Annotated in this window: 42 protein-coding genes (1 of these 42 running past the window's edge); 10 read left to right on the forward strand and 32 right to left on the reverse strand. The window is 72.1% G+C overall.

Translation table 11 applies throughout. The annotated features are described in order from the left end of the window. Nucleotides 1-364: 364 nt before the first annotated feature. The 3 genes from ACFW6B_RS03765 to thyX form a co-directional block, all read right to left on the reverse strand. Entirely contained in the window at nt 365-2,050 is a 1,686-nt protein-coding gene (locus tag ACFW6B_RS03765) for a ribonuclease J (protein WP_386591723.1), read from the reverse strand. A gap of 132 nt (nt 2,051-2,182) precedes the next feature. Continuing rightward, on the reverse strand, nt 2,183-3,082 hold the full coding sequence (gene dapA / locus ACFW6B_RS03770) for a 4-hydroxy-tetrahydrodipicolinate synthase (RefSeq protein WP_386591724.1): 900 nt from the start codon (nt 3,080-3,082) through the stop codon (nt 2,183-2,185). A 211-nt stretch (nt 3,083-3,293) separates the two neighbouring features. Further along, entirely contained in the window at nt 3,294-4,034 is a 741-nt protein-coding gene (gene thyX, locus ACFW6B_RS03775) for an FAD-dependent thymidylate synthase (protein WP_386591725.1), read from the reverse strand. A gap of 273 nt (nt 4,035-4,307) precedes the next feature. Between thyX and ACFW6B_RS03780 the strand changes: the two genes are divergently transcribed. Together ACFW6B_RS03780 and ACFW6B_RS03785 are read left to right on the forward strand one after the other, a co-directional pair. Then, nucleotides 4,308-4,571 carry a hypothetical protein gene (locus ACFW6B_RS03780; protein ID WP_386591726.1) on the forward strand — a complete coding sequence of 88 codons (264 nt, stop codon included), beginning with the start codon at nt 4,308-4,310 and terminating at the stop codon, nt 4,569-4,571. A 90-nt stretch (nt 4,572-4,661) separates the two neighbouring features. Further along, nucleotides 4,662-5,219, forward strand: a complete 558-nt coding sequence (locus tag ACFW6B_RS03785) for a hypothetical protein (protein ID WP_386591727.1) — start codon at nt 4,662-4,664, stop codon at nt 5,217-5,219. Between the two features lie 62 nt (nt 5,220-5,281). Here the strand turns inward: ACFW6B_RS03785 and ACFW6B_RS03790 are convergent, their stop codons facing one another. From ACFW6B_RS03790 to rpsO, 5 genes are all read right to left on the reverse strand, one after another. After that, on the reverse strand, nt 5,282-5,734 hold the full coding sequence (locus ACFW6B_RS03790; protein WP_386591728.1) for a hypothetical protein: 453 nt from the start codon (nt 5,732-5,734) through the stop codon (nt 5,282-5,284). 31 nt (nt 5,735-5,765) lie between these two features. Further along, nucleotides 5,766-6,518: a 4-hydroxy-tetrahydrodipicolinate reductase gene (dapB, locus tag ACFW6B_RS03795; RefSeq protein WP_386591729.1), complete on the reverse strand. Its 753-nt coding sequence runs from the start codon at nt 6,516-6,518 to the stop codon at nt 5,766-5,768. A 26-nt stretch (nt 6,519-6,544) separates the two neighbouring features. Beyond that, entirely contained in the window at nt 6,545-7,924 is a 1,380-nt protein-coding gene (locus tag ACFW6B_RS03800; RefSeq protein ID WP_386591731.1) for a M16 family metallopeptidase, read from the reverse strand. Next, complete coding sequence (locus ACFW6B_RS03805) at nt 7,921-10,137, reverse strand: polyribonucleotide nucleotidyltransferase (RefSeq protein WP_386591732.1); 2,217 nt, start codon at nt 10,135-10,137, stop codon at nt 7,921-7,923. The genes ACFW6B_RS03800 and ACFW6B_RS03805 overlap by 4 nt, the downstream gene beginning before the upstream one ends. Nucleotides 10,138-10,499: 362 nt before the next feature. Continuing rightward, nucleotides 10,500-10,787, reverse strand: a complete 288-nt coding sequence (rpsO, locus tag ACFW6B_RS03810; RefSeq protein ID WP_028802543.1) for a 30S ribosomal protein S15 — start codon at nt 10,785-10,787, stop codon at nt 10,500-10,502. Nucleotides 10,788-11,050: 263 nt separating this feature from the next. Here rpsO and ACFW6B_RS03815 point away from each other — a divergent pair, with 263 nt between their 5' ends. Together ACFW6B_RS03815 and ACFW6B_RS03820 are read left to right on the forward strand one after the other, a co-directional pair. After that, entirely contained in the window at nt 11,051-11,347 is a 297-nt protein-coding gene (locus tag ACFW6B_RS03815) for a DUF397 domain-containing protein (RefSeq protein ID WP_386591733.1), read from the forward strand. A 491-nt stretch (nt 11,348-11,838) separates the two neighbouring features. After that, nucleotides 11,839-15,303, forward strand: a complete 3,465-nt coding sequence (locus ACFW6B_RS03820; RefSeq protein ID WP_386591734.1) for an SCO5717 family growth-regulating ATPase — start codon at nt 11,839-11,841, stop codon at nt 15,301-15,303. A gap of 93 nt (nt 15,304-15,396) precedes the next feature. On the opposite strand, the gene ACFW6B_RS03825 is transcribed toward ACFW6B_RS03820, so the two are convergent. The 9 genes from ACFW6B_RS03825 to rimP form a co-directional block, all read right to left on the reverse strand. After that, complete coding sequence (locus ACFW6B_RS03825) at nt 15,397-16,356, reverse strand: bifunctional riboflavin kinase/FAD synthetase (RefSeq protein ID WP_386591735.1); 960 nt, start codon at nt 16,354-16,356, stop codon at nt 15,397-15,399. A gap of 231 nt (nt 16,357-16,587) precedes the next feature. Next, the gene (locus tag ACFW6B_RS03830) at nt 16,588-20,649 is read right to left on the reverse strand and encodes a serine protease (RefSeq protein ID WP_386591736.1); all 4,062 of its coding nucleotides are present in this window, start codon (nt 20,647-20,649) and stop codon (nt 16,588-16,590) included. A gap of 265 nt (nt 20,650-20,914) precedes the next feature. Further along, nucleotides 20,915-21,820, reverse strand: coding sequence for a tRNA pseudouridine(55) synthase TruB (gene truB / locus ACFW6B_RS03835; RefSeq protein ID WP_386591737.1), 906 nt, complete (start codon nt 21,818-21,820; stop codon nt 20,915-20,917). Beyond that, nucleotides 21,817-22,272: a 30S ribosome-binding factor RbfA gene (rbfA, locus tag ACFW6B_RS03840; RefSeq protein WP_386591738.1), complete on the reverse strand. Its 456-nt coding sequence runs from the start codon at nt 22,270-22,272 to the stop codon at nt 21,817-21,819. The genes truB and rbfA overlap by 4 nt, the downstream gene beginning before the upstream one ends. Nucleotides 22,273-22,315: 43 nt before the next feature. Beyond that, nucleotides 22,316-22,609, reverse strand: a complete 294-nt coding sequence (locus ACFW6B_RS03845; RefSeq protein WP_386591739.1) for a DUF503 domain-containing protein — start codon at nt 22,607-22,609, stop codon at nt 22,316-22,318. 221 nt (nt 22,610-22,830) lie between these two features. Then, nucleotides 22,831-25,962, reverse strand: a complete 3,132-nt coding sequence (gene infB, locus ACFW6B_RS03850) for a translation initiation factor IF-2 (RefSeq protein ID WP_386591740.1) — start codon at nt 25,960-25,962, stop codon at nt 22,831-22,833. A gap of 148 nt (nt 25,963-26,110) precedes the next feature. Next, entirely contained in the window at nt 26,111-26,389 is a 279-nt protein-coding gene (locus tag ACFW6B_RS03855) for a YlxR family protein (RefSeq protein ID WP_386591741.1), read from the reverse strand. Between the two features lie 101 nt (nt 26,390-26,490). Next, on the reverse strand, nt 26,491-27,489 hold the full coding sequence (gene nusA / locus ACFW6B_RS03860; protein ID WP_037626182.1) for a transcription termination factor NusA: 999 nt from the start codon (nt 27,487-27,489) through the stop codon (nt 26,491-26,493). 2 nt (nt 27,490-27,491) lie between these two features. Further along, nucleotides 27,492-27,989 (reverse strand): ribosome maturation factor RimP, encoded by a 498-nt coding sequence (rimP, locus tag ACFW6B_RS03865; RefSeq protein ID WP_386591742.1) that lies wholly within the window; start codon nt 27,987-27,989, stop codon nt 27,492-27,494. A 251-nt stretch (nt 27,990-28,240) separates the two neighbouring features. On the opposite strand from rimP, the gene ACFW6B_RS03870 reads away from it, so the two are divergent. Genes ACFW6B_RS03870 through ACFW6B_RS03880 form a run of 3 tightly spaced genes read left to right on the forward strand, consistent with a single transcriptional unit; the run spans nt 28,241 to nt 30,279 of the window. After that, the gene (locus ACFW6B_RS03870; protein WP_386591743.1) at nt 28,241-28,825 is read left to right on the forward strand and encodes a hypothetical protein; all 585 of its coding nucleotides are present in this window, start codon (nt 28,241-28,243) and stop codon (nt 28,823-28,825) included. After that, nucleotides 28,822-29,295, forward strand: a complete 474-nt coding sequence (locus ACFW6B_RS03875; RefSeq protein ID WP_386591744.1) for a ferritin-like domain-containing protein — start codon at nt 28,822-28,824, stop codon at nt 29,293-29,295. Before ACFW6B_RS03870 ends, ACFW6B_RS03875 begins: the two co-directional genes overlap by 4 nt. A 39-nt stretch (nt 29,296-29,334) precedes the next feature. Further along, nucleotides 29,335-30,279, forward strand: a complete 945-nt coding sequence (locus ACFW6B_RS03880; protein WP_386592170.1) for an aminoglycoside phosphotransferase family protein — start codon at nt 29,335-29,337, stop codon at nt 30,277-30,279. 284 nt (nt 30,280-30,563) lie between these two features. Here the strand turns inward: ACFW6B_RS03880 and ACFW6B_RS03885 are convergent, their stop codons facing one another. The 7 genes from ACFW6B_RS03885 to ACFW6B_RS03915 form a co-directional block, all read right to left on the reverse strand. Beyond that, nucleotides 30,564-32,255, reverse strand: coding sequence for a proline--tRNA ligase (locus ACFW6B_RS03885; RefSeq protein ID WP_386591745.1), 1,692 nt, complete (start codon nt 32,253-32,255; stop codon nt 30,564-30,566). A gap of 127 nt (nt 32,256-32,382) precedes the next feature. Then, a complete protein-coding gene (locus ACFW6B_RS03890) occupies nt 32,383-32,952 on the reverse strand; it encodes a GNAT family N-acetyltransferase (protein ID WP_386591746.1) in 570 nt (189 codons plus the stop codon). Nucleotides 32,953-33,013: 61 nt separating this feature from the next. Continuing rightward, entirely contained in the window at nt 33,014-33,862 is an 849-nt protein-coding gene (locus tag ACFW6B_RS03895; RefSeq protein WP_386591747.1) for a GNAT family N-acetyltransferase, read from the reverse strand. A gap of 365 nt (nt 33,863-34,227) precedes the next feature. Then, nucleotides 34,228-35,385 (reverse strand): flavodoxin-dependent (E)-4-hydroxy-3-methylbut-2-enyl-diphosphate synthase, encoded by a 1,158-nt coding sequence (gene ispG, locus ACFW6B_RS03900; protein ID WP_103552208.1) that lies wholly within the window; start codon nt 35,383-35,385, stop codon nt 34,228-34,230. 170 nt (nt 35,386-35,555) lie between these two features. Then, nucleotides 35,556-36,860, reverse strand: a complete 1,305-nt coding sequence (locus tag ACFW6B_RS03905) for a M50 family metallopeptidase (protein WP_386591749.1) — start codon at nt 36,858-36,860, stop codon at nt 35,556-35,558. After that, complete coding sequence (gene dxr, locus ACFW6B_RS03910) at nt 36,857-38,113, reverse strand: 1-deoxy-D-xylulose-5-phosphate reductoisomerase (protein ID WP_386591750.1); 1,257 nt, start codon at nt 38,111-38,113, stop codon at nt 36,857-36,859. The genes ACFW6B_RS03905 and dxr overlap by 4 nt, the downstream gene beginning before the upstream one ends. Nucleotides 38,114-38,420: 307 nt before the next feature. Then, the gene (locus ACFW6B_RS03915) at nt 38,421-40,352 is read right to left on the reverse strand and encodes an acyl-CoA dehydrogenase family protein (protein ID WP_386591751.1); all 1,932 of its coding nucleotides are present in this window, start codon (nt 40,350-40,352) and stop codon (nt 38,421-38,423) included. Nucleotides 40,353-40,803: 451 nt separating this feature from the next. Here ACFW6B_RS03915 and ACFW6B_RS03920 point away from each other — a divergent pair, with 451 nt between their 5' ends. After that, a complete protein-coding gene (locus tag ACFW6B_RS03920; protein ID WP_386591752.1) occupies nt 40,804-41,817 on the forward strand; it encodes a LacI family DNA-binding transcriptional regulator in 1,014 nt (337 codons plus the stop codon). A 160-nt stretch (nt 41,818-41,977) separates the two neighbouring features. Here the strand turns inward: ACFW6B_RS03920 and ACFW6B_RS03925 are convergent, their stop codons facing one another. The 6 genes from ACFW6B_RS03925 to ACFW6B_RS03950 form a co-directional block, all read right to left on the reverse strand. Then, complete coding sequence (locus tag ACFW6B_RS03925) at nt 41,978-42,694, reverse strand: hypothetical protein (RefSeq protein ID WP_386591753.1); 717 nt, start codon at nt 42,692-42,694, stop codon at nt 41,978-41,980. A 26-nt stretch (nt 42,695-42,720) separates the two neighbouring features. After that, on the reverse strand, nt 42,721-44,976 hold the full coding sequence (locus tag ACFW6B_RS03930; protein WP_386591754.1) for a glycoside hydrolase N-terminal domain-containing protein: 2,256 nt from the start codon (nt 44,974-44,976) through the stop codon (nt 42,721-42,723). Then, the gene (locus ACFW6B_RS03935) at nt 44,973-46,979 is read right to left on the reverse strand and encodes a beta-galactosidase (RefSeq protein WP_386591755.1); all 2,007 of its coding nucleotides are present in this window, start codon (nt 46,977-46,979) and stop codon (nt 44,973-44,975) included. Before ACFW6B_RS03935 ends, ACFW6B_RS03930 begins: the two co-directional genes overlap by 4 nt. Before the next feature lie 139 nt (nt 46,980-47,118). Then, a complete protein-coding gene (locus ACFW6B_RS03940; protein ID WP_386591756.1) occupies nt 47,119-48,054 on the reverse strand; it encodes a carbohydrate ABC transporter permease in 936 nt (311 codons plus the stop codon). Continuing rightward, nucleotides 48,051-49,103, reverse strand: a complete 1,053-nt coding sequence (locus ACFW6B_RS03945) for an ABC transporter permease (RefSeq protein ID WP_386591757.1) — start codon at nt 49,101-49,103, stop codon at nt 48,051-48,053. The genes ACFW6B_RS03940 and ACFW6B_RS03945 overlap by 4 nt, the downstream gene beginning before the upstream one ends. A gap of 26 nt (nt 49,104-49,129) precedes the next feature. Then, the gene (locus ACFW6B_RS03950) at nt 49,130-50,809 is read right to left on the reverse strand and encodes an extracellular solute-binding protein (RefSeq protein ID WP_386591758.1); all 1,680 of its coding nucleotides are present in this window, start codon (nt 50,807-50,809) and stop codon (nt 49,130-49,132) included. A gap of 361 nt (nt 50,810-51,170) precedes the next feature. Between ACFW6B_RS03950 and ACFW6B_RS03955 the strand changes: the two genes are divergently transcribed. Then, nucleotides 51,171-54,083, forward strand: a complete 2,913-nt coding sequence (locus tag ACFW6B_RS03955) for a glycoside hydrolase family 3 C-terminal domain-containing protein (protein ID WP_386591759.1) — start codon at nt 51,171-51,173, stop codon at nt 54,081-54,083. A 256-nt stretch (nt 54,084-54,339) separates the two neighbouring features. Then, complete coding sequence (locus tag ACFW6B_RS03960; RefSeq protein ID WP_386591760.1) at nt 54,340-55,638, forward strand: helix-turn-helix domain-containing protein; 1,299 nt, start codon at nt 54,340-54,342, stop codon at nt 55,636-55,638. Nucleotides 55,639-55,723: 85 nt separating this feature from the next. Here the strand turns inward: ACFW6B_RS03960 and ACFW6B_RS03965 are convergent, their stop codons facing one another. Further along, the gene (locus tag ACFW6B_RS03965; protein WP_386591761.1) at nt 55,724-57,169 is read right to left on the reverse strand and encodes an aldehyde dehydrogenase family protein; all 1,446 of its coding nucleotides are present in this window, start codon (nt 57,167-57,169) and stop codon (nt 55,724-55,726) included. A gap of 229 nt (nt 57,170-57,398) precedes the next feature. Next, a protein-coding gene (locus ACFW6B_RS03970; protein ID WP_386591762.1) for a PucR family transcriptional regulator crosses the window boundary here: on the reverse strand, nt 57,399-57,671 show its end. 1,395 nt of this gene lie beyond the right edge of the window; the window shows 273 of its 1,668 coding nt (coding positions 1,396-1,668); its start codon lies beyond the right edge, outside the window; its stop codon occupies nt 57,399-57,401.

Here is a 57,671-nt window from a genome sequence, read left to right on the forward strand (position 1 = left end):
GCTTTCCTCCGGGCGCTTCCCTTCGGTCTTGCGTTTCCGACTCTATCAGACCGTTTCCGTATCCGATTTCCTCGGCGCTTTCCAGGTTCCCGCTTCCGCGTTTCCCTTTCCGGCGGGTCCGACTCTATCAGATCCTTTCGGGCCCGATTTCCTCGGCGCCTTCCAGATAATCCGCTCTCGCGTTTCCCTTTCCAGCGGCTCCGACTTTATCAGATTCTCTGAGTCGGAATTCCCACCCTGTCGGGACTGTCTCCGGAGCACGAAGCTTCGGGTTTCCTGTTCAGGTGGAGACGTAAACGTACTGGAGCGGGCAGCCCCGATGCAAATCGAGGCGGCCCGCTCCTGGTCGAGGTCTGACCGGCGGTCAGACCTCGACGACCACCGGAAGGATCATCGGGCGCCGGCGGTAGGTGTCGGACACCCACTTGCCCAGCGTGCGGCGGATGAGCTGCTGCAGCTGATGGGGCTCCACCACGCCGTCCTGAGCCGAACGCTCCAGGACTTCCGTGATCTTCGGGACGACCTCCGAGAAGGCGGAGTCGTCGATGCCGGAGCCTCGTGCCTGCACGTGCGGGCCGCCCGTGAGCTTGCCGGTGCTGGCGTCCATCACCACGAAGACCGAGATGATGCCCTCGTCACCGAGGATCTTGCGGTCCTTGAGCGCGGGCTCGCCGACGTCACCGACCGAGAGGCCGTCAACGTAGACGTATCCGGCCTGGACCTTGCCGGAGATCTTCGCCTTGCCCTCGACCAGGTCGACGACGACGCCGTCCTCGGCGATCACGATCCGGTCGTGCGGGACGCCGGTCAGGGCACCCAGCTCGGCGTTGGCGCGCAGGTGACGCCATTCGCCGTGGACCGGCATCAGGTTGCGCGGCTTGCAGATGTTGTAGAAGTACAGCAGCTCGCCCGCGGAGGCGTGACCGGAGACGTGCACCTTGGCGTTGCCCTTGTGGACGACGTTCGCGCCCCAGCGGGTCAGACCGTTGATGACGCGGTAGACCGCGTTCTCGTTGCCCGGGATCAGCGACGACGCCAGGATCACCGTGTCGCCCTGGACGATGCGGATCTGGTGGTCGCGGTTCGCCATCCGGGAGAGGGCCGCCATCGGCTCGCCCTGGGATCCCGTACAGACGAGGACGACCTCGTGGTCCGGGAGGTCGTCGAGCGTCTTGACGTCGACGACCAGGCCCGGCGGGACCTTCAGATAGCCGAGGTCGCGCGCGATGCCCATGTTGCGGACCATCGAACGGCCGACGAAGGCGACCCGGCGGCCGTACTCGTGGGCGGTGTCCAGGATCTGCTGGATGCGGTGCACGTGGCTGGCGAAGCTCGCCACGATGATCCGCTTGCTGGCGTTCGCGAAGACCTGGCGCAGCACGTTCTGGATGTCGCGCTCGGGCGGGACGAAGCCGGGGACCTCGGCGTTCGTGGAGTCCGAGAGAAGGAGGTCGATGCCCTCTTCGCTCAGGCGCGCGAACGCGTGCAGGTCGGTGAGGCGGCCGTCCAGCGGGAGCTGGTCCATCTTGAAGTCGCCGGTGTGGACGGCCATGCCCGCGGGGGTGCGGATGGCGACCGCGAGGGCGTCCGGGATGGAGTGGTTGACCGCGACGAACTCGCAGTCGAAGGGGCCGATGCGCTCGCGGTGGCCTTCGGCCACTTCGAGCGTGTAGGGCCGGATGCGGTGCTCCTGGAGCTTCGCCTCGATGAGGGCGAGGGTCAGCTTGGAGCCGATCAGCGGGATGTCCGGCTTCTCGCGCAGGAGGAACGGGACGCCGCCGATGTGGTCCTCGTGGCCGTGCGTGAGCACGATGCCCTCGATGTCGTCGAGGCGGTCCCTGATGGACGTGAAGTCCGGCAGGATCAGGTCGATTCCGGGCTGCTCCTCCTCGGGGAAGAGCACTCCGCAGTCGACGATCAGCAGACGGCCTCCGTACTCGAAGACCGTCATGTTCCGGCCGATCTCGCCGAGACCGCCGAGCGGGGTGACCCTCAGGCCGCCCTTCGGGAGGACCGGCGGTTTGCCGAGTTCAGGATGCGGATGACTCAAAAGACTCTCCTCACCACGCACGCCACGTACCTGGCAAGGCACGTGGCGTGCGTGACGTTCGTGCAGTAGCTGTTGTGTGGGGTGCAGGCCCGTGGCCTGCGGGTCGGGCTTATTCAGTTGTGAAGTCTGTGGTCAGAGCTCTACCCCGCCGGCGGCAAGATCGATCTTGAGCTGGGCGGTCTCCTCGGGCGACAGTTCGACCATCGGGGCACGGAGCGGACCGGCGGGCAGGCCCTGGAGGGCGAGCGCCGCCTTGGTCGTCATGACGCCCTGGGTGCGGAACATGCCGGTGAAGACGGGGAGCAGCTTCTGGTGGATCTCGGTGGCCTTCTGGACGTCTCCCGAGACGTAGGCGTCGAGCATGGCGCGCAGGTCCGGGGCCACGACGTGACCGACGACGGAGACGAAACCCACGGCGCCGACGGAGAGCAGCGGCAGGTTCAGCATGTCGTCGCCCGAGTACCAGGCGAGGCCCGAGCGGGCGATGGCCCAGCTGGCGCGGCCGAGGTCTCCCTTGGCGTCCTTGTTCGCGACGATACGCGGGTGCTCGGCGAGCCGCACCAGGGTTTCGGTGTTGATCGGTACGCCGCTGCGGCCGGGGATGTCGTAGAGCATGACCGGCAGTTCGGTCGCGTCGGCGATGGCCGAGAAGTGACGGTACAGGCCCTCCTGAGGGGGCTTGTTGTAGTACGGCGTCACGGTGAGCAGGCCGTGCGCGCCGGCCTTCTCGGCCTCGCGGGCGAGCTCGATGCTGTGGCGGGTGTCGTTCGTGCCGACGCCGGCGACGATGTGGGCGCGGTCGCCCACCGCCTGCAGCACGGCGCGTACGAGCTCCGATTTCTCCGCGTCGCTGGTGGTCGGGGACTCACCGGTGGTGCCGTTGATGATCAGGCCGTCGTTGCCTGCGTCCACCAGGTGGGTCGCGAGCCGCTGAGCGCCGTCGAGGTCGAGCCCGCCGTCCGCCGTGAAGGGCGTGACCATGGCGGTGAGGACCCGCCCGAAGGGGGTCTGCGGAGTGGAGGTCGGAGCCATGGGTAATACGCTACTCGCTGCTCACCGCGGGGTCTGCCCTCGGGTGCCATGGCAAAGCATGACAAAGGTGGAACCCGGCACTGCCTGCTCGGGGGTTCAAGCAGTGCCGGGTCCGTTTGATCAGGCTAGATGAACTTCGCGAAATGCCGCAATACGGACACTTCGCTCGGTTGATCCGTACATCTGTGCCGGACCGGTGCGCGGAGGCGCGTTACGGCGCCACGCGCCCGTTGGCGTTGTACGCCGCGTGTGTGAGGGGCATGAGCTTCGCCCATTCCGCCTCCATCTTCTCGGCCACCATCTCGATCTCCCGCTGCGGGAACGACGGCACCTTGGCGAGCTCGTGCTGGGTGCGCAGTCCGAGGAAGTGCATCAGGGAACGGGCGTTGCACGTGGCGTACATCGAGGAGAAGAGTCCGACCGGGAGGGTGGCGCGGGCGACCTCGCGGGCGACACCGGCCTTCAGCATCTCCTGGTACGCGGCGTAGGACTGCCGGTAGGACTCCTCCATGGCCGTGGTGACGGTCTTGTGCTGTTCGGGGGTGCCCTCGACGAACTCGTACTTGCCGGGGCGGCCCTGCTGGACCAGCTTGCGGTCCTCGGCGGGAACGTAGAAGACCGGCTCCAGCTCCCTGTAGCGGCCCGATTCCTCGTTGTACGACCAGCCCACGCGGTGCCGCATGAACTCGCGGAAGACGAAGATCGGGGCGCTGACGAAGAAGGTCATCGAGTTGTGCTCGAAGGGGCTTCCGTGACGGTCCCGCATCAGGTAGTTGATCAGGCCCTTGGAGCGCTCGGGGTCCTTCTGCAGTTCCTCCAGCGACTGCTCACCGGCGGTGGAGACGCGGGCGGCGAACAGCACGTCGGCGTCGGACGCCGTGTGCTTGATCAGCTCGACGGTGACATCGCCGCGGAAGCTGGGCTTGAGGTCGTCGGCCGGGTTGTCGGTCACGGTGCGGAAGGTCCTTCCCATCGCTGGCTCGGGCGGCGACCACTTTACGGCCCGGCACAGACAACGGGCGTTCGGTGCCGGGCCGCGACATTCATCGGCGAACTTCTGCGAATTCGGTGATTCCGGGCACCTCTTGTAACGTTCGGCCGTCTGTATGAGTGGGAGCGGCGTGTTCGAGAGGTTCGCGTCGCTTGCCACCGGATCACCCACGTCACCCGGATCACCCGGATCACGTCACCGTGCCCGGCGAATCCCAGAGGAGAAGCACCGCCCATGTCCCTCCCCCAGCTACCGCCGGGAGGTGCCCCCAGCGCGCCCGTCCCGCTCGCCTTCACCGCCGAAGCCGACTCGTTCCGCAGCAACGTCGCTCCGCCGCCCCGCGAGCGGTCCTCCGCCGGCCAGATAGCCGGTCGCTGGCTCTTCGGCCTCACCCTGGCCGCCGGGATAGCCGGGGCCCTGGTCCTCGGAATGCCCGCCCTGTCGCAGGATCCGTCGCCCGCTCCGACGCAGCACTCCGTGGCGTCGGACAACCGCTGACCCTTCCGGACCCCCGAGGGTGGTGAGCCCTCAACCGGCTCGATAACCTCACCGGGCACTGCCCATGCGTGGATCGAGTGAGGACCAGACGTGCCCCTGCCCTTTCTGACGGCGGACCGCGCCTTTGACGAGGCGGCGGACGATGTCGCGCTGCCCTTCGACGACCGCGACCGCTGGCGGCGCCCCTACCGTCCCGGTCCCTGGCGGGTGGGCGCGGCCGCGCTCGTCCTGCTGCTCGCCTCGTACGTGCTCGTCGCGGCCGTGATCATCGCCGTCGCCGGGACGCTGTCCGGCGCCGCCGCCTGCATGGCCGTCGCAGGGGTCGTCATCCTGTGCGCGCTGCGGCTGCTGCGCATGGGTGTGTGGGTCAGCGCCCGGGGGCTGCGCCGGGTGGGGTTCCTCGTCACGCGGACGACCCCGTGGGAGCGTGTCATGGCGGTGCGCACGGCGCAGCAGCCGGTGCGCTGGCTGGGGCTGCCGCGCACGGTCCAGGGCCAGGCCCTGACGCTGGTGACCGCGGACCGCGCGCCCGGGGACGTGCCGCCGCTGATGACCACGCACAACGCCGACTTCCTGGCACGCACCGAGGCCTTCGACCGCGCGGCCGACGTCATCGAGGTGTGGGCCGACGAGTACCGCCGGGTCTGAGACATCACGCGAAGGGGCCGGTCCGCACATGTGCGGACCGGCCCCTTCGTCGTACGGCCTGGTCAGGCTTCCAGGGTCCGGCCCTCGTGGAGGGCGATGGCCCGTTGCATGGCCTTGCGGGCGCGCGGGGTGTCGCGGGCGTCGTGGTAGGCGACGGCGAGACGGAACCAGCTCCGCCAGTCGTCCGGGGCGTCCTCGGTCTCGGCCTTGCGGCGGGCGAAGACCTCGTCGGCCGAGTCGCGGTCGATGCGGCCGCCCTCGGTGCGCCGCAGCTCGTCCACGGGCAGCCCGCCCTCGGAGTCGAGCACGGCGGCGAGCCGGTTGGCCTTCCGGACGAACTGGGTGTTCTGCCAGAGGAACCAGATGCCGATGACCGGCAGGATGAGCACCGCGACCCCGAAGGTGACGGTGATCAGGGTGCCGTTCTGGATGAGCAGCACGCCCCGGCTGCCGACCAGGACGAAATAGACGACCAGGACGGCGGCCGTGACGGCATAGGTGATCTTCGCGCGCATGTCTGCCGGCTAACTGTCGTACGTCCCCGGCTCAGCCGAGGTCGAGGAAGTGTTCCAGGCCGAAGGTGAGGCCCGGGGTGGTCACCACGCGGCGGGCGCCGAGCAGGATGCCCGGCATGAAGCTGCTGTGGTGGAGGGAGTCGTGGCGGATGGTCAGGGTCTCGCCCTCGCCGCCGAGCAGGACCTCCTGGTGGGCCAGGAGGCCGCGCAGCCGGATCGCGTGCACCGGGACGCCGTCGACGTCGGCACCGCGGGCGCCGTCCAGGGCGGTCACCGTGGCGTCGGGCTGCGGGGCGCTGCCCGCGCGCTCGCGGGCCGCGGCGATGAGCTGAGCGGTGCGCGTGGCGGTGCCGCTGGGGGCGTCCACCTTGTTCGGGTGGTGCAGTTCGACGACCTCGACGGACTCGAAGTACGGCGCGGCGGCCTCGGCGAACTTCATCGTCAGCACGGCCCCGATGGAGAAGTTGGGCGCGATGAGCACGCCCGTCTCCGGGGACGCGGCGAGCGAGGTGCCGAGCTGCGCGAGGCGCTCCTCGGTCCAGCCGGTGGTGCCGACGACGGCGTGGATGCCGTGCCGGACGCAGAAGTCGAGGTTGCCCATCACCGAGGCCGGGGTGGTCAGCTCGACCACGACCTGGGCGTCGGCCTCGACCAGCGTCTCCAGCTTGTCGCCGCGGCTCAGCGCGGCCACCAGCTCCATGTCCTCGGCGGCGTCGACGGCTCGTACCGCCTCGGCTCCGATCCGGCCCTTGGCACCGAGGACCGCCACGCGCAGCTTGCTCATTGCTTGGTTCCTTACCGAGACGGGATTCACGCGACCGCGTCGTGCAGTCGGGAGGCCTGCTTGTCCTTGACCGGGCCGATGACCGCCAGCGAGGGCCGCTGTCCCAGGACGTCCCGGGCGATGGAGCGGACCTCGTCGGGGGTGACCGACGCTATCCGGGCGAGCATGTCGTCGACCGACATCTGCTCGCCCCAGCACAGCTCACTCTTGCCGATGCGGTTCATCAACGCGCCGGTGTCCTCCAGGCCGAGGACCGTGGATCCCTGCAGCTGACCGATGGCGCGGCCGATCTCGTCGTCCGAGAGGCCGTGCTCGGCGACCTGGTCGAGCTCGTCGCGGCAGAGCTTGAGGACGTCGTGGACCTGGCTCGGGCGGCAGCCCGCGTAGACGCCGAAGAGGCCGCAGTCGGCGAAGCCCGAGGTGTACGAGTACACGCTGTAGGCCAGGCCGCGCTTCTCGCGGACCTCCTGGAACAGGCGCGAGGACATGCCGCCGCCGAGGGCGGTGTTCAGCACGCCGAGGGCCCAGCGGCGGTCGTCGGTGCGGGCCAGGCCCGGCATGCCGAGGACGACGTGGGCCTGCTCGGTCTTGCGGCCGAGGAGTTCGACGCGGCCCGCGGTGCGGATGCCGCGCCGGCCGTCGCGCGGGGCGATGGGGGTCGCTTCCACGTTCTTGAGGGCGCCGGCCTTCTCGAAGGCGGCGCGGACCTGGCGTACGACCTTGTTGTGGTCGACGTTGCCCGCGCAGGCCACGACGAGGTGCGTCGGGTCGTAGTGCTTCTTGTAGAAGCGGCGGATGCGGTCCGCGGTGAGGGCGTTGACGGTGTTGACCGTGCCGAGGACCGGGCGGCCGAGGGGGGTGTCACCGAGCATGGTGTGCGCGAACAGGTCGTGCACGCAGTCGCCCGGGTCGTCCTCGGTCATCGCGATCTCTTCGAGGATGGCGCCGCGTTCGACGTTGACGTCGTCCTCGAGGATGAGCGAGCCGGTCAGCATGTCGCAGACGACGTCGATCGCCAGCGGCAGGTCGGTGTCGAGCACGCGCGCGTAGTAGCACGTGTACTCCTTGGCCGTGAACGCGTTCATCTCGCCGCCGACCGCGTCGATCGCCGAGGAGATGTCCAGGGCCGACCTGCGGGTGGTGCCCTTGAAGAGCAGGTGCTCCAGGTAGTGCGTGGCGCCGTTCAGGGACGGCGTCTCGTCGCGGGAGCCCACGTGCGCCCAGATGCCGAACGTGGCGGAGCGCACGGAGGGGAGCGTCTCCGTGACGATGCGCAGGCCGCCGGGCAGGGTGGTCTTGCGGACCGTGCCGATGCCGTTCGCGCCCTTGATGAGGGTTTGGGTACGGGCGACGGCCCGCGCCTCCGAAGAGGTGCGGGCCGTCGTCGTGGAGCTACTCGACGTCACTGGTCGGTGTCGTCCTTCTTGTCGTCGTCGCCTTCGCCCTCGACCACGGGGATCAGGGAGAGCTTGCCGCGGGAGTCGATCTCGGCGATCTCGACCTGGACCTTCTGGCCCACACCGAGGACGTCCTCGACGTTCTCCACGCGCTTGCCGCCGGCGAGCTTGCGGATCTGCGAGATGTGCAGCAGACCGTCCTTGCCCGGGAGCAGCGACACGAACGCGCCGAACGTCGTCGTCTTCACGACGGTGCCCAGGTAGCGCTCGCCGACCTCCGGCATGGTCGGGTTGGCGATGCCGTTGATCGTGGCGCGGGCGGCCTCGGCGGCCGGGCCGTCGGCGGCACCGATGTAGATGGTGCCGTCGTCCTCGATCGTGATCTCGGCGCCGGTGTCCTCCTGGATCTGGTTGATCATCTTGCCCTTGGGGCCGATGACCTCACCGATCTTGTCCACGGGGATCTTGACGGTGATGATCCGCGGGGCGTTCGGGGACATCTCGTCCGGCGTGTCGATCGCTTCCATCATCACGTCGAGGATGTGGAGGCGGGCGTCGCGGGCCTGCTTGAGGGCCGCGGCCAGGACGGAGGCGGGGATGCCGTCCAGCTTGGTGTCGAGCTGGAGGGCGGTCACGAACTCCTTGGTGCCGGCGACCTTGAAGTCCATGTCGCCGAAGGCGTCCTCCGCACCGAGGATGTCGGTGAGGGCGACGTAGTGCGTCTGGCCGTCGATCTCCTGGGAGATGAGACCCATGGCGATGCCCGCGACGGCGGCCTTCAGCGGCACACCGGCGTTGAGCAGCGACATGGTGGAGGCGCAGACCGAGCCCATGGACGTCGAACCGTTGGAGCCGAGGGCCTCGGACACCTGGCGGATCGCGTAGGGGAACTCCTCGCGGGTCGGCAGGACCGGCACGATCGCGCGCTCGGCGAGCGCGCCGTGGCCGATCTCGCGGCGCTTCGGGGAGCCGACGCGGCCCGTCTCGCCGACGGAGTACGGCGGGAAGTTGTAGTTGTGCATGTAGCGCTTGCGGGTCACCGGGGAGAGGGTGTCCAGCTGCTGCTCCATGCGGAGCATGTTGAGGGTGGTGACGCCCAGGATCTGGGTCTCGCCACGCTCGAACAGCGCCGAGCCGTGCACGCGCGGGATGGCCTCGACCTCGGCGGCCAGCGTACGGATGTCCGTGACGCCGCGGCCGTCGATGCGGACCTTGTCCTTGATGACGCGCTCGCGGACGAGCTTCTTCGTCAGCGCGCGGTACGCGGCGGAGATCTCCTTCTCGCGGCCCTCGAACTGCGGGAGCAGCTTCTCGGCGGCGATCTCCTTGACGCGGTCCAGCTCGGCCTCGCGCTCCTGCTTGCCGGCGATGGTGAGCGCCTGGGCGAGCTCGCTCTTGACCGCGGCGGTGAGGGCCTCCAGGACGTCGTCCTGGTAGTCGAGGAAGATCGGGAACTCGGCGGTCGGCTTCGCGGCCTTGGCGGCGAGGTCCGACTGCGCCTTGCACAGGACCTTGATGAAGGGCTTCGCGGCGTCGAGACCGGCGGCCACGACCTCCTCGGTCGGCGCCTCGGCGCCGCCCTTGACGAGCTGGATCGTCTTCTCGGTGGCCTCGGCCTCGACCATCATGATCGCGACGTCGCCGTCCTCGAGGACGCGACCGGCGACGACCATGTCGAAGACGGCGTCCTCGAGCTCGGTGTGCGTCGGGAACGCGACCCACTGGCCGTTGATCAGCGCGACGCGGACGCCGCCGACCGGGCCGGAGAAGGGAAGACCGGCCAGCTGGGTGGACGCGGAGGCGGCGTTGATCGCCACGACGTCGTACAGGTGGTCGGGGTTGAGCGCCATGATCGTCGCGACGACCTGGATCTCGTTGCGCAGGCCCTTCTTGAAGGACGGACGCAGCGGCCGGTCGATGAGCCGACAGGTGAGGACGGCGTCCTCGGAGGGACGGCCCTCACGGCGGAAGAAGCTGCCGGGGATCTTGCCCGCGGCGTACATCCGCTCCTCGACGTCGACCGTCAGGGGGAAGAAGTCGAGCTGGTCCTTGGGCTTCTTGGAAGCGCTGGTGGCCGACAGCACCATGGTGTCGTCGTCCAGGTACGCGACGGCGGAGCCGGCGGCCTGCTTGGCCAGGCGGCCCGTCTCGAAGCGGATGGTACGGGTGCCGAAGGAGCCGTTGTCGATGACGGCCTCGGCGTAGTGGGTCTCGTTCTCCACTAGCGTTTTCTCCTCGTCTTCGTCCTGTCCTGCCCGTGTGGCAGGGGGACGGTGGCGAAGAAGCGCTCCTTCTCGTGCGGGCCGGTCTTCGATCGAAGCACCCGGGGCTCTGGTGCCCGGGGGCCACTACCGAGGACCGGCGGCGATGAGGCGCGCTTCTCCTCGTTCGTTGTCGTGGGACGCCCTACCCGGCGGGTACGGCGTCGTCACGCTGTGTTCGTACGTGCTGTTTCCTGCGTATTGCGTTGTGCTACCACATTACAAAGCGTCGGTGACACTCCGCATGTAGAGAGCGCGTGCGACGGCACATACGGCAAAGGGAGCGGTCCCCAGGACGTGGGAACCGCTCCCTTCACGGCGTCTTACTTGGCGCCCGCCGCACCGCGGCGGATGCCCAGGCGGTCGACCAGCGTACGGAAGCGCTGGATGTCCTTCTTGGCCAGGTACTGCAGGAGGCGGCGACGCTGACCGACCAGGATCAGAAGACCACGGCGGGAGTGGTGGTCGTGCTTGTGCGTCTTGAGGTGCTCGGTCAGGTCCGAGATGCGGCGCGAGAGCATGGCGACCTGGACCTCGGGGGAGCCGGTGTCGCCCTCCTTCTGACCGAACTCGCTGATGATCTGCTTCTTCGTAGCGGCGTCGAGCGACACGCGTACTCCTCGTAGTCTCATGTCTGCCGCCGAGTGCCCCTGGTCCACTTCTCAGGGGAGCTTCCGTGACTCGGCAGGCGGGATCCGCTGCGCGCGGCCTCCAGAGGGGTGCTCCGGGGGTGCGTACACAAACGGCCGTTACACAGGGTACCAGCCTGGGCGGATACGTCTGTCCGGGTCCATGAACATTCCCGGGCGGCGCGGACCGGGCCACTAGGGTGACGGCAGAGGTCATTCGTACGTGGGGAAGGGGCCGACGGAACATGGCCGAGGAAGCGGAGAACGACGTCAGGGCGCGCAAGGAGCGGGAGAAGGACGAGCTCTACGGGCTCGACATCTCGGGCGCCGAATGGCAGAGCGCGCCGGGCACCGAGGAGCACGAGGAGCGGGTCGAGATCGCCCACCTGCCCGGGGGTGCGGTGGCCATGCGGTCCTCCCTCGACCCCGGGACGGTCCTCCGGTACACGGAGGCGGAGTGGCGGGCCTTCGTGCTGGGCGCGCGGGACGGCGAGTTCGACCTGGAGCCGGCTCCGCCCGCGGGTGGCCTGCCGACGGAGTAGCGGGCCGCCGGGAACTCGGGGCCGGTACGGAGAGCTCTCCGTGGCGGCCCTTTCGTCTGCCCGCCCCTTCTTCCGCCCGCCGCGTGGTCCGCCCGTGGTCCGCCCGTGATCCGTCTCGCGGTCCGCCCGTGGGAGGGGTGTGCGCGCCGGGCGGGCGGCTGTGCGGCAACTGGCGTTTCGCGCACCCTTGTTTGTCCGTTTCTGGACCAATGGCGAGCGCACGTACGCCACTTCTGGGCAGGGCGTGCCGTGACGGGCCACCGAGAGGCGGCGGACGGGCCTGCCCCGCGAACAGTCATGGTGATTAGGCTGGTACCGGGCGCGACGCCTGAACCCGTGGACGGGTGGCTCGCGTTATCCGGGGAGCCGGTCGATTCGGGCGGCTCCGTACGGACTTCGGGCGGCCTCGGTCGTCCGTGAACGTCAGCGGACGACAAGCAGACGGTCGGCCCGGCAGGGTTTGCGGATGCTCGACCACACCAGGAGGAATTGTGAACAGCGATCGGGACGGGATCCGCGGGGGCTGGGCCACGCCCGGCGACGACCAGTCCGACGCCGAGTCCGCCGCCGAGACGACGGGCGAGTTCACCATCGACTACGCGCCGCCCGCCTGGTACACGCAGAACGCCTCGGACGGTTCCGGGGATTCGGGGGGCACGGGCGACTCGGGGGACTCGGAGGGCTCGGAGGAGTCCGAGGGCCCGGAAGACTCGGAGGGCCCGGAGGACTCCGAGGACGTGGAGAAGCCCTCCGAGGAGCAGCAGGAGTCGCGGGATCCTGAGGGTTCGCGGGCGCCGGAGCGTGACGCGCGGGACGGTTCCGGGAACGGGGATCTCGAGAGCGGCGCGACCATGCGGTTCTCCGCTGTCGCGCTGAAGCGTGAGATCGCGGAACGGGCGGCGTCCGAGGAGGCCGGGACCGAGGACGCGGACGCGCCCGGTGCGGGGTCCGGCGGCGAGGACGCCCAGACCGGGAGCACGGCTCAGGCCGAGGGCGCGGCCCGGGCCGAGAGCACGGTCCTGGCCGAGGCCGGCACCGTCGAAGGCGACGACCGGGGCGGCGACGGCAGCGGCACGGGGCGGAGCGAGGACGCGGCCGAGGCCCCGGACACGCCCGTGACCGCGGCCGGAGACCGGCCCGAGCAGGAGGACCGGCCCGAACACGAGGACCGGCCCGAGCAGTTGGCGAACGTCCGGCCCGTGGCCGTGCCCGAGCCGGCTCCCGTCGTCGATCCCGTGCTCGCCTATCAGTCGCTGGAGGCGGCCTCCCAGTCCCAGCGCGCGAGCGTGACCGGCGTTCCGGTGGCGGACCGGGCCGCCCCGGCGGACGCCGTCGCCGCGCCCCTCGGCCCGGAGCTCGTCGAGGAACCGGTGGCCGCCCCGGCCGAGACCGACGGCGAAGCCCCGGGCGGGACCGCCGACGCCGGTACGGGCGCCGGTACGGACACCGGTGCGCACGACGTCGCCGAGTACGAGCTCCGGGCCGCCTCTGCCCGGGACGGCGAACCTGAGGACGCCTCTCCCCGGGACGACGAGCCGCAGGACGCGGTGCCCGTGGTCCGGCCGGAGGAGCCGGAGGGGGTGCAGGACGCGCCCCCCGCCTGGACTCCGCCGCCGCTGCCGCAGGGTGGGCTGCCGCCGTTGCCGCCCTCCTACCAGCCCGCGGCCCCCGCGCCGGCCCCGCAGTGGCCCGCCACCACGGAACCCGCGGCCGCCGCGCAGGGCCAGATGCCGCTCCAGGCGCCGCTTCCGCAGCAGCCGCCCGTGGCACCGGCACCGGGCCAGCCCTTCCAGCCGCCCGCTCCCGCTCCCGCTCCCGCTCCCGCTCCCGCTCCCGCTCCCGCTCCCGGCCAGCCCTTCCAGCCCCCGGCCGCACAGTCACCGGCCCCGGGGCAGCCCTTCCAGCCCCCGGCCCCGCAGCCCGTGCCGTCGGCGTGGTCCTCCCCCGGCGCCCCTGGCACTCCCGGCGCCCCTGGCACTCCCGGTGCCCCCGGTGATGCGGTTCCGGCCCAGGCTCCCGCGCCCGTGCGGCCTGCGGAATTCGAGGACGCCGTGCCGGCTCCCCCGCAGGGCCGGCCCTCGGCAGCGCCCGTCCCCGAGGCTCCCGCCCCACAGGGCAGTTACGGTTTCCCACAGCCCGGCACGCCCGCTCCGGCCCCCGCCCCTGCTGCCCCCGCACCGGCGGCCCCGCCCACCCAGACCCCGGGCTACGGCTTCCCGCAGAACCCCCCTGCCCCGGAACAGCAGGCCCCCGCCCAGCCCGCCACCCCTGCCCCTGCCCCTGCCCCTGCCCCTGGCTACGGCTTCCCCCAGCCGGGCACCGCGCCCCAGGACCAGCAGGCAGCCCACCCGGCCGCCCCCTACACCCCCGGCTACGGCTTCCCGCAGCCCGCCCAGGCCGCTCCGGCCGCCCCGCCGGTGACGGCCCCCGTGCCGCCGCCCACTCCCACTCCTGCTCCTGCTCCTGCTCCTGCTCCTGCTCCTGCTCCCCAGCAGGGCTACGGATTCCCGCAGCCGACGGCCGACTCGCCCGCCCCGCAGGCCGGTTACGACCTCGCGCAGCCGCAGCCGCAGGCCCCGGCGCAGGCCGCCGCCCCGCCGTACCCGGCGCAGGCCCAGCCGCAGCCTCCGTACCAGCCGGGCCCGTCTCCCGTGCAGCAGCCGCCCACCGCCCCGGTCGACCCGCGGACCGGTACCGCCTGGCCGCAGCCCGTGCGGCACGACCAGCGGCAGCCAACCAATCCCGGTGCGGCCCCGCTCGGTTACACCGCGGCGGTGGAGCTGTCCTCCGACCGGCTCCTCAACAACAAGAAGCAGAAGGCCAAGAGCGGCCGTCCGGCCGCCGCGTCGTCGCGTTTCAAGCTGGGCGGGAAGAAGGAGGAGGCCGAGCGGCAGCGGAAGCTGAACCTGATCCGGACGCCGGTGCTCTCCTGCTACCGGATCGCCGTCATCAGTCTCAAGGGCGGGGTGGGCAAGACGACCACGACCACCGCGCTCGGCTCCACGCTCGCCACCGAGCGCCAGGACAAGATCCTCGCCATCGACGCCAACCCGGACGCCGGCACGCTCGGCCGCCGGGTGCGCCGCGAGACCGGCGCCACCATCCGTGACCTCGTGCAGGCGATCCCGTACATCAACTCGTACATGGACATCCGGCGGTTCACGTCCCAGGCGCCGTCCGGGCTGGAGATCATCGCCAACGACGTCGACCCCGCCGTCTCCACGGCCTTCAACGACGAGGACTACCGGCGCGCGATAGACGTCCTGGGCAAGCAGTACCCGATCATCCTGACCGACTCCGGCACGGGCCTGCTCTACAGCGCCATGCGTGGCGTGCTCGATCTCGCCGACCAGCTCATCATCATCTCGACGCCGTCCGTGGACGGGGCGAGCAGTGCCAGCACGACGCTGGACTGGCTGTCGGCACACGGATACGCGGACCTCGTCGCACGGTCGATCACGGTCATCTCCGGAGTGCGCGAGACCGGCAAGATGATCAAGGTGGACGACATCGTCAGCCACTTCGAGACGCGCTGCCGCGGTGTCGTGGTCGTGCCGTTCGACGAGCACCTGTCGGCGGGCGCAGAGGTCGACCTCGACATGATGCGGCCCAAGGTGCGCGAGGCGTACTTCACCCTCTCCGCGATGGTCGCCGAGGACTTCGCGCGGCACCAGCAGTCGCACGGGCTGTGGACCAACGACGGCAACCCGCCGCCCGTGGCCGCGCCGCCGATGCCGGGTCAGTACGTTCCCGGACAGGTCCCCGGCCACCCCGGCCAGGTCCCCGGACAGTACGTTCCCGGACAGCAGGTTCCGGGCCAGCCCGTGCCTGGGCAGGTTCCGCCCCAGCCCCAGCCCGGGCAGCCGTACCCCTACCCGCAGCCGGGACAGCCCTACCCGCAGCACGGTCAGCCCTATCCGCAGGCGCCGGGGCAGGGACACCCGCAGCAGCAGTAGCGTCCGGCCGACCTCCGCCGTGGGGCCGGTCAACGCGAAGACCCGCACCGTTCACGAACGGTGCGGGTCTTCGTACGAGGGAGGGGGCCTCGGTCAGTTCGCGTCCCCGTCGTACGCCTCGATCAGCTCGCGCGAGCGCTTCACGTCGTCGGCGATGGCCACCAGCAGCGCCTCGATGGAGTCGAACCTCGCCTGGCCGCGGACGAACGCGAGGAAGTCGACGGCGACATGGAGACCGTAGAGGTCGAGGCCGACGCGGTCGATGGCGTACGCCTCCACCGTGCGCTCGGTGCCGTCGAACTGCGGGTTCGTGCCCACCGAGATCGCGGCGGGCATGGCCTCGCCCTGGGCGTGCAGCCAGCCCGCGTAGACGCCGTCGGCGGGGATCGCGGTGTGCGGGAGGGTCTCGACGTTCGCCGTGGGGAAGCCGAGTTCGCGGCCGCGCTGGGCACCACGGACGACGATGCCCTCGACGCGGTGCGGCCGGCCGAGGATCTCGCGCGCGCCCTCCACGTCGCCCTCGGCGACCAGGCGCCGGGTGAGGGTCGAGGAGAACGGTTCGCCGCCGCCCGCCTCACCGGACACGAAGAGGTCGACGACCTCGACCTCGAAGTCGTACGTCTCCCCCTGCTCGCGCAGGAAGTCGACGTTGCCCGCGGCCCTGTGGCCGAAGCGGAAGTTGGGGCCCTCGACGACCGCCTTGGCGTGCAGCTTGTCGACCAGCACCTTGACCACGAAGTCGGCGGGCGACAGCTTCGAGAACTCGGTGGTGAACGGCAGGATGAGCAGGGCGTCGACGCCCAGTTCGGCCATCAGTTCGGCACGGCGGTGGTGCGGGGCGAGCAGCGGGGGGTGGCTGCCGGGGCGGACCACCTCGCTGGGGTGCGGGTCGAAGGTGACCACGACGGAGGGGACGCCCAGTTGCCGGGCGCGGTCCACGGCATGCCGGATGATGAGCTGGTGTCCGCGGTGCACCCCGTCGTAGGAACCGATGGTGACGACGCTGCGCCCCCAGTCCTCGGGGATGTCCTCCAAGCCACGCCAGCGCTGCACTGTGACCGCTCCTTGTCGAACCCGTGTCCGTGATTGCCTTATTCGCAGCTCTAAGGGTGCCATGCCGTGCGCTCCCGGCTTGCATCGGCGTCAGGCTGTGACCGATCGCTCAGCGCCGTGGAGTGCGGTGCCGAGTGCGACGAGGTGCGCGGGGCCGGGTCCGGTACGGGGTTCGGCCGGGTGCGCGGTGGTGGGCCCGGTGCGGTGCGGAGTCCGGTGCGCGGGCGTGGTTCAGGCGGGAGCCCTCGCCCCCGCGAGGTTCCCGGCCAGATGGCGGGTGCCGGGACCGACGAGGCCGGACCACTCCTCGGGGGCGCCGGTCACCCAGCGGTCCAGCTGGGTGGCGAAGCCCGGAACGCACCGGGCCAGGTCGGCCAGGCGCCGGTCGAAGGCGAGGGCCCCTGCCGGGGTGCGGGCGAGGAGGAGGCCGACGCGCCGCACCAGTTCCCGGGTGGGTGCCTCGCCCCTGCCGTCGAGGCCGTCGGCGGCGGCCCTCAGCACGGTGTCGAGAACGACCGGATCGCGCTCGTGCGCCAGCAGCAGATCGAGCAGTTCGTGCCGCAGCGGGTCCGGCCCCTGGTCCCCCGGTGCCGCGAGGACCTGGGCGAGCGCGGCCCGCACCGGTGTGCCGCATGTCTCCAGCAGTCCGCTGACCAGGGGGAAAAGCGCCCCTTGGGGGGCGCCGCCGTGGTCGATGCGCCGGTCCACGTCCGAGGCCACGTACGCGGCGGCCCCGGGGCACAGTTCCACGGTCTCCCGCACCAGCGCGGCGACCGGGCGGGCCAGCGCGGGTGTGGTGACGTCGGCGAGGGCGTGCAGCAGCTCGGCGGTGTCGGGACCGAGGCGCCGCAGCCGGTCGCGGAACGCGGCGAGCACGGGCTCCGGGTCGGTGGCGAGCGCGGTGGCGAGCGCCGCGGGCGGCAGCCGTGGATCACCGGCGGCGAAGTGCTCCAGGGCCCGCGGCAGGCAGCGGGCACGCGCGAGCGGATCCTGTACGAGGATCCCGAGGGCCCCGCCGTGCAGGGCGCGGTCGGCGGGACGGGCGAGCAGGGCGAGAGCGGCGCGACGCAGCGGCTCCCGGTCGGCCGGGCCGGCCGCGAACGGGGCCGCGCGCAGCCCGTGGGCGACGGCCGCCGCCCGCCGCCCCGGCCGTTCGTCGCGCGCCCACCGGTCGACGGCCCGGCACACGGCCGACGGCTCCTCCTCCGCCAGCACGGCCAGCAGTTCGTCGCCCCGCGGATGGGCACAGCTCATCAGGGCCTCGGTCAGATCGTCCGGGGCGCGCCGCCGGTGCGCGTACAGGAGGGCCTGCGCGGCCGTCGCCACGGTCGCGTTCGGCGTCGCGGGCAGGGGCCGCTCGTCGTCGAACCAGCGGGTGAGGTGGCGGTGCACGGCGACGGGGTCGGCGGCGAGGAGACGCGAGACGGTGTCGAGGTGGCGCGGGTCGGCGGGGGCCGCGCCCGGGTGCGGGGGCTCGGTCGCCGGGGGCCGGCGGGGGTCGGCGGCCACCAGGCGCCTGAGCAGGTCGAAGCGTTCCGTGTCCGGGACGGGCAGCGCCGCCCAGAGGGCCGGGCCGAAAGCGTCCGGTACGGCTCTGCCCTGCTGCCGCCACACCACGATCCGCTCGGTGAGCAGTCGCAGCGCGCCGGTGTACGGGGTCGCGTCGGGCACCCGGAGCAGGACGGCCGCACAGAGGCGGGTGGCCCACCAGAGGGGGTCGCCCGGCGGGGCCGTCGTCCGGGTGCCGTGGGCCGCGTCGTGCCGGGCGGTGAGCGGGTCCGGCGCTTCGGGCAGCAGCTCGTCCACGGCGTGGACGAGGTCCTGGAGGCGGAGCGCCAGTTCGGCGGTGGCCTGTTGACGGTCCAGCAGGAGCAGGGTCTCGACGACGGGGCCGATCCTGTGGCGGGGGACGGGGAGGGTGCCCGCCGCGGCGGCCGGGGTCCTGGGGTCCTGGGCGCCGGTGCCGGGAGGGGCGGACCGGACGCGGCGGGCGGACCGGCGGCCGGGTGCCGTGCCCTCCGTGTGCCCGGAGCCGGTGCCGGGGGTGCCGCGCCCGCGGTGGACCAGGCTGTCCAGCGCCGCGTCCAGGTCGAGGTGGGTGCCCTGGATCCAGTCGGCGAGCTCCTCGTGGGCGAAGCGGTAGCCGTCGCCGGCCGGGACGAGGAGTCCTTCGGTGAGGACGGCGGACGCCCAGCCGGTGATGCCCGCCAGGCGTCCCCGGCCGGGCCCCCAGGGGAAGACGCTCTCGAAGGAGGCCCGGTCCAGCTGGCCCTGTCCGGGACCCAGACAGCGCCGGGCGGCTTCGTGCACCTGGCCGGAGACACGGGCGGCGAGCCGGCGCACGGCGGTGCCGCGCAGTCCGTTCGCCGCGGCGAGCCGGACCGCGACGCGCAGGCACATCAGGTCGAGGTGGGCGCCGAACACGTCGTCGCGGTCGAGCCGTCCGGCCCGCAGGTCCACGGGAGCGGCCCGCACCTCGGAGAGCAGGCGCAGCACCAGCGGACGGCGGGCGGCGGACGGGACCAGGGCGTCTTCCGGGATCCCGGCGCGGGCCCGTGCCGACCGGGCCTGCTCCTCGCTCAGGTCGCCGAGGAGCACACAGGCGGGCAGTGTCCCTCCCGCATCCGGGGCCGGCGGCCCGCCCGTGCCCGGGAACGGGTGTCCGGCCGCGGCCTGCGGTGGCCATCCGCTCCGGTGGGCGGACGGGTGTCCGCCGATGTCCTCCGCCGGACGCCCGTCGGTGCCGGAGGGCGGCGTCCCGGCGTCCGGCGGCACCTGTCCGCCCCGGTACGCCGACGGCTGCCCGTCCCCGTCCGGTACGGGCCCCCCGCCCGTCCCCGCCGACAGCCGGCCGTCCCCGTGCGCGGACGGCTCCCCGGACGGGTACGCGGACGGCTCCGCCCGGTGGTGCAGCGAACCCGGGGGGAATTCCGCCCCGGCCCGTTCCCAGTACTCCGCGCGGCAGGCGATCACGAGCCGGGTGCCGGTCTCCGCCAGCCAGGCCGTCGTCGCCCCGGTCCAGGCGGGGAGGCGGTGGGCGAGTTCCGGGGGCATCTCCTCGGGGCCGTCGAGGAGGAGCAGCAGCGGGCGGCCCGCGGCTTGCGCGGGCCCGGCCAGGCGGTCCGGCGTGATGTCGCCGAGTTCGCCGTCGTACCCCTCGGGGGGCAGGACGCTCGACCCGGTCCGGGACCGCCGTGCGGCCACCTCCCCGGTCGCCCCGGTGCTCCGCCGGGACGCGGCCACGATCCGCCCGGCGCGCTCCAGGGCGCGCGTCGCGGCGTCGGCCACCGAGGTGTCGTCGGCGCGGAGGTCGGCGCCGCGCAGCCAGAGGGTGGGGGCCGCTTCGGGGCCCCGGAGGCGCCGGGCGGCGAGGGCGGCCAGTTCCGTCGTACGACCGCTGCCGGGCGGGCCGACGAGCCCGAGGACGGCGGCGGGGCCGCTCTCGAAGGCCGCGAACTCCCTGAGGACGTCGGCCCGTTCGACGATTCCCGGGTACGCGCCGGGGGCTCCGGGCGGGGCCGGCGGGCGGGGGCCGTCCGAGCCCACCGAGGTCGCGGCGAGTTCCAGCGCGCCCGCGAGGTTCAGATCGGCGCCGTACGCGGGCACGGTGGCCGCGTTGCGGGCCAGCAGTTCGGCGAGCGGCCCCGCGCCGCCGGTCCGCAGGGGGACGGCGAGTCCGGGTGCCCGGTGGCCCGCCGGGATCTCCCTCGGCGCGGTGCCGTCCGGGGTGCGGGCGCGCAGTGCGGTGCCGACGACCGCCACCACGGCGCCGGTGCCGGCGTCCAGGACCGGTCCTCCGGCCGCTCCGCCGCCGGGCCTGAGCGCGTCCGCGCCCGCCGTGCCGATCGCCAGCTCCAGCGCGCCGTACAGGAGACGGGTGCGGTGGGCGGCTGGGTACGTCACGGCGGAGGAGCCCAGGACGCGTGCCTCGCGCCAGCCGCCCGCGGCGATCCTGACGTACGTGCCGGTCGCGACGCGGTCCCGCACGGTGACGGGGAGCGGGACGAGGCCGAGACCTTCGGTGCGTACGAGGGCCAGACCGAGGTCGGGCAGCGGTGTGACGGCGTCGGCGCCCAGCACGTGGGTGCTGCCGCCGGGGGCGTGCAGGACGAGTCGGTCCAGGCCGTCGACGGCCTCGTGGCTGGTGATCACGGTGCCGTGGTGGTCGGCCGCGAAACCCGTGCCGCGTGGACGGCCTCCCAGGTCGCAGACGCGTACGAGGGTGTCGTCCCCCGTCCGTCCGGCTCCGTCCGCCGCCTCTTCGTTCCCGGTCCGCGGGCCACGCCCCGCCATACTCGAACCTCCCCGCCGTGCTCCTGCTCCGACGGTAGGGGCGAGGTGATCAATGGGACAGATCGTGTGGCGAACGCGCCCCCCTCTACTCCCCCGGTTCACTCCGAGCGCCCGCCCGATGGGGTGAATACGGCAGGTCGGATGGATACACCCTTGGGTGGGGGAACCGAGGGGGACCGTCGAGCGGCGGGCACGAGGCCCCGTGACCGCCGCTCCACGGGCGAAGTGCCCGCCCGGCCGCGCGCCCGGCACGGGCGCGCGGTGCTCAGGCGAAGACGGCCAGGCTCTTGGCCTTGCCCTTGTGCTCCTCCACCAGCGCGAGGAACCCGCCCTCGGGGTCGAAGACCGCGACGGTGCCCTTGCCCGCGTACTCGCCGGGCATCTCCAGCCGCACGCCGTTGAGCAGCAGCCGGGCCCTCTTGGAGTCCACGTCCCAGCGCGGGAACGCGGCCGCGGCAGCCTCCCCGATGGGCATCACCGTCAGCTCCTCCTGGAGCTGGTCGAGGGTGCGCGCGGAGTCCAGCTTGTACGGGCCGACGCGGGTGCGGCGCAGGGCGGTGAGGTGACCGCCGACGCCCAGGTCCGCGCCGAGGTCGCGGGCGATCGCCCGGATGTACGTCCCCGACGAGCAGACGACGGAGACGACCAGGTCGAGCACCGGGGTGCCGTCCTCGGCGACCGCGTCACGGATGTCGTACACCGTGAACGACGAGATGGTCACCGGGCGGGCCGGGATCTCGAAGTCCTCGCCCTCGCGGGCCCTCTTGTACGAACGCACGCCGTCGATCTTGATGGCGCTGACCTTGGACGGCACCTGCATGATGGCGCCGGTCAGCTTGGCCACCCCTGCGTCGATCGCGTCCCGCTTGACACCGGAGGCGTCCGTCGAGGAGGTGATCTCGCCCTCGGCGTCGTCGGTCAGCGTGTTCTGGCCGAGCCGGATCGTACCGAGGTACTCCTTCTCGGTGAGCGCGAGGTGCCCGAGGAGCTTGGTGGCCTTCTCGACGCCGAGGACGAGAACGCCCGTCGCCATGGGGTCGAGGGTGCCCGCGTGGCCGACCCGGCGGGTTCTGGCGATCCCGCGCATCTTGGCGACCACGTCGTGCGAGGTGAAGCCCGACGGCTTGTCGACGATGACAAGCCCGTCGGGCGTTTTGGTCTTCTGCGTCATCGAGCCGAGTCGTCCTCGTCCTCGTCGTCCTCGCCCGGCTTCCTGTACGGGTCGGCGTCGCCCGCGAAGGCCGCGCCGGCCGAGACCTCGCGCACCTTCGCGTCCGAGGCCCGTGCCTTGTCGAGCAGGTCCTCGATGGTCCTCGCGGTGTCCGGCAGGGCGTCCGCGACGAACGTCAGCGTCGGCGTGAACTTCACACCGGCCGCCGCGCCCACGGCCGAGCGGAGCACGCCCTTGGCGCTCTCCAGGCCCGCGGCCGCCTCGGCACGCGTCTCGTCGTCCCCGTACACCGTGTAGAAGACGGTGGCCTCCCGGAGGTCCCCGGTGACCCGGGTGTCCGTGATGGTGACGTGAGTGCCGAGCCGCGGGTCCTTGATCCCGCGCTGCAGCTTCTGGGCCACCACCTCTCGGATGAGGTCCGCCAGCCTCTTCGCCCGCGCGTTGTCGGCCACTGGTCCGTCTCCTTCTTCGCCTTGCGTGTTGCGTCGGTCTTCGTCAGTCTTCGTCGCTGTGGAGTCTGCGTCGTACCGACAGCAGTTCCACCTCCGGTCGCGCCGCGACCAGCCGTTCGCACCGGTCCAGTACCTCGGTCAGGTGCGTGGTGTCCCCGGAGACCACCGCCAGGCCGATCTCCGCCCTGCGGTGAAGGTCCTGGTTGCCCGTCTCGGCGGCACTCACCGCGTACTTCCGCTGGAGTTCGGCGACGATCGGCCGGACGAGAGAGCGTTTCTCCTTGAGCGAGTGAACGTCGCCGAGGAGCAGATCGAAGGACAGCGTCCCCACATACATGTGTAACCGGATGTCCCGCCGGTACGGGGTAGATGGCCTGCCAACGCACTTGGCAGGGACACCAGAACCGTACAACGAACCGTCGGATCGCTCGACGGGGTTTCCGGGCCCGGTCACGCGATTCCCCGCGCCCCGGGGAGGGACGCGGGGAATCGCGTGATCCGGCAAAAGCCAGGCTGGCCGGCGGTGACTGCTCACCGCCGGCCAGCCTGGGAACCGCTTTACGAGCGCGGCTTCTCGCGCATCTCGTACGTCGCGATGACGTCGTCGACCTTGATGTCGTTGAAGTTTCCGAGGTTGATACCGCCCTCGAAGCCTTCGCGGATCTCGGTGACGTCGTCCTTGAAGCGACGCAGACCGGAGATGTTGAGGTTCTCCGCGATGACCTTGCCGTCGCGGATGAGGCGCGCCTTGGTGTTGCGCTTGACCTCGCCCGAACGGACCAGGACACCGGCGATGTTGCCCAGCTTGGACGACTTGAAGACCTCGCGGATCTCCGCCGTGCCGAGCTCGACCTCCTCGTACTCCGGCTTGAGCATGCCCTTGAGGGCCGCCTCGATCTCCTCGATGGCCTGGTAGATCACCGAGTAGTACCGGACGTCGACGCCCTCGCGCTCCGCCATCTGCTGCGCACGGCCGGCTGCCCGGACGTTGAAGCCGATGACGATGGCGTCGGAGCCGGTCGCCAGGTTGATGTCGGACTCGGTGACCGCACCCACACCGCGGTGCAGGACGCGGATGTCGACCTCGTCGCCGACGTCGAGCTGGAGCAGCGAGGACTCGAGGGCCTCCACCGAACCGGACGCGTCGCCCTTGATGATGAGGTTGAGTTCCTGCACCAGACCGGCCTTGAGGGCCTCGTCCAGGTTCTCCAGGGAGAACCGGACACCGCGGCGGGCGAAGTTGGCGTTGCGCTCGCGCGCCGCGCGCTTCTCCGCGATCTGACGGGCCGTGCGGTCCTCGTCGACGACGAGGAAGTTGTCGCCGGCGCCCGGGACGTTGGTGAGACCCAGGACCAGGACGGGGGTCGACGGACCCGCTTCCTCGACGTTGTTGCCGTTGTCGTCGAGCATCGCCCGGACACGGCCGTACGCGTCGCCGACCACCATGGTGTCGCCGATGCGCAGCGTGCCGCGCTGGACCAGGACCGTCGAGACGGCACCGCGGCCGCGGTCGAGGTGGGACTCGATCGCAATACCCTGCGCGTCCTGCTCCGGGTTGGCCCGCAGGTCGAGCGAGGCGTCCGCGGTGAGGACCACGGCCTCCAGCAGGGAGTCGATGTTCAGACCCTGCTTGGCGGAGATGTCGACGAACATCGTGTCGCCGCCGTACTCCTCGGCCACCAGACCGAACTCGGTGAGCTGTCCGCGCACCTTGGTCGGGTCGGCACCCTCGACGTCGATCTTGTTGACCGCGACCACGATCGGCACGTCGGCCGCCTTGGCGTGGTTCAGCGCCTCGATCGTCTGGGGCATCACACCGTCGTTGGCCGCCACCACGAGGATCGCGATGTCGGTCGACTTGGCACCACGGGCACGCATGGCGGTGAACGCCTCGTGACCGGGGGTGTCGATGAAGGTGATCTTGCGCTCTTCACCGTTGACCTCGGTCGCGACCTGGTACGCACCGATGTGCTGCGTGATACCGCCGGCCTCGCCCGCGACGACGTTCGTCTTGCGGATGGTGTCGAGGAGGCGGGTCTTTCCGTGGTCGACGTGACCCATGACGGTCACGACCGGCGGACGGACCACGAGGTCGTCCTCGTCGCCCTCGTCCTCGCCGAACTCGATGTCGAAGGACTCGAGGAGCTCGCGGTCCTCCTCCTCCGGGCTGACGATCTCGATGACGTAGTTCATCTCGCCGGCGAGCAGCTGGAGGGTCTCGTCGGAGACGGACTGCGTGGCAGTGACCATCTCGCCGAGGTTCATCATCACGGCGACGAGCGACGCCGGGTTGGCGTTGATCTTCTCCGCGAAGTCGGTGAGGGAGGCACCGCGCGACAGGCGGACGCTCTGTCCGTTGCCGCGAGGCAGCATCACGCCGCCGACCGACGGGGCCTGCATGGCCTCGTACTCCTGGCGCCTCTGCCGCTTCGACTTGCGTCCACGACGCGCCGGACCGCCGGGACGGCCGAACGCACCCTGCGTGCCACCACGGCCACCGGGACCACCGGGACGACCGCCGAAGCCGGGACGGCCGCCGCCGCCACCGCCGGGACCACCGGGACGACCGGCGAAGCCGCCGCCACCGCCGCCGGGACCACCGGGACGACCGGCGAAGCCGCCACCGCCGCCGCCGGGACCCGCCGGACGACCGGCGAAGCCGCCGCCCGGACGACCGCCGGGACCGCCGGGACGACCGCCACCGGCACCCGGACCACGGCCACCGGGGCCGCCGCCGGGACGCGGGCTGCCCGCGGCAGGACGCTGAGGCATCATGCCGGGGTTCGGACGGTTGCCGCCGGGGCCGCCGCCGGGACGCGGGGCCTGCGGACGGGGCATGCCGCCCGGGGTGGGACGGGCACCGCCCGGACCGCCCTGCGGACGCGGAGCGCCGCCGGGACCGCCCTGGGGACGGGGAGCACGGTCCTGGCCGCCCGGGCCCTGGGGGCGCGGACCGCCGGGGGCGCCGGCGCCACCGGGACGCGGGGCACCGCCCGGACGGGGCGCCTGCGGGCGCGCCATGCCGGTGGAGCCACCAGAGGTGAACGGGTTGTTGCCCGGACGGGGACCGGCCGGACGGGCACCCGGACGCGGGGCCTGGCCGCCGGGACGCGGAGCGCCCTGACGGTCGCCGCGCTCGGGACGGTCGCCACGGCCCTGGCCGCCCTGGCCGGGACCGGCCGGACGGGCGCCGGGACGCGGGGCCTGGCCGCCGGGACGCGGAGCGCCCGGACGGGGACCCGCGGCGGGAGCCGAGGGGGTCTGCGGCGCGGCCGGCGCCGACGGGGGCGCGGTGAACTCGGGCACCGCCGGGGCCGGGGCCGCCGGAGCGGGCCTCGGGGCCGGCTTGGGGCCCGGGGTCGGGCGCGGGCCCGGGGCGGCCGGGGTCACCGGAGCGGCCGCGGGCTTCTCGGCCACGGCCGGCTTCGGGGCCGCCGGACGCGGGGCGGCCGGACGGGCGGCCTGCGCCGGGGAGGGGGCGCCCGGCTTGGCCGGGGCAGCCTTGCGTGCGGCGGGCTTGCCGCCACCGTTGCCCTGCTGGAGGGCATCTGTCAGTTTGCGTACGACGGGCGCCTCGATCGTCGAGGACGCCGAACGGACGAATTCACCGAGTTCCTGGAGCTTGGCCATGACGACCTTGCTCTCCACACCGAACTCCTTGGCGAGTTCGTATACCCGGACCTTAGCCACTTCGCTCCTTTTAGGTCCGGGTCTGCGTCCGGACCGTCGCTACTTCATGGGCGTACTCATCGCGTGCTCATCGAGTGCTCATCGCAATCTCGACCTACTTCCAACTCGCGGAATACCAGGGCCGCACGGAGGTCCCGCACGACTCCTCTTACGGTCTCGCCTGCTCGACGGTGAGGCGCAACGCCGCGGTGTCGAGCGGTCCCGGAGCGCGCAGCGCCCGTGGGATCGCCCGGCGGCGGACCGCCAGATCGAGACAGGCCGGAACGGGATGCACGTACGCACCCCGACCAGGCAGCGTACCGCGATGATCGGGGACGCACGCGTCCTCGACCGCCACGATGCGCAGCAAGTCTCTCTTGGCCGCTCGCTCCCGGCACCCCACACAGGTGCGTTCAGGGCATGCGCGGGCTCGCGTCCGGCCAGACACTCTTAAGTCTACCTCCCCGTACCGACCTCACCCCTTTGGGGCATGAATCGAACGGTTGTTGTCGTGATGTAAGCGATGCGCGGGCCGGATCTATTCCCGGCCTATTCCCCGCGCTGCTCGGCGGGCTGCTCCGTGTCCGGACGGATGTCGATCCGCCAGCCCGTGAGGCGGGCGGCGAGGCGGGCGTTCTGGCCCTCCTTGCCGATCGCCAGCGACAGCTGGTAGTCGGGGACCGTCACGCGCGCGGAGCGGGCCGCGAGGTCGACGACCTCGACCTTGGAGACACGGGCCGGGGAGAGTGCGTTGGCCACCATGTCCGCCGGGTCGTCCGACCAGTCGACGATGTCGATCTTCTCGCCGTTCAGTTCGGCCATCACGTTGCGCACCCGGCCGCCCATGGGGCCGATGCAGGCGCCCTTGGCGTTCAGACCGCTGCGGTTGGACCGGACGGCGATCTTCGTGCGGTGACCGGCCTCACGGGCGATGGCGGCGATCTCGACGGAACCGTCGGCGATCTCCGGCACCTCCAGCGCGAAGAGCTTCTTCACGAGGTTGGGGTGCGTACGGGACAGGGTCACGGACGGACCGCGAACGCCCTTGGCCACCCGGACGACGTACGAGCGCAGGCGCAGACCGTGCTCGTAGGTCTCGCCGGGCACCTGCTCCTGCACCGGCAGGATGGCCTCCAGCTTGCCGATGTCCACGAGCACGTTCTTCGGGTCGCGGCCCTGCTGGACCACACCGGTGACGATGTCGCCCTCGCGGCCCGCGTACTCGCCGAGGGTCGCGTCGTCCTCGGCGTCCCGCAGGCGCTGCAGGATGACCTGCTTGGCGGTGGTGGCGGCGATCCGGCCGAACCCCGAGGGGGTGTCGTCGAACTCGCGGGCCTCCTGCCCCTCCTCCAGGTCCTCGGGGTCCTCCTTCGCCCACACGGTCACATGGCCGGTCTCCCGGTCGAGTTTCACGCGCGCGCGCCGGCGGCTTCCCTCGGTGCGGTGGTAGGCGATGAGGAGGGCCGACTCGATCGCCTCGACCAGCAGGTCGAAGGAGATCTCCTTCTCCCGCACCAGACCCCGCAGGGCACTCATGTCGATGTCCACGGCTACGCCTCCTCTTCCTTCTTGTCCTTGCGGTTGAACTCGACCTGGACGCGGGCCTTGGCGATGTCGTCGAAGGCGAGCCGCCTGGCGGTGGGCTTGCGCCCCTTCACGCCGGGCACCTCGACGTCGAGACCGTCGTCCTCGACCCGCAGGATCCTCGCGAGCAGTTCGCCGTCCTCCGCCAGCTGGAACTTCACCAGGCGGTCGGTGGCGCGTACGTAGTGACGGTGCTCCTTGAGCTCGCGCTCGGCACCGGGGGTCCCGACCTCGAGGGTGTACTCACCCGAACCCATCACGTCGGTCTCGTCGAGCTTCGCCGAGAGCGCGCGGCTCACATCGGCGATCGCGTCCAGGTCGGCACCTTCGTCCGAGTCCACGACGACGCGCAGCACACGCTTGCGGCCTACGGACTCCACTTCGATCTCCTCGAGATCGAGGCCCTGGGAGCTCACGAGCGGATCCAGGAGTTCTCGAAGCCTCTCGCTCTGGGTCGTGCTCATCCGGGTGACTCCTCGGCCGCGTGTGCTGTTGTGGGTTGGTCGCGCGTCAGCTCAAAGGGTATCCGGTCGCGGAGGGTGTTGCCGTCCACCGGGAGGGTGCTCCCGCCCGGACGGGTGCCTGCGGAGCTCCCCGGAACCGCGCCGGAGAGAGTTGGAGGAGAGCCGCTGGGACGTGATCGGCCCATGCGCGGGTACCGTGATCACGGGCAGTTCGCCCATACATTCGTACGAGCCCTCCGAGGACGTCTGCCGTGTCGTTCCCCCTGCCGTCGCGCACCCCGTCGGGTCCGCGCCGAAGGACCCTGCTCGCGGCCGCCGCGGGTGCCTTCGCGCTCGCGGGCTGTTCCGCCGCTCCCGAGTCGTCCGACGACACCACCGGCGGGAGCCCCTCGGCCGCGGACCGGGCCCGCGCGCGTGCGGCCCGGGACAGCGTGACGCTCTCCGGCCGGTACACCGCGGTGATCGCCGCCCATCCCGAGCTGGCGGAGCGGCTCGCCCCGCTGCGGGCGGAGGTCGTACGGCACGCGACGGCGTTCGGGGGCGGCAGCGCGGGTGCGTCGGGGTCCCCGTCGGCATCGGCATCGGCGGCCGAGTCCCCGTCCGCGACCGCCTCGGCGTCCGCTTCCGCCTCGGGTTCGGCCTCGGCCGCCGGCTCCGCCGGTGTGCCGGCCCGGCCCAAGGACGCGCTCGCCGATCTCGCCTCGGCCGAACTGGCGCTCGCGGACGAACGGACGCGGGCCCTGGTGGACCTCCCCGGCGAACTCGCCCGGCTGCTCGCCTCCGTGGCGGCGGCCGGAGCGGCCCACGCGTTCCTGCTGACGAAGGCGGCGAAGTGAGCAAGCGGAGCAAGACCGAGGAAGCCGAGCTGAAGGCCCTGCAGGCCGCGCTGGGCGCCGAGCACGCGGCCGTCTACGGCTACGGCGTCGTGGGCGCCCGGATCGGTGAGGCCCGCCGGTCCGACGCCCGGTCGGCGTACGACGCCCACCGGGCGCGGCGGGACGAACTGGCGCGGGCGGTCAAGGACATGGGCGCCGAGCCCGAGGCCGCGTCGGCCGCGTACATGCTGCCCTTCCCGGTGACGGACACCGCGGCGGCCATACGGTTCGCGGCGGAGCTGGAGGAGCGCGTGGCCGCCGTGTACTCCGACCTCGTACGCGCCGCCACCGGTGACCGGCGGCGCACGGCGGCCGGGGCGCTGCGCGAGACCGCCGTCCGCGCGGTGCGCTGGAGCGGCGGGAGCGTAGCCTTCCCTGGGCTCGCAGAGCGGGCGGACGGCCCGTCCGCCACGGCACCCTCGCCGACGTAACGCGACCTGGAAGGGAACATCTCGCGCATGGACTCGCGCATGGCCTTCGAACCGCCGCAGCGCCTCCTCCGGGCGCTCGGCGAGACCCGCCGGAGCGGGCCGGAGGGCGCCGACGAGGCCGACGAGTGGCTGGAGAGCCTGCCCGGACTGGCCCGTGGGGCCGTCGCTCTGCGCGAGCTGACCGTGGAGCGGGTGCAGGCGCCGGGCGGGCGCAGCAGTCTGGTCGTCCTGGTGCGCCGGGCCGACGGGACGCCCGCCGTGCTGAAGCTGGCGCCCGGGCGGGCGCGTCCGGAGGCCGAACGGGCCGCGCTCGCCCACTGGGACGGCCGCGGCGCGGTCCGTCTTCTCGACGCCGATGAACTCCAGGACGTTGTCGGCACCGATGGAGTCCTGCTCCTCGAACGACTGCACCCGGACGTGTCCGTGCGGTCGCTGCCCGAGGCGAAGGCCCTGCTGGAGGCCACGGGGACGCTGCGGCGGCTGTGGGTCGAGCCGCCCGCCGACGCCGTCCTCGAGACCGTGGCGGAGCGGACCGGCCGGCAGGCCGAGGCCATGCGGGCCACGGCTGCGGGGGCGGGGGGTGCCGAGGTCACGGCTCTGGTCGAGGCGGCGCTCGCGGCCCGCGAGGAACTGCTCGTCCAGCCGCCCGAGGCCCTGCTGCTGCACGGCACCTTCCGGCAGAGCAAGGTGCTCGCCGCCGAACGGGTGCCCTGGCTGGCGGTGGGGCCGGACCCGGTGGTCGGCGAGTGCGCGTTCGACCTGGCCCGGCTGGTCCGCGACCGGGTGGAGGACCTGATCGCGTCTCCTTCGGGACCGTCGATCACCCGGCGGCGGATCAAGCGGCTCGCCGAGTCCCTGGACGTGGACCAGGAGCGGCTGCGCGGCTGGACGCTGTTCCGTGCCGTCGAGTCGGGTGTCCGGGCCGGCCGGGTCGGCCGCCTCCAGGACGCCGGACTCCTCCTGGAGTTCGCCGGCTGGCTCTGAACACCGGCCCGGACCACGGATGTGGTGCCGCCGTACGACGGATAGCCGTCCTCGGCGCGCCCCGCGAACCGCGGAGCCGACACGGCGCGGTGCCCCGCGTCCCGGGCGGCGCGGAGCCGCGTCCCAAAGAGCCGGGTGACGTCCTTCGTCGCGTGCGGGACCAGTGGCCCTGTCCCGGGCGGCCGAGGGGGCCGGGCCAGGAGCCGCGTGGCGCCGCGTCCCAAAAACGCCTGAGCGGCGCCCCGCGCCTCCGAAGAGGGGGCGGGACGCCGCTCGAGGTCCTGTCACGCCGTCAGGCGGGCGATCGCCTCGTCGACGGTCAGTTCCTCGCGCTCGCCGGTGCGGCGGTCCTTCAGCTCCAGGACGCCCTCGGCCGAGCGGCGGCCGGCGACGAGGATCTTCGGTACGCCGATGAGCTCCGCGTCGGTGAACTTCACGCCCGGGGAGACGCCGGCACGGTCGTCGACCAGGACGCGGACGCCGGCGGCGCCGAGCCTCTCGGACACGTCGAGCGCCAGCTCGGTCTGGAGGGCCTTGCCCGCCGCGACCACGTGCACGTCGGCCGGGGCGATCTCCTTGGGCCAGCACAGACCCTGCTCGTCGGCCGACTGCTCCGCCAGCGCGGCGACGGCGCGGGAGACGCCGATGCCGTACGAGCCCATGGTCACCCGGACCGGCTTGCCCTGCTGTCCGAGGACGTCGAGGCCGAAGGTGTCGGCGTACTTGCGGCCGAGCTGGAAGATGTGGCCGATCTCGATGGCGCGGTCCAGCTTGAGGCCGGTGCCGCACTTCGGGCAGGGGTCGCCCTCTTCCACCACGACGACGTCCAGGTAGTCGTCGACCTCGAAGTCACGGCCGGCCACGACGTTCTTCACGTGCGTGTCGATCTTGTTGGCGCCGGTGATCCAGGCCGTGCCGGGAGCGACGCGCGGGTCGGCGATGTAGCGGACCTTCTCCAGGCCCTGCGGGCCCACGTAGCCGCGTACGAGGTCGGTGCGGCCCTCGAAGTCCTCGGCCGTGACGAGTTCGACGACGGCCGGGGCGAGGTGCTCGCCCAGCTTGCCGAGGTCGACCTCGCGGTCGCCGGGGACGCCCACGGCCACGATCTCGCCGTCGACCTTGACCAGCAGGTTCTTCAGCGTCGCGGAGGCGGGCACGCCGAGGTGCTCGGCGAGCGTCTCGATGGTCGGGGTGTCGGGGGTGTCCAGCTCCTCGACGGCGCCGTGCTCCTCGGAGACGGGCGTGAGCTTGAAGGTCACGGCCTCCGTGTTGGCGGCGTAGTCGCAGGCGGGGCAGTCCACGAAGGTGTCCTCGCCGGCGGGGGCGGGCGCGAGGAACTCCTCGGAGGCCGAGCCGCCCATGGCGCCGGAGACGGCGGACACGATGCGGTAGTCGAGACCCAGACGCGCGAAGATCTTCTGGTAGGCCTCGCGGTGCAGGCGGTAGGACTCGGCGAGGCCCTCGTCCGTGATGTCGAAGGAGTACGAGTCCTTCATCTGGAACTCGCGGCCGCGCAGCACACCGGCGCGCGGACGGGCCTCGTCCCGGTACTTCGTCTGGATCTGGTAGAGCATGACCGGCAGGTCCTTGTACGAGGCCACCTGGTCCTTCACGATCAGCGTGAAGATCTCCTCGTGGGTCGGACCGAGCAGGTACTCCGCGCCCTTGCGGTCCTTGAGGCGGAAGAGCAGGTCGCCGTACTCCTCCCAGCGGGCCGAGGCCTCGTAGGGCTCCTTGGGCAGCAGGGCCGGCAGGAGCACTTCCTGGGCGCCGATCGCGTCCATCTCCTCGCGGACCACGCGGGAGATGTTGTCGAGGACCTTCTTGCCGAGGGGCAGCCAGGTCCAGATGCCCGCGGCGTTGCGGCGGACGTAGCCGGCGCGGACGAGCAGCTTGTGGTTGAGCGTCTCGGCGTCCGCCGGGTCGTCACGCAATGTCTTGACCATCAAACGGGACATGCGCTGGACCTGGGCCATGATTCTCGACTCCTGCTGCGTAAGGGTGATGCCTGGAGGTTAGCCGGGCAGCGGCCGTCCCCGGAAATCCATTAGGGGTGTCGCGGCGGGAGCGGGGCCCCGGGGAGCGCCTCGGCGGACGCGGGATTCAGGGGCGCCGCAGTGGGAGCGGGGCGCCCATCACGGCGTACGGCTTGGGCGCGCTGGGGAACAGGACCTGCCGTGCGAGGTCCTCGTAGCCGAGGGAGCGGTACAGGCCGCGGGCCGGGCTGTCGGTGTCGATCGCGGAGAGGATCGAGCGGGGTTCGGCGGCCGTGTCCGTGATGCCGGTGATCAGGGTGCGGCCGACCCCCCGGTTCTGGAAGCGGGGGTGGACGTGCAGTTCGGTGATCACGAAGGAGTCGTCGAGCCAGCCGTCGTGGCCCTGGTCGCGCAGATACGGCTCGACGACGGTGGACCACCAGTGCGCGCGGTCGTTGGGCATGCCGTAGACGAATCCCACGAGCCGTCCGTCGACGGTGGTGGCGCCGAGCGCGCGGGCTCCCGGGTACGTGAGGTGGCGCAGCACGATCTGACGGCGTACGGCGATCTCGTCGGCGCCGAGGCCGAAGGCGAGCGCCTGCACGGCGAGCGCCTCGTCGACGCGCGCGGCGAGATCGAGCGGACCGATGACCACGTCGTCGGAGTCGCGGTGGCCGTGGCCGGGAAAGCGCAGCATGCCGGGAGACTACCCGGAGGACCGTGTGACGCGTGAGGTGCCGACGGGCCTGTGCCGGTCGTCAGAACAGGACACTCATGAACGCGCCGGCCTCCTGGAAGCCGACGCGGCGGTACGTCGCCCGGGCCGCCGTGTTGAAGTCGTTGACGTAGAGGCTGACGACCGGGGCGACGTCGGCGAGGGCGTAGCGCAGCACGGCGGCCATGCCGGGGGCCGCGAGTCCCCGGCCGCGGTACTCGGGGGCCACCCACACTCCCTGGATCTGGCAGGCCTCGGCGGTCGCGGCGCCGATCTCCGCCTTGAAGACGACGTTGCCGTCGGGGTCGAGGCGGGCGAAGGAGCGGCCGGAGCCGACGAGTTCCGCGACCCTGGCCTGGTAGAGCAGGCCGCCGTCGCCGGCCAGCGGGGAGACGCCGACCTCCTCGGTGAACATGGCGACGCAGGCCGGCATGATCGTCTCCATCTCGTCCTTGCGGATGCGGCGGACGTACGGATCCGGGGTGACGTCGGCGGGCAGCCGGTCGGTGACCATCAGCGGCTGGTGGGCGCGGATCTCCCGGGCGGGGCCCCAGCTCGGTTCGAGCAGCCGCCACAGCTGGGCGGTGGATTCGGCGGGGCCGACGATCGAGGAGCAGCGGCGGCCGCTCCTGCGGGCCCGGTCGGCGAAGCCGCGCACGGCGCGCGGGGTGGCGCAGATCGGGACGAGGTTGGCGCCCGCGTAGCAGAGGGACTGCAGCATGCCGTCCTCGTACCAGCCCCACATCTCGCCGCCGAGCCGCCACGGGTCGAGCCCGGCGACCTGTACTCGGGAGGTGACGAAGGCGTTCGCCACCGGCTCGCGGCCGAGGACGGCGAGCGCGGCGTCCAGGTCACTCGGTTCGAGGACCCTGGTGGTGGTCTGGGTCAACACGTACGGGGGCCTCACCCTGGGATCTGCTGATCTCCGCACTGTACCTGGCGTGGTTGTGCCTCGCTTGGTCCTCTGGCCGGACTGGGAAGCAGGGCCACGGGGGCGGAGCCCGGTGTGGTCGCCAGGGTGCGGATCGTGGGGGCTGGGCGCGCAGTTCCCCGCGCCCCTGGGTGGCTCCGCCCGGCCGGGGTTCGAAAGGGAACCTTGTTTTCTGCGGCTGCCGGGGCGGGGCCCGGTGTGGTCACCCGGGTGCAGGTCACGGGGGCTGGGCGCGCAGTTCCCCGCGCCCCTGGCATCCCGGCCGGGGTTCCAAGGTGTGGCCTCGTGCCTGCGGCCGGGCGTTCACCCGGCCGCAGGCGGCGGGGTCAGCCCGCCACGGAGATCGTGGGCTCGCCGGAGGCGACTCCGTCGGCCTCCATCTGCTCGGCGAGCTTCATCGCCTCTTCGATCAGGGTCTCCACGATCTTCGACTCGGGGACGGTCTTGATGACCTCTCCCTTGACGAAGATCTGCCCCTTGCCGTTGCCGGAGGCGACGCCGAGGTCGGCCTCGCGGGCCTCGCCGGGACCGTTGACGACACAGCCCATGACGGCGACGCGGAGCGGGACCTCCATGCCGGTGAGACCGGCGGTCACCTCTTCGGCGAGCTTGTAGACGTCGACCTGGGCACGGCCGCAGGACGGGCAGGAGACGATCTCCAGGCCGCGCTGGCGCAGGTTCAGCGACTGGAGGATCTGCAGGCCGACCTTGACCTCCTCGACCGGCGGGGCCGACAGGGAGACCCGGATGGTGTCGCCGATGCCCTCGGAGAGCAGGGCGCCGAAGGCGACGGCCGACTTGATGGTGCCCTGGAAGGCGGGGCCGGCCTCGGTCACGCCGAGGTGCAGCGGGTAGTCGCAGGCGGCGGCGAGCTGGCGGTAGGCGTTGACCATGACGACCGGGTCGTTGTGCTTGACCGAGATCTTGATGTCGTGGAAGTCGTGCTCCTCGAAGAGGGACGCCTCCCACAGCGCGGACTCGACGAGCGCCTCGGGCGTCGCCTTGCCGTACTTCTGGAGCAGCCGCTTGTCGAGGGAGCCGGCGTTGACGCCGATGCGGATCGGGGTGCCGGTGTCCTTCGCGGCCCGCGCGATCTCCTTGACCTGGTCGTCGAACTGCTTGATGTTGCCGGGGTTGACGCGCACGGCCGCGCAGCCGGCTTCGATCGCCGCGAAGACGTACTTCGGCTGGAAGTGGATGTCCGCGATGACGGGGATCTGGGACTTCTTGGCGATCGTGGCGAGCGCGTCGGCGTCGTCCTGGGTGGGACAGGCGACCCGCACGATCTGGCAGCCGGAGGCGGTCAGCTCGGCGATCTGCTGGAGCGTGGCGCCGATGTCCGACGTACGCGTGGTCGTCATCGACTGCACCGAGACGGGTGCGTCTCCGCCCACGGCGACGGTCCCGACCTGGATCTGCCGGGTCTTGCGGCGCTCGGCCAGCTTGGTCGGAACGGACGGCATGCCGAGAGAAATCGCAGTCATCTGCTGTGCAACCCCAAGTTGTGGATCAAGGTCCCGGAAATCATGGGCTCCGGGGTTCGAGATTATGGTACGGGCGCACCGCCAAGCGCACCGCGCCCCCGGCGTTCAAACCCGCTGAACGGAAGATGGCCGGACACCCGAGGTGCCCGGCCATCACCAATGCGGTACGGCTATGAGATTTTCACGGGATTTACGACGTCCGCGATGAGGACGAGGATCGTGAAGCAGACGAAGATCCCCGCCACCACGTAGGCCACCGGCATCAGCTTCGCCACGTCGAACGGGCCCGGGTCCGGGCGCCGCAGCACGCGGGCGACGTTCCGCCGCAGGGACTCCCACAGGGCACCCGCGATGTGCCCGCCGTCGAGCGGGAGCAGCGGGAGCATGTTGAACAGGAACAGGGAGAGGTTGAACCCGGCGACGAGCAGGAGCATCATCGCGACCTGCTGCGAGGCGGGGATGTCCAGGGTGAAGACGTCGCCGCCGATACGGGCCGCACCGACCACGCCCATCGGGGAGTCGGCCTTGCGCGGGCCGTCACCGAAGGCCGCGTCCCAGAGGTCGGGAACCTTGGCGGGCAGCGCGACCAGGGACTCGACGCCGTTCTGCATCATGTCGCCCATGCGGTCCACGGACTGGCCGAAGGACTGCTCGACGATGCCGGAGGCGGGCGTGAAGCCGAGGAAGCCGGCGTACACGTACTTGCCCTCGACATAGCCGCCGTTGCCGTCGGTCTTGCTCACCTGGTTCTTGATCAGGTGAGCCTTCAGGTCGATCTGCCGCCCCGCGCGCTCGACGGTGATCGTGACGTCCTTGCCGGGGTTGGACCGGATGTCGGCCTGGAGGGCCGCCCAGTCGCCGACCTTCTCGCCGTCGAACGCGACGATCTTGTCACCGCCCCGGAGCCCGGCGGCCTTGGCCGGCGCCGCCTGGTCGTCCTTCGCGCACTTCGTGCGGTTCTCGCTCTGCTGGATGACGCAGTCGGAGACCTTGCCGACCGTGGTGGTCTGGGTCTGGATGCCGAACGTCATCATCACGCCGAGGAAGATCGCGACGGCGAGGACGAGGTTCATGAAGGGACCGGCGAACATCACGATCACGCGCTTCCACGGCTTGCGCGTGTAGAAGAGGCGGGTCTCGTCCCCGGGCCTCAGTTCCTCGAAGGCGGCCGACCGGGCGTCCTCGATCATGCCCCGGAACGGGGAGGTCGAGCGGGCCTCGATCCGGCCGTCCGGGCCGGGCGGGAACATCCCGATCATGCGGATGTAGCCGCCGAGCGGAACGGCCTTGATGCCGTACTCCGTCTCGCCCTTCCTGCGCGACCAGATGGTCGGGCCGAAGCCCACCATGTACTGCGGGACCCGGATGCCGAAGAGCTTGGCGGTCGACAGATGTCCCAGCTCGTGCCACGCGATCGAGATCAGCAGGCCGATCACGAAGACGACTATGCCGAGGATCATCATCAGGGTCGTCATGCACGAGCCTCCGCGATTGTCGTCTGTGCCGTCAGTTCACGGGCCCGGGCCCGTGCCCAGGTCTCCGCTTCGAGGACGTCCGCGACGGTCAGGGAAGTTCCCGTACGCGGTGTGCCGTGTTCCTCGACGACCCGGGTGACGGTCTCCATGATCCCGTTGAACGGCAGCGAACCGTTCAGGAACGCGTCCACGCACTCCTCGTTGGCGGCATTGAACACCGCCGGGGCCGTGCCCGCGAGCCGCCCCACGTGCCGGGCGAGTCCCACCGACGGGAAGGCCTCGTCGTCGAGGGGGAAGAACTCCCAGGTCGACGCCTTCGTCCAGTCGAAGGCGGGAGCCGCGTCCGGGACGCGCTCGGGCCAGCCGATACCGATGGCGATGGGCCCCCGCATGTCGGGGGGCGTCGCCTGGGCCATCGTCGAGCCGTCCGTGAATTCCACCATCGAGTGGACATACGACTGCGGGTGCACGACCACCTCAATGCGGTCGAAGGGAATGTCGTAGAGGAGGTGCGCCTCGATGACTTCCAGCCCCTTGTTCACCAGGGTCGCGGAGTTGACCGTGATGACCGGGCCCATGGCCCAGGTGGGGTGCGCGAGGGCGTCGGCCGGCTTCACGTCCGCCAGCTCCGCCTTCGTACGGCCCCGGAACGGGCCCCCGGAGGCGGTCACCACGAGTTTGCGCACGTCCGCGCGCGTGCCGGAGGCCAGCGCCTGGAAGAGGGCCGCGTGCTCGGAGTCGACCGGGATGATCTGGCCCGGCTTCGCCAGCGCCTTCACCAGCGGGCCGCCGACGATGAGCGACTCCTTGTTGGCGAGCGCGAGGGTGCGGCCCGCCTCCAGCGCGGCGAGGGTGGGCGCGAGGCCGATGGAGCCGGTGATGCCGTTGAGGACGGTGTGGCAGTCCGACGCGGCGACCTGGGTGGCCGCGTCGGGTCCCGCGAGGATCTCGGGAAGGGTCTCGCCGGGCGCGTACCGGGCCGCGAGGGCCTCCCTGAGCTCCGGAACGGCCTCCTCGCGCGCCACGGCGACCGTCCGCACCCGCAGCAGGTGGGCCTGCTCGGCGAGCAGGTCGGTCCTGCCGCCGGCGGCGGACAGCGCGGTGACCCGGAACCGGTCGGGGTTGCGCAGCACGAGGTCGATGGCCTGGGTGCCGATCGAGCCGGTGGATCCGAGGATCACGACATCCCGGACTCCGTTCACGGGGTCGAAGACGAGATGCGGATCAGCGAGGGGGGCTGGACTGTCGCTCATCCCCCCATTGTGGCCGCATCCCGTCCGCCGGAAGACAGGGCGTCCCTCATTCCCGCCGTCACTCCCCGTGCCCGGCGGTGTCCGGGCGTGTCGGGGGCGTGTCGGGGGCGTGTCGGGGGTGCCGTGGCGCGGGACCGTGGCCGGGCACGGACACGGGGGCGGGCACGGGCACGGGGGCGGCCGCGGCCGGGGGGCCCGGACCCGGGGGCGTGCGGGTGCCCGCCGGGGCCGGGGTGCGGCCGGCCCGCCGGTCAGCGGGCCGGCCCCCACGGCGCGGGCGGGGACGGACGCCCCGCCCGGGCGGCCGTCAGCGGACGGGACGGTGCACGTTCTCCCGGGTGCTCTCGCCCGGAGTGGCGTCGGCGATCCAGGGACCGTCGCCCGAGGGGTCGAGGACGCCCTCCTCCAGCCAGGTGTAGGTGCCGGACAGGACGCCCTTGACGACCTTGCGGTCGAGGTCGTCGGTGTTGGTCCACAGGCGTCCGAAGAGTTCCTCGACGCGGATGCGGGACTGACGGCAGAAGGCGTCGGCGAGCTGGTACGCCTCGCGCCCGTGATCGCCCTGGGTGCGCAGGAGTTCGGCCCGCACGCAGGCCGCGCTCATCGCGAAGAGCTCCGCGCCGATGTCGACGATCCGGCCCAGGAAGCCCTGCTTGGTCTCCATGCGGCCCTGCCAGCGCGACATCGCGTAGAAGGTGGACCGGGCGAGCTTGCGGGCGTTGCGCTCGACGTACCGCAGGTGCGTGGAGAGGTCCACCTCGTGGTGGAACTCGCCGTACGAGCGCGGGAGCTGGCCGGCTCCCGCGACCAGCTTCGGCAGCCACTTGGCGTAGAAGACACCGGCGTTCGCGCCCGCCTTCGCCTTCTCCTGGAGGGACTTGTCGGGGTCGATGAGGTCACCGGCCACCGAGAGGTGGGCGTCGACGGCCTCCCGGGCGATCAGCAGGTGCATGATCTCCGTGGAGCCCTCGAAGATGCGGTTGATGCGCAGGTCGCGCAGGAGTTGCTCGGCGGGGACCGCGCGCTCGCCGCGGGCCGCCAGCGACTCGGCCGTCTCGAAGCCCCGGCCGCCGCGGATCTGGACCAGTTCGTCGGCCATCAGACAGGCCATCTCGGAGCCGTACAGCTTGGCGAGGGCGGCCTCGATGCGGATGTCGTTGCGGTTCTCGTCGGCCATCTGCGAGGACAGGTCGAGCACGGCCTCCAGCGCGAAGGTGGTGGCGGCGATGAAGGAGATCTTGGAGCCGACGGCCTCGTGGTGGGCGACCGGCTTGCCCCACTGCTCGCGCACCGCCGACCACTCACGGGCGATCTTCAGGCACCACTTGCCCGCGCCCACGCACATCGCGGGCAGCGAGAGGCGGCCGGTGTTGAGGGTGGTGAGGGCGATCTTCAGGCCCGCCCCCTCGGGTCCGATGCGGTTGGCGGCCGGCACCCGCACCCGGTGGAAGCGGGTGACGCCGTTCTCCAGGCCGCGCAGGCCCATGAACGCGTTGCGGTGCTCGACCGTGACGCCCTCCGAGGCGGCCTCCACCACGAAGGCCGTGATGCCGCCCTTGTGGTCCTCGGACTTCGGGACGCGCGCCATGACGACGAGGAGGTCCGCGACGACGCCGTTGGTCGTCCAGAGCTTCACCCCGTCGAGGACGTAGTCGTCGCCGTCCGGTACGGCGGTCGTGGCGAGCCGCGCCGGGTCGGAGCCGACGTCCGGCTCGGTGAGCAGGAAGGCGGAGATGTCGGTGCGGGCGCAGCGCGGCAGGAAGGCGTCCCGCTGCTCCTGGGTGCCGAAGAGTTTCAGCGGCTGGGGCACGCCGATCGACTGGTGGGCCGAGAGCAGCGCGCCGAGCGCCGGGTTCACGGAGCCGACCAGCGCGAGGGCCTTGTTGTAGTACACCTGGGTGAGACCGAGGCCGCCGTACTTGGTGTCGATCTTCATGCCGAGGGCGCCGAGTTCCTTGAGCCCGGTGATGGTCTCGTCCGGGATCCGTGCCTCGCGCTCGATCCGGGCGGAGTCGATCTTCGTCTCGCAGAAGTCCCGCAGTTTGGCCAGGAACTCCTCGCCGCGCAGCGTGTCCTCGTCGGCAGGGAGCGGGTGGGGGTGGATCAGGTCGAGCCGGAAGCGGCCGAGGAAGAGCTCCTTGGCGAAACTGGGCTTGCGCCAGTCCTGTTCGCGTGCGGCCTCGGCGACCTGTCGGGCCTCACGTTCGGTGACTGTGGGCTTGTGGGGTGTGGCGGACATGAGGCTCACCTCGCCGCGAATAGGGATCTTGGGACAGTTCGTTACCGACCGGTTCTACTCGATCGTATTTACCCGATTCCGGATGACCCCACCAGTCCTCGCGCAGCGTTCCGCGCCATGGGCTTCGCCCGCAGGACGGTCACCGGCGTTGCGCCACAAGGCCGCTCCGGGGGCCGGACGGGGGACGGCCGGGTGCGCCGGACGGGGGACGGCCGGGTGCGCCGGACGGGGGAAGCTCCGCACGGCCACCGGGAGACCGCCCCGCGCCCGGGACACCGACGGCACCACGCCCGGAACATCACCGCCGCACGACGGGCGGGAATTCACTGTCGAAGCGCTTCGACAGCCTATGGACACGATTCCTTCACCGGGCTAGTGTCGAGCCACCCTCATTCGCCCCTATCGGTACCGCGCGCACTGTCGAAGCGCTTCACAAAGCTGGGAGAGCTGGATGGTCACCCTCGCCGAGGTCGCCCAGCACGCCGGAGTCTCGGCGAGCACGGTGAGCTATGTCCTCAGCGGCAAGCGGTCCATCTCCACGAGCACCCGCCAGCGGGTCGAGCGGAGCATCCAGGAACTCGGCTACCACCCGAACGCGGGCGCCCGCGCCCTGGCGAGCAGCCGGTCCAACATCATCGCGCTGATGGTCCCGCTGCGCACCGACATGTACGTACCCGTGATGATGGAGATCGCCATCGCGGTGGCCACGAACGCCAGGACCCACGGTTACGACGTCCTGCTGCTCACCGGCGAGGAGGGGCCCGACGCGGTGCGCCGGGTCACCGGCAGCGGGCTCGCCGACGCGATGATCCTGATGGACGTCGAACTCGACGACGAGCGGCTCCCGTTGCTGCGCGAGACGGACCAGCCCTCCGTGCTCATCGGTCTCCCCGCCGACACCAGCGGCCTGACCTGCGTCGACCTCGACTTCGGGGCGACGGGCGCGCTGTGCGCCGAGCACCTGGCGCTGCTCGGCCACCGTGACATCGCTGTCATCGGCGAGGCGCCCGCCGTCTACGAGCGGCACACCGGCTTCGCCGAGCGGACCCTCGACGGGCTCCGTTCCCGCTCGCGGGAGCTGGGGCTGCGCGTGCTGCACCGGCCCTGCGAGGGCGGCTACGACGCGATGGCCCTCACCCTCGCCCGCATCCTCGACGAACGCCCGGGCACCACGGGCTTCGTCGTGCAGAACGAGTCGGCGGTCGAACCGCTGCTGGCACTGCTGCGCCAGAAGGGCCGTGCCGTGCCCGAGGACGTCTCGGTGATCGCGATCTGCCCGGAGCAGGTCGCCACCCAGGCCTCGGTGCGGCTGACCTCGGTCGCCATCCCCGCGCAGGACATGGGCCGCCATGCCGTCGAGCGTCTGATCGCCAAGCTCGAAGGACGCGGCGAGGACGAAGTCGTACTGATCGCCCCGGAGCTGACGGTACGGGCGAGCACGGGGCCGGCACCGGCCGCTCCCTGAGCCGGTCTCCCCAGGGGCGCGGCCGTGACGGTGGACGCGCCGCTGGACCGGATCCCGCTGTTCCTGCGGGACGGGGCACGGCTGCCCGTGGCCGGCCAGGACACTCCCCCCGGCAGGTGCGGCCGGCCCCCACGGGGACCGGCCGCACCACGCGTCCGGGTCAGCTGCTGCTGACCGTCAGGTTGTTGGTGACGAAGTCGAGGCCGCCCGCGGACGAGGTGATCTCGAAGCCGAACTGCACGTCGCCGATGGTCTCGGCGCTGGACATCCAGCCCTTGGTGTTCGCGATCCACCTCATGATCGGGAGGATGTCGATGGTGCCGGACGTGGAGTCCGAGCTGCGCAGGAACGAGAAGACGTCGTTCGCGCCGTTGTTGCCCTTGTAGACGCTCCAGGTGTTGCCGTTCAGCGTGAGCGTGCCCTGGGAGGTGCCGAGCGCGCCGACGGCGCCGTTGTAGTTGACCCAGAGCATGGTCTCGTAGTCGTAGTCGGTGTCCCAGATGTCGTACGAGGTGTTGTAGGCGCCGGACGACGGGACCGTGACGTTGTAGCTGCTCTTGAGCGAGGACAGCCCCGCGATCGTCTTGCCCACGTACTTCTTGGAGTTGGGGTACGACTTGATGCCGCCGGTGTCGGGGTGGTTGGCCCAGACTCCCCAGTTGGTGCCGGAGTTGGCCCAGACGCACTGGCTGCCCGCGCCGGAGCCCCAGATGTTGTTGTAGAGCGTGTAGCCGTTCAGGGTGGTGTTGCCCCACTGGTCGCAGGAGGACCAGACGGCGGCCTGGGCGGGGGCCGAGGCGAGTCCGACCGTCGCGCCGAGCGCCAGCGCGGGGGCGATCAGGGCCTTGGTGATCCTGTGCGGTGTGCGGTGTGCCATGGGGTCCCTTCCATGGGTGGGGGGATCTACCGCGGCCCCAGGGTGAGGACGCGGTCTTCTCCGGCGCTCAGGAGGAGCGGTCGCGCGCCGGCGGAAGTCCGGAGTTCGACGCGGCAGGTGCGGTCCGGTCGCAGGAGGACGGTGGCGCCGTGGGGGGTCCAGGTGAGGTCGGCCCGCGCGCCGAACCTGGTGCGGACGCCGCGAAGTTCGCCACTGGGCAGGCTCGCGGGGAGCGCGGGGAAGAGGACGAGCCGCCGCGGGGTGGACTGGAGGAGTGCCTCGACGAGGACGGCGGGCAGGGTGTGGGCGGCGTCGGCGTTGTAGACGTGCCGTCCCGGATAGTGGCCGCTCATCAGGGAGTCGTGGAAGAAGTCCCCCGCCAGGACGTCGTCGAGGGCCCGCGCCACCCGTCCGGCGTCCCGCAGCCGGGCGGCCACCAGGGCGTGGTGGAGGTGGCCGTGCGCCGAGTCGTTCTCGGCGCCGCGCAGTTCGAGGGCGCGACGGGCGGCGACGGCGAGTCCGGGGGTGTCGTAGGGGTTGATCTCGTCGAGGGGCCAGACGCCGTAGAGGTGGCTGAGGTGCCGGTGGTCGTAGGTGTCGTCGAGGCCGGGGTGTGCCCATTCGGCCAGCGCGCCGTCGGAGTTGACCCGGTGCGGCGGCAGCCGGTCGGCGAGCGCCCGCCAGCGCCCGGCGTCGGGGCCCGGGTGGTAGGCGGCCGCCGTGCGCAGGGCGTGGCGGGCCGCCGAGAGGTCCATGGCGGCGTTGACGGTGACCCAGCCCGCGTTCGCGGGACGGTTCTCCGGGGAGTAGGACGGCACGATCACCAGGCGGCCGTCCTCGTCGGTCCGGGTGAGGAAGTCCTCGTAGAAGCGGGCGGTCTCGGCGAGCGCGGCGGCCAGTCGCGGATCGCGTCCGCCGTGGGTCTCGTCGTGGTCCACGAGGGGCTTGAGCAGCCAGTCGGCGCCCGCGGTCCACACGTGCAGCGGGTAGTCGCGGCTGAGGTGGTAGACGTGTCCCGACTCGCCGTCGGTGTGGGCGGGGGCGACCGCGCCGCGGGCGCCGAAGACGGCCCGGGCGTTGTCCCGCCAGTGCGGCAACTGGCTGTGTACCAGGGCCGCGTGGGCCTCGGTGACCTCCGGGAGGGCGGCCGCGGCGGCGGACGCCGTCTGCAGGTTGAGGTTGGCGTCCGTGGTGAACGCCCCGGACCAGGCGGTGTCCCAGTCGCCGGTCCACAGGCCGGTCAGCCGCGGCGGGAGCGTGCCGGACGCGGACAGCAGGTGGTACCGGCCCGCCGCGAAGAGCCGTTCCAGGAGAGCGGGGCTCCGCGGGCGGCGGACCAGCTCGGAGCCGGGCAGTGCCCGTTCGGCGGGGTCGGCGCGCAGGTCGAGGGTGACCCGCAGGTAGGCGGTGCGGTGCAGGGCGGTGTGCCGGGCGAGCAGGTGCGCGTACGCGTGCCCGGTGTCCTCGGCGCCGTGGCCGTCCCCGGGCAGCAGCTCGCGCAGGGCGCGCAGTTCCGCGAGGGCGTCCAGGTCGCCCGGGTGCCGGCGCACGCGGGTGAGCAGCAGCATCGAGCGGGCGCCCTCGACCCGTACGCCGGGGAGTGCGGGGCGGGTGACGCCGTCCGTGACGAGGAGGGTGACCCCGGTGTACGCGAGGCCGCTGCCCGGGTAGCGGGCGCGCAGGGTGAGCCAGGCGCCCTCGGGGGTGTGGGCGGTCCCGTGCTCCACCGCGAGGTCCGCGGGCGCTCCGGGCAGCCGGTGGTCCAGCGTCACCTCGGCGGCCGGGCCCGGGGCGGTCACGTACTGCGCGATCACGTCGTCGGCGCGCGAGACGAACACCTCGGCGCGCCGGTCCCCGCACACGGCGCGGACGACCCCGGTGGTGAAGTCGGCCTCGCGCCGGTAGCCGCGCCCTCTCGCCGCGGGACGGCGCAGCCGCACCTGGAAGGCCGGGTGGAAGGGCTGCACCCACAGCAGTGGCCGCCCGTCGGTGAAGTCCTCGCCGGCCTTCACGTCCCCGGCCAGCAGCCTGTCCTGTACGTCGGCGAGGCGGGCGGCGAGCTCGGGCGGGCGGGCGTCCGCGCTGCCGTTCGGGCGGACCAGGCGGTGGTGGTTGACGACGACCCGGTCGTCGTCCGGGTCACCGAACACCATGGCGCCGTGCGTGCCGTTCCCGCTCAGGAAGGCGTCCTCCCAGCGGGCGGCGGGCCGGGGTTCCCAGGTTCCGTGGACGGGGACGGAGCCGAGGGGGCGGCGGGTTCCGGGGGGCGTCCGGCCGCTCATGGGGCGAGCACCGCCGCTCCGTGGCGTTCCAGTCGTACGGAGTCCCGCACGGGCGTGCCGCCGAGCAGGTCGCGGTGGCTGCCGGGTACGTCGACGGTCACCGGGGCGCGGCCGTGGTTGAGCAGGAAGAGCAGGTCGCCGCGCCGGACGGCCTCGACGCCGTCGGGCAGTCCGTCGAGCACGGGCCGGACTCCGGCGCCCAGGGCCGCGTCCGTCAGCAGGGCGCGCAGGGCGGCCGGTCCGGGGAGCGTGGAGAGGTAGCGGGCGGTGCCCCTGCGGAGCACGGCGGGCAGTCCGTCCAGCTCGCCGCCGCGGTAGCGCGCCTCGACGACGGCGGTGTCCTCGGGCTCGATCTCCTCGGACCAGAGCGTGCCCGTGAAGCCGTCGCACGCCACCTCCTCCCCCGCGTCCAGCGGCCACCGTTCGTGCAGCGTGCGGATGCCGAACAGGGCGCGCAGCCGCTCGTCCATGCCGCCGGGCCGCACCCGGTCGTCCTCGTCGGCGACGCCGGTGAAGAAGCCGCAGACGAGTGTGCCGCCCGCCCGCGCGTAGGCGAGGAGGTTCTCGATCGCGGTGTCCGTGAGCAGGTAGAGCTGGGGGACGACGACCATCCGGTACCCGGAGAGGTCGTGCCCGGGGTGGGCGAACGCGGTGGTGAGGCGGGCCTCCCACAGGGCGCGGTGCCAGGCCCGTACGACCTCGGCGCAGTCGATCTCCGTGGACGGCCGCCCGTCGTGCGCTCCCGCCCACCAGGAGTGCCAGTCGTGCAGGACCGCGATGTCCGCGGCGACGCGCGTGCCGGTCACGTGGGGGGCGAGGGCGGCGAGTTCGGCGCCGATCCGCCTGATCTCCTGGAAGGTACGGCCCCGCTCCCCCGCGTGGCCGATCATCGCGGAGTGGAACTTCTCGGCGCCCTGCCGGGACTGCCGCCACTGGAAGTAGCAGACGGCGTCGGCGCCGCGCGCCACGGCCTGCAGGGACCACAGCCGGTTCAGTCCGCGCGGCTTGGGGTGGTTCACACCGCGCCAGCTGACCGCTCCGGCGGCCTGTTCCATGAGCATCCAGGGGCCGCCCGCCGCCTGTGAGCGCGTCATGTCCTGGACGAGCGCGCCGTGCTGTGCGCCGAGGGGGTCGCGCGGGTCGGGGTAGAGGTCGACCGAGACGACGTCCTCCTCCTCGGCCCAGCGCCAGGCGTCCTGGCCGACCCACATCGGCATGAAGTTGCTGGTCACCGGGGTGCCGGGACTGTGGCGGCGCACGATGTCCCGCTCGGCGGCGTAACACTCCAGGAGCATGTCGGAGGTGAACCGCTTGAAGTCGAGGACGTGCGTGGGGTTGCGCAGGTAGTGCGCGTGGCGCGGCGGGATCACCTCGTGCCAGTCGTCGTAGCTCTGGCCCCAGAAGGCCGTCCCCCAGGCGGTGTTGAGCGCCTCGACGGTGCCGTACCTGTTCCTCAGCCAGCGTCGGAAGGCGGCGGCCGCCTCGTCGCCGTGGTCGAAGGTGCAGTACTCGTTGTTGATGTGCCACATCGTGAGGGCGGGGTGGCTCGCGTAGCGGGCGGCCAGGTCCTCGGTGATGGCGGCGGCGCAGCGGCGGTAGACGGCGCTGGAGTGCGAGAAGTGCTGACGGGAGCCCCACCATTCGGTGCGGCCGTCCTCGTCGCGGGGCAGGGTCTCGGGGTGCAGCCGGCCCATCCAGGGCGGCGGCGAGGAGGTGGGGGTGGCGAGCACGACGCCGACGCCGTTCTCGTGCATCAGGTCCATCAGCCGGTCCAGCCAGCCGAACTCCCTTGCTCCCGGGCGTGGTTCGAGCTTCGCCCAGGAGAAGACGCCGAGGGTGACGGAGTTGACGCCGGCCTCCTTCATGAGGCGGACGTCCTCGTGCCAGACCTCCTCGGGCCACTGCTCGGGGTTGTAGTCGCCGCCGAACAGGATGCGGCCCCGGGTGGCGTCGCCCAGGCTCGGCCGCCCGGGCTCGGGGCCGGTTCCGCGGGGCGTGGGCATGGGCCACCTCGATCGGGGTGAGGGAGTGACGGGGGTGGTACGCCGCGGCCGACCGCCGGTCAGGAGCAGGTCGGCCGCGACGAGCTGGAAAGCGGCGCGGGGCGGGCACGGGGCGCCTCGGCGGGGAGGGCCGGCCGGGTCAGCCCTTCACGGCGCCGGTGAGCATGCCCTTCTTGAAGTGCCGCTGGACGAAGGGCGAGAGGACCGCGACCGGCAGCAGCGCCATCACCATGACGGCCATCTGCACGGCGAGCGGGGAGAGTTGTCCGGTGTTGATCTGGGTGGCGAGTCCGACCGGGCGTTCCTGCTTCTGGACGAGCTGGATCATGACGTTCTGCAGCGGCATCATGTCCTGGTCGGTCAGGTAGATGGAGGCGTTGAACCAGGCGCTCCAGTAACCGACCGCGTAGAAGAGCGAGATGACCGCGAGGACCGCCCGGGACAGCGGCATCACGATCTTCCACAGGATGCGCCAGTCGCCCGCGCCGTCGATGCGGGCGCTGTCGATCAGTTCGGGTGAGATGCCCATGAAGAACGCCCGCAGCACCAGGATGTTGAAGACGCTCACGGCGCTGGGGAGGATCAGCGCGAGATAGGTGTCGGTGAGGCCGAGCGCCTGCACCAGCAGATAGGTGGGGATGAGGCCGGCGCCGAAGAACATCGTGGCGAGCAGCAGCATCAGGAACCAGCGGTGGCCGAGCGACCCGGTCCGCGAGAGTCCGTAGGCGCACAGGACCGAGACCGCCATGCTGAACAGGGTGCCGGCCAGGGTCACGCCGACGCTGACGAGCGCGGCGCGCTGCACCTGGCCGCCGGTGAGCAGTTCCCTGTAGGCGACGAGGGTGACGCCCCTGGGGACGACGACCAGGCCGCCGGCCGCGTCGATGGTCCTCTTCGACTGGAGACTGGTGACGACGACGATCCACAGCGGGAACAGGATCGCGAAGGCGGCCAGGGTGAGGACGATCCCCTTGCCCGCGAGGCCCGCCTTCGACGGCTCCTCCTCCCAGGGCGGCCGGGGCGGCGCCGACCAGTGGCCCGGCCTGTCGCGCGGTGCGGGTGTCACTGCGGTCATTTCTCGTACACCCCCTGCTCGCCCATGAGGTGGGCCACCTTGTTGGCGGCGAGGACGAGCCCCAGGCCGACCACCCCCTTGATCAGTCCGGCCGCCGCGGCGTAGCCGAAGTCCTGGTTGCGGATGCCGTTCCACCACACGTAGGTGTCGAGGACCTCCGCGGCGCCGGGGCCCACCGCGTCGCGTTGGAGCAGGAGCTGCTCGAAGCCGACGGTGAGCGCGTCGCCCACGCGCAGGACCAGGAGCAGGGCGATCACCGGGCGCAGGGCGGGCAGGGTGATGTGCCACATGCGCCGCCAGCGTCCGGCTCCGTCCATGGCGGCGGCCTCGTACAGGTCGGACGGGACGGCGGAGAGGGCGGCGAGGAAGACGATGATGCCCCAGCCCGCGTCCTTCCAGACGCCCTCGGCCGTCACCAGGAACTTGAAGACCCCCGGGTCGGTCATCAGGTCGATGCCCTGGTGGCCGTGGCGTCGCAGGGTCTGGGCGATGATGCCCGCCCCGCCGAAGATCTGCTGGAAGACGGTGACGACGAGGACCCAGGAGAAGAAGTGCGGGAGGTACATGACCGCCTGGGCGACGGCCCGGACCCGGGGCCTGACCACGCTGTTGATGAGCAGCGCGAGGGCGACGGGGACCGGGAAGTAGAGCACGAGCTGGAGGAAGAACAGCACGAACGTGTTCTGCACGGCGTGCCAGAACGCCGAGTCCTCGAAGATCCGCCGGAAGTTCTCCAGGCCGGTCCAGGGGCTCTCGAAGATCGCGACGAAGCCGTTGTCGCTGAGGTACGGGTCGTAGTCCTGGAAGGCGACGACATTGCCCAGCACGGGTACGTAGGCGAAGACGAGCAGCAGCGTGATCGCGGGCAGGGTCATCAGGATCAGGGTGCGGTCGCGCCTGAACCGCAGCCGGAAGGCCGGCTTTCCCGCGTCCCGTCCGGTGCTCCCGGCGGCCCGCCGTCCGCCGGCGCCCTCGGGCGGGCTCCCGTCCGGCGCCTTCCTGCCCGCCCTGGCCCCGGCCCTGCTCCGAGGCACCGTGCTGTGGGACACGGCCTTCTCCTTGCCTCAGTCCTGGGTCACTTGGCCGCGGAGCCGTTGTCGTCGAGCAGCTTCCTGTACCAGGCGCGCAGGTCGTCGCCGCCCTTGTTCTTCCAGTCCGCGACGGCCTGCTGCACGTCGGCGATCTTCTTGCGGCCGCGGACGACGTCGTCCTCCAGCTGCTCGAAGTCGTTGGCGAGGTTGGTCCACCGGTTGGGTTCGGTGATGGTCAGGCCGTAGAAGGAGGACTTCTTGGTGAAGGCGCCCATGCGCTGCTGCCACTCGACCTGGAGCCTGGCGATCTCCGGCAGGTCGGGGTGGGCGAGGTAGGCGGCCGGGTCGCCGGTGTAGTCGTAGGCGCCGTTGACCTCGTTGGTGCCCTGGGTGGTCTTGGTGGGCAGGCCGTCCTTGACGGTGTAGTCGGTGCCCTCGACGCCGTACACGGTCAGCATGTACTCCTTGGTGCCGTACGGGGCCGCGCAGAAGTCGGCGAGCGCGAGGAAGTCCTTGATCTGCTGCTTGGACGCCTTCTTGCTGACGAAGGTGAAGATGCCGGCGGGCTGGGTCGCCCAGAGCGTGGGATCGCCGCCGTCGGGGCCGAAGATGTCGAACGCGCCCATCTCGAAGCCGGTCTTCTGGGTGCGCTGTTCGGCCGTCGAGCCGTACCAGTAGGACAGGTCGCCGTTGAAGACGAGGGACTGGCCCGCGGTGAAGCGGTTGGACGCGTCGCCCTTGACGGCCTTGGCGTCGGGGTGGACGACGCCCGCCGCGTACAGCTTGCGCGTCCACTCCAGGGCTTCGAGGTACTCGTCGGTCTCGATCCGGTTGACGAGCTTGCCGTCCCTCAGGTCCCACCACAGGGCCTTGTCGCTGCCGTTGAGGACGCCGTAGACGTTGAAGGCCGTCCACTTGAGGTCGTCGCAGGCCCACACCTTCGCCTTCGCGTCGGTGGCCTCCTTCGCCCAGGCCAGGAACTCGTCGGGCGACTTCGGCGGCGCGTAGCCCTTCTCGGCGAAGACGTCCTTGCGGTAGAAGGGCACGATGTTGGTGACGTACGAGGCCGGCATCGGGATCGCGCGCAGCCGGCCGCCGAAGATGGAGCGCTGCCAGGCGTCGGTGGGGACGGCCGCGAGGTTCGGGTAGGCCTTGACCCTGTCGCCCGACAGGTACGGGCCGAGGTCGGCGAACTTGGCGTTGACGGCGCTCGGTATCTTGCCGTTCAGGTTCCAGCCCGGGACGACCACCACGTCCGGGATGTCGCTGGAGGCGAGGACCGCGCCCAGTTTCTCGTCGTAGGTGTTGCCGTCCTGGTTCTGCCAGGTCACTTTGACGCCGATGGCCTCGTTCATGGCCGTGTAGTACGCGTTGCCGCCGGACGGCGGGGTGCCCCAGAACGGGGACATGATCTTCAGGTCGCCGCCGGTGCCCAGTTTCTTCGGTACGGACGTCTTGAGCGCGTCCAGGTCGATCGCCCGGGTGAACCCGGCCGCCGAGCCGTTCTTCGACGGGAGGTCGGGCGTGACGACGCTCGACGCCACGAACGCCGGAAGGATCTTCTTGGCGTCCTTCCCCGAGGTGGTGCCGTCCTTGCTCCCGTCCTGTCCCGAGCCGCAGGCGGCGAGCAGGGGCGTTCCGCCGGCCACGGCGGCCGCTGCGACCGCCGTGGAGGCGAGGAAGCTTCTCCGGCTGGGGACGGTGGTGGCGGAGTTCGGCGTCATTGCGTCAACCCTTCATGGCGCACAGCAGGACACCCGGCGGTGGAGCCGTCGGCTGCGGTGTCTTGAGTGGATCTGCCTGAGCTGAAGCGGGCCTCGGAGGACTGTTCCCCGGGGAGGGGAAGCCCGGCAATCGAAGCGCTTCGATGTTGCTGCGAGGTTAAGTGAACGCCTGGGGGCGCACAAGGGTCGATCCCAAGATTCCTCGGAGGCGGATGACAACAGAGCGTCTCCGTACGGCACTTGATGTCACTGGCGGGAAACGGAGGTGGCGGGGTCGGACGTCTTGACACCCACCCCTTGGTCGATCGAGCATCGAAGCGCTTCGAAAGACCTTCGACGCCCAGCGCAAAGGGATCACCACGTGACCGCAGAGACGCCCTCCACGCCGCCCTTCCGTGACGCGAGCCTGCCGTTCGCGAAGCGCATCGACGACCTGCTGGCGCGGCTCACGCTGGACGAACGCATCGCGTTCCTGCACCAGTTCGCGCCCCCCGTCGAGCGGCTGGGGATCCCCGCCTTCCGCACCGGCCAGGAGGCGCTGCACGGGGTCGCCTGGATGGGCCCGGCGACGGTGTTCCCGCAGGCCGTCGGGCTCGGCGCGACCTGGAACACGGAGCTCGTGCGGCGGATCGGGGAGGCCGTCTCCTCGGAGGCCCGCGCGATGCGCGCCCGCGACGACCGCGTGGGCCTCAACGTCTGGTCCCCCACGGTCAACCTGCTGCGCCACCCGCTGTGGGGCCGCAACGAGGAGGGCTACTCGGAGGACCCGGCGCTCACCTCCGCCATCGCCACCGCCTACACCCGCGGGCTGCGCGGCGACCACCCCGTCTACTGGCGTACCGCACCGGTCCTCAAGCACTGGCTCGCGCACAACAACGAGACGGACAGGGACACGTCGTCCTCCTCCGTCCGGCCGCGCGTGCTGCACGAGTACGACCTGCGCGCCTTCCGCGACACCGTGCTGGCGGGCGCCGTCGCCGGGGTGATGCCCGCGTACAACCTGGTCAACGGCCGCCCCAACCACGTGTCGCCGTACCTGCGCGAACATCTGCGGGCCTGGACCGACCAGGAGCTGCTGGTCTGCTCGGACGCGGGCGCGCCCTCCAACCTGGCCGACTCCGAGCACTACTTCGACACCCACGAGGAGGCGACCGCCGCCGCGCTCCTCGCCGGCGTCGACAGCTTCACCGACCACGGCACGGACGGCTCGCGGATCACCGCACGCGTCCGGGGCGCCCTGGAGCGGGGCCTGCTGACCGAGGCCGACATCGACACCGCGGTCCGCCGCCAGCTCGCCGTGCGTTTCCGGCTGGGCGAGTTCGACCCGGACCTCGACCCGTACGCGGGCACCGGACGGTTCGACACGCCCGCCCACCGCGCGCTCGCCCTGGAGGCCGCGGAGCAGGCGGTCGTCCTGCTCGAGAACGACGGCCTGCTGCCGCTGCGCCCCGGCGTCCGCCTCGCCGTCGTCGGCCTGCTCGCCGACGAGTGCAAGCTCGACTGGTACAGCGGCACGCTCATCCACCGGTCGACACCCCTGGAGGGCCTGTACGAGCGCTTCGGCGCCGACCGCGTGGACTTCGCCGAGGGCGTGGACCGCGTACGCCTGCGGACCGCGTCCGGCCGCTACCTCGCGGTGCCCGCCGTCGAGGACGCGCCGGAGGAGCCGCGGGAGGCCGAGGGCGCCCTCGACCCCGCGCTGGTCCCGGGCCGCACCGGTCTTCCCCCGCTGACCGCCGACGCCGTCGGCACCGAACTGGCGCTGATCGACTGGGGCGAGGACGTCCTCACCCTGCGCGCCCCCGACGGCCGCTACCTGTCGGTCGCCGACGACGGCTTCCTGCGCGCCTCCGCCGACCAGCCGGGCGGCTGGGTCGTCCAGGAGACCTTCCGGCTGGAACCCTCCGCGGCCCACGGCGGCGGCCACCTCCTGAAGCACCTCGGGACGGGCGGGTACGTCGGTGTCACCGCCGACGGCGTGAAGGTCGCCGGGCGGGACGCCCGGGACGCCGAGGTCTTCGAGGCGGAGTTCGCCGAACGCGGCGAGGACGCGGTGGCGCGCGCCGCCGCCTCGGCCGACGTGGTCCTCGTCGTCGCGGGCAACGACCCGCACATCAACGGGCGTGAGACCGAGGACCGTACGACGCTGCGGCTGCCCGCCCACCAGCGGCGTCTGCTGGACGCCGCCCGCGCGGCGAACCCGGACACCGTGCTGGCGCTGGTCTCCGCCTATCCGTACGCGGTCGGCCACACCGGTCTGCCCGCCCTGCTGTGGACCGCGCACGGCGGCCAGGCGGCGGGCACCGCGCTGGCCCGCGTCCTCGCCGGGGACGTCTCCCCCGCGGGCCGCCTCCCGCAGACCTGGTACGCCTCCGACGACGACCTGCCCGCCCTGCTCGACTACGACGTGATCGGCGGCCGGCAGACCTACCTCTACTTCGAGGGGACTCCGCTCTTCCCCTTCGGGCACGGCCTGTCCTACGCCTCGTTCGCCTACACGGACCTACGGGTCCGCGAGGAGGCCGCCGCGCTGGCCGTCTCCTGCACCGTGACGAACACCGCGGACGTGGCCGGCGACGAGGTCGTCCAGCTCTACACCCGGGCGGTCTCCCCGTCCGTGCCCCGCCCGCGCCGCGCCCTGGCGGCACACCGCCGCGTCCGGATCGGCCCGGGTGCCTCCACGGTCGTCACCTTCGAACTACCGCTCTCCGGCCTGGAGTTCTGGGACGTGACCGTCGGCCGCCGACGCCTCGAACCGGGCTCCTACGAGCTGCAGGTGGGCGCCTCCAGCGAGGACATCCGGCTGGTCGCGAGCATCGAACTCGACGGCGAGCCGGGCACGTTCCGCCCGGTTCGCGAACACGGCCTGAACGCGGTCGACTTCGACGAGCAGCGCGACACCGAGATCGTCGACCGTACGCGGACGGCGGGCGACGCGGTGACCCCGGCGGACGGGAGCGCGGGTGAACTGCTGTACTGGGGCTGCGACTTCGGCGCGGGCGTCACCGGTGTCGTCGTCGAGGCGGCGGGTGAGGGCGTCGTCGAGGTCTCGGTGGACGGCGGGCCGTCGGCGCGGGTTCTTCCGGCGGGCGGCGGGCCGGCCCCCGAGCCGTCGCCGGGCACCGCGCCGGGCACCGAACTCACGGTGAACGGGACGGACGGGCCCTACGACTACCGCACGTTCACCGCCGCGTTCACCGCCGACGGTGTGCACGACGTCCGCCTCGGACTGCGCGGGCCCGTCCGGCTCGCGCACGTCGGCTTCTCCGGTTGAGGGTCCGGAGCGGTCGGCACAGGGGTCCGGCGCCGGAAGGCATCGGTGCCGGGCCCCTCCTCTGCGACGTCGGCCGAGAACGACCGTCGCCGGACACGTCGTTTTCGGTCACGTCCGACCGGCCTGGACCACACCGCCCCGGGCCGGCCGGCCGAGTGCCGGGGCGGTCCCACCCCGGCTGCCCCGACGTGCACATGAGCGATAATCAGCCTCGCTCTGCGCGGCAGGCGAGAGCGATGTGCGACGGGGGAACAGAGTGACCAGGAGTCAGGGGGTCGGCGGCGGCGAGCCGTCCGGCAGAGCGGAGCTCGCGGCCGAGTTGCGCCGCCTGAAGGAGAAGTCCGGACTCAGCTTCGGACGCCTCGCCGACAGGACGCACTACAGCCGCTCGTCATGGGAACGCTTCCTCAACGGCAAGCAACTCCCCACCGCGGTGGCCCTGGAGGAGTTCGCCGCCGCCACGGACGCGGACGCCGACGTGCTGCGCGGACTGCTGGAAGGCGCCCTGGAACCGGCCGACCCGACGGGGCCGACGGGGCCGACGGGGCCGACGGGGCCGAAACCCGGGTCGGACACCGGGGGCGGCGCCGGGACCTCTGCGGAGGCGGGTGCCGGAGGCGGAGCTGGAGGCGAGGCCGGTCTTGCGGCGGCGGCCGGAGCGGGGGTGCCGACCGAGGCCGGCTTCACGGCCCAGGCCGGAGCGGGGGCCGGAACCGCGAGCGGCATCGCAGCCACGTCAGGAACGGGAGCCGGAGCCGGGAACGGCATCGCAGTCGCGGCAGGAGCAGGGGTTCCCGCCGAGGCCGGGACCCCGGCGGACCTGGTGGCCGGGGCGGGAACCGGCACCGGCCTCGGAGCTGCGGCCGGGGCGGGAACCGGCACCGGCCTCGGAGCTGCGGCCGGGGCGGGAACCGGCGCCTTCGCCGGACCTGGCGTCGGTGTCGGGGCTGTGGCCGGGGACGGTGGGGCGGCGGGGCCGGGGGCGTCGACCGTTGTCGGACCGGCGGGCACCGGTGGCGGGCGGCCCGGTGCCGGGCGGGACTGGAAGTCCGGCCTCCGTACGGCCGGGCTGGTCGCCGCCGGTGCCCTGCTGGGCAGTCTCACCACCGCGTTCGCCCTCGGCACCGGCCCGCTCGGCGGGGCGGACAGCGGCGGCGACTCGTCCCCCAACGCGGCGGAGCCGTCCCAGCAGACCCCGCGCCCCGGCTGCTCCGAGGACACCTGCCTGCGGCGCGACCCCCAGGCGATGGACTGCCACTGGGACGCCACGACCGCCCGCGAGACCTGGCTGCGCGGCATGCACATCGAGCTGCGCCACAGCGCCGCCTGCGGGGCGGTCTGGGGCCGCATCGAGAGCGGCGCGGTGGGCGACTCCGTCACCATCAAGGACAAGTACGGCCTCGAACTGACGGCCACGGTCCGGGTGGACCGCGACACCTACACCGGCATGCTCGCCGTCGGCCCCGACGCACAGCCCGAGACGGTGACCGTCTGCGGCAGGATCCCGAGATACCACGCGATGGAGTGCTCGCCGAAGGGCACCGTCCAGCCCTGAACACTCTTTGTCCCACTCCGGGAACGCCGACGGCCGGAGCCCCCGCACAGTCGGGCTCCGGCCGTCGGTTTCGGTGAGGTCCCGGTCAGAGGGCGAGACCCGTCAGCACGAGCACGCGCTCGTAGGTGTAGTCGTCCATCGCGAACCTGACGCCCTCGCGGCCCACGCCGGACTGCTTGGCGCCGCCGTACGGCATCTGGTCGGCGCGGTAGGACGGGACGTCGCCGATGACGACGCCGCCCACCTCCAGGGCGCGGTGCGCGCGGAACGCGGTCTGCAGGTCGTGCGTGAACACGCCCGTCTGGAGGCCGTACTTGGAGTCGTTCGCGGCCTCGAAGGCGGCCGCCTCGCCGTCCACCTTCTGCACGGTCAGGACCGGTCCGAAGACCTCCTCGCAGGAGATCGTGACGTCGGCCGGAACGTCCGCGAGGACGGTCGGGGCGTAGGAGGCGCCGTCGCGCTTGCCGCCGGTGAGCAGCGTGGCGCCGGCCGCGACGGCCTCGTCCACCCACGACTCGACGCGCTCGGCGGCGGCCTCGCTGACCAGCGGGCCGACGTCCGTCGCGTCGTCGGACGGGTCGCCGGTGACCTGGGCCTCGACGGCGGCCACGATGCGCGGCAGCAGGCGGTCGTACACCGCGGCGTCCGCGATCACGCGCTGCACCGAGATGCAGGACTGGCCGCCCTGGTAGTTGGAGAAGGTCGCGATCCGCGTGGCAGCCCAGTCCAGGTCGGCGTCGCTCGCGAAGTCGGCGAGGACGACGGCCGCGCCGTTGCCGCCCAGCTCCAGGGTGCAGTGCTTGCGCGGCACCGAGTCCATGATCGCGTAACCGACCGTCTCGGAACCGGTGAAGGAGATGACGGGAAGGCGCTCGTCCTGGACCAGGGCGGGCATCTTGTCGTTGGCGACCGGCAGGATGCTCCAGGAGCCGGCGGGAAGGTCCGTCTCGGCCAGCAGGTCACCGAGGATCAGACCGGACAGCGGGGTCGCGGGCGCCGGCTTCAGGATGATCGGGGCACCCGCGGCGATGGCCGGGGCGACCTTGTGGGCGCACAGGTTCAGCGGGAAGTTGAAGGGCGCGATGCCGAGGACGACGCCCTTGGGGAAGCGGCGCGTGAGGGCGAGCCTGCCCTGACCGCCCAGGTCGGTGTCGAGGCGCTGCGCCTCGCCGCCGTTGAAGCGGCGGGCCTCCTCCGCGGCGAACCGGAACACGGACACCGCGCGGCCGACCTCGCCCCGGGCCCACTTGATCGGCTTGCCGTTCTCGGCGGAGATGAGCTGCGCGATCTCCTCGGTGCGCTCGGCCAGGCGGCGCGAGACGTGGTCGAGGGCGGCGGCGCGTACGTGGGCGGGGGTCGCGGCGAACTCGTCGCGCACGGCGTACGCGGCGGCCACGGCCTCCTCGACCTGGGCCTCGGTGGGCACGCTGACCTGGCCGACGAGGCGGCCGTCCCACGGCGAGGTGACGTCGAAGGCGGTCTCGCCGGTGGCCTGGCGGCCGACGAGCCAGAAGGCGTGGGTGGAGGTCATGTACGAGTCCCGGCCCTTCCGTGTGTGGGTGACGATGGGGGTGTTCCTGCTGGTGCTGCTCTCCGACCACGGTAGGGCCGCGACCGGCGCGGGGCGTTTGTCCGACGCGTAACAGTCGGGGGCCCGGATGCGCCGGTTTGGACTGATCGGCAGGGTCCGGTCGAGCCTCGCCCGGGAAGGGCGCCGAGCGGGGTCACCCGGCGGACCGTCGTACGCGGAAGGGGACCGTTCACTCCCCCGGCGCGGACGTCGCCTTCAGTGCCAGCCAGAGTTCCATCCGGACGTCGGGGTCGTCCAGGGACCGGCCGAGGATCTCCTCGACCCTGCGCATCCGGTAGCGCAGGGTGTGCCGGTGGACCCCCAGGTCGGCGGCCGCCGCGTCCCACTGCCCGTGGCGCGAGAGCCACGCCCGCAGCGAGGCGACGAGGTCCCCGCGGCCGGTGGCGTCGTGCTCGTGGAGGGCCCGCAGGAGCCCGTCGGCGAACGCCCGCACGGCGTCGTC

This window comes from Streptomyces sp. NPDC058751 (assembly GCF_042746485.1).
In the GTDB taxonomy this organism is placed as follows: domain Bacteria; phylum Actinomycetota; class Actinomycetes; order Streptomycetales; family Streptomycetaceae; genus Streptomyces.

Excerpts from the sequence above, each read along its gene's own strand:
- ACFW6B_RS03905 (WP_386591749.1), bottom strand. The coding sequence starts at position 36,860 with ATGACGACCCTGATGATGATCCTCGGCATAGTCGTCTTCGTGATCGGC.
- ACFW6B_RS03925 (WP_386591753.1), bottom strand. The coding sequence starts at position 42,694 with ATGGCACACCGCACACCGCACAGGATCACCAAGGCCCTGATCGCCCCC.
- ACFW6B_RS03885 (WP_386591745.1), bottom strand. The coding sequence starts at position 32,255 with ATGGCCCAGGTCCAGCGCATGTCCCGTTTGATGGTCAAGACATTGCGT.
- ACFW6B_RS03915 (WP_386591751.1), bottom strand. The coding sequence starts at position 40,352 with ATGTCCGCCACACCCCACAAGCCCACAGTCACCGAACGTGAGGCCCGA.
- ACFW6B_RS03920 (WP_386591752.1), top strand. The coding sequence starts at position 40,804 with ATGGTCACCCTCGCCGAGGTCGCCCAGCACGCCGGAGTCTCGGCGAGC.
- ispG (WP_103552208.1), bottom strand. The coding sequence starts at position 35,385 with ATGACTGCGATTTCTCTCGGCATGCCGTCCGTTCCGACCAAGCTGGCC.
- ACFW6B_RS03935 (WP_386591755.1), bottom strand. The coding sequence starts at position 46,979 with ATGCCCACGCCCCGCGGAACCGGCCCCGAGCCCGGGCGGCCGAGCCTG.
- ACFW6B_RS03780 (WP_386591726.1), top strand. The coding sequence starts at position 4,308 with ATGTCCCTCCCCCAGCTACCGCCGGGAGGTGCCCCCAGCGCGCCCGTC.
- ACFW6B_RS03845 (WP_386591739.1), bottom strand. The coding sequence starts at position 22,609 with ATGTATGTGGGGACGCTGTCCTTCGATCTGCTCCTCGGCGACGTTCAC.
- ACFW6B_RS03930 (WP_386591754.1), bottom strand. The coding sequence starts at position 44,976 with ATGAGCGGCCGGACGCCCCCCGGAACCCGCCGCCCCCTCGGCTCCGTC.
- ACFW6B_RS03815 (WP_386591733.1), top strand. The coding sequence starts at position 11,051 with ATGGCCGAGGAAGCGGAGAACGACGTCAGGGCGCGCAAGGAGCGGGAG.
- ACFW6B_RS03790 (WP_386591728.1), bottom strand. The coding sequence starts at position 5,734 with ATGCGCGCGAAGATCACCTATGCCGTCACGGCCGCCGTCCTGGTCGTC.
- ACFW6B_RS03880 (WP_386592170.1), top strand. The coding sequence starts at position 29,335 with ATGGCCTTCGAACCGCCGCAGCGCCTCCTCCGGGCGCTCGGCGAGACC.
- dapB (WP_386591729.1), bottom strand. The coding sequence starts at position 6,518 with ATGAGCAAGCTGCGCGTGGCGGTCCTCGGTGCCAAGGGCCGGATCGGA.
- truB (WP_386591737.1), bottom strand. The coding sequence starts at position 21,820 with ATGACGCAGAAGACCAAAACGCCCGACGGGCTTGTCATCGTCGACAAG.
- dxr (WP_386591750.1), bottom strand. The coding sequence starts at position 38,113 with ATGAGCGACAGTCCAGCCCCCCTCGCTGATCCGCATCTCGTCTTCGAC.
- ACFW6B_RS03890 (WP_386591746.1), bottom strand. The coding sequence starts at position 32,952 with ATGCTGCGCTTTCCCGGCCACGGCCACCGCGACTCCGACGACGTGGTC.
- ACFW6B_RS03950 (WP_386591758.1), bottom strand. The coding sequence starts at position 50,809 with ATGACGCCGAACTCCGCCACCACCGTCCCCAGCCGGAGAAGCTTCCTC.
- ACFW6B_RS03830 (WP_386591736.1), bottom strand. The coding sequence starts at position 20,649 with ATGGCGGGGCGTGGCCCGCGGACCGGGAACGAAGAGGCGGCGGACGGA.
- rimP (WP_386591742.1), bottom strand. The coding sequence starts at position 27,989 with ATGAGCACGACCCAGAGCGAGAGGCTTCGAGAACTCCTGGATCCGCTC.
- dapA (WP_386591724.1), bottom strand. The coding sequence starts at position 3,082 with ATGGCTCCGACCTCCACTCCGCAGACCCCCTTCGGGCGGGTCCTCACC.
- ACFW6B_RS03940 (WP_386591756.1), bottom strand. The coding sequence starts at position 48,054 with ATGACCGCAGTGACACCCGCACCGCGCGACAGGCCGGGCCACTGGTCG.
- ACFW6B_RS03965 (WP_386591761.1), bottom strand. The coding sequence starts at position 57,169 with ATGACCTCCACCCACGCCTTCTGGCTCGTCGGCCGCCAGGCCACCGGC.